Origin of the sequence: Paenibacillus sp. RC73 (assembly GCF_044908085.1) — a bacterium.
GTDB lineage: Bacteria > Bacillota > Bacilli > Paenibacillales > Paenibacillaceae > Paenibacillus > Paenibacillus terrae_A.
In genome coordinates, this window is the sequence record NZ_JBIYCV010000013.1 from 1 (window position 1) to 57,671 (window position 57,671).

Annotated in this window: 49 protein-coding genes, 19 tRNA genes, 1 rRNA gene and 3 riboswitches (1 of these 72 running past the window's edge); of the genes, 47 read left to right on the top strand and 22 right to left on the bottom strand. The window is 47.7% G+C overall.

Annotation, left to right across the window (positions count from 1 at the left end; all coding sequences use genetic code 11):
• The 20 genes from rrf to ABH897_RS23550 all read left to right on the top strand — a co-directional run.
• Window positions 1-93, top strand: a 5S ribosomal RNA gene (gene rrf, locus ABH897_RS23455); the annotation flags it as partial.
• Window positions 94-130: 37 nt separating this feature from the next.
• Window positions 131-207 (top strand) — tRNA-Ile (locus tag ABH897_RS23460).
• Window positions 208-231: 24 nt separating this feature from the next.
• Window positions 232-307, top strand: a tRNA-Ala gene (locus ABH897_RS23465).
• 4 nt (window positions 308-311) lie between these two features.
• Window positions 312-387, top strand: a tRNA-Asn gene (locus tag ABH897_RS23470).
• 210 nt (window positions 388-597) lie between these two features.
• Window positions 598-669, top strand: a tRNA-Glu gene (locus ABH897_RS23475).
• Between the two features lie 6 nt (window positions 670-675).
• Window positions 676-751: transfer RNA gene (locus ABH897_RS23480), tRNA-Val, on the top strand.
• A 31-nt stretch (window positions 752-782) separates the two neighbouring features.
• Window positions 783-856 (top strand) — tRNA-Met (locus tag ABH897_RS23485).
• 24 nt (window positions 857-880) lie between these two features.
• Window positions 881-957 (top strand) — tRNA-Asp (locus tag ABH897_RS23490).
• Window positions 958-1,038: 81 nt separating this feature from the next.
• Window positions 1,039-1,111, top strand: a tRNA-Phe gene (locus tag ABH897_RS23495).
• A gap of 25 nt (window positions 1,112-1,136) precedes the next feature.
• Window positions 1,137-1,212, top strand: a tRNA-Thr gene (locus ABH897_RS23500).
• Between the two features lie 4 nt (window positions 1,213-1,216).
• A tRNA-Tyr gene (locus tag ABH897_RS23505) sits at window positions 1,217-1,302 on the top strand.
• A 20-nt stretch (window positions 1,303-1,322) separates the two neighbouring features.
• Window positions 1,323-1,395, top strand: a tRNA-His gene (locus ABH897_RS23510).
• Between the two features lie 16 nt (window positions 1,396-1,411).
• Window positions 1,412-1,486: transfer RNA gene (locus ABH897_RS23515), tRNA-Gln, on the top strand.
• Between the two features lie 4 nt (window positions 1,487-1,490).
• Window positions 1,491-1,566: transfer RNA gene (locus tag ABH897_RS23520), tRNA-Lys, on the top strand.
• 14 nt (window positions 1,567-1,580) lie between these two features.
• Window positions 1,581-1,667: transfer RNA gene (locus ABH897_RS23525), tRNA-Leu, on the top strand.
• A gap of 6 nt (window positions 1,668-1,673) precedes the next feature.
• Window positions 1,674-1,748 (top strand) — tRNA-Gly (locus ABH897_RS23530).
• Between the two features lie 10 nt (window positions 1,749-1,758).
• Window positions 1,759-1,830, top strand: a tRNA-Cys gene (locus ABH897_RS23535).
• Between the two features lie 26 nt (window positions 1,831-1,856).
• Window positions 1,857-1,933: transfer RNA gene (locus ABH897_RS23540), tRNA-Arg, on the top strand.
• Between the two features lie 23 nt (window positions 1,934-1,956).
• Window positions 1,957-2,030 (top strand) — tRNA-Pro (locus tag ABH897_RS23545).
• Window positions 2,031-2,039: 9 nt separating this feature from the next.
• Window positions 2,040-2,110: transfer RNA gene (locus ABH897_RS23550), tRNA-Gly, on the top strand.
• Window positions 2,111-2,215: 105 nt separating this feature from the next.
• Here ABH897_RS23550 and ABH897_RS23555 read toward each other — a convergent pair.
• From ABH897_RS23555 to ABH897_RS23565, 3 genes are all read right to left on the bottom strand, one after another.
• A complete protein-coding gene (locus tag ABH897_RS23555) occupies window positions 2,216-3,319 on the bottom strand; it encodes a PAS domain-containing sensor histidine kinase (protein ID WP_404521496.1) in 1,104 nt (367 codons plus the stop codon).
• A complete protein-coding gene (locus ABH897_RS23560) occupies window positions 3,312-3,965 on the bottom strand; it encodes a response regulator (protein ID WP_014279401.1) in 654 nt (217 codons plus the stop codon). Before ABH897_RS23560 ends, ABH897_RS23555 begins: the two co-directional genes overlap by 8 nt.
• 143 nt (window positions 3,966-4,108) lie before the next feature.
• Window positions 4,109-4,558 (bottom strand): GAF domain-containing protein, encoded by a 450-nt coding sequence (locus ABH897_RS23565; protein WP_283654270.1) that lies wholly within the window; start codon window positions 4,556-4,558, stop codon window positions 4,109-4,111.
• Window positions 4,559-4,857: 299 nt separating this feature from the next.
• On the opposite strand from ABH897_RS23565, the gene ABH897_RS23570 reads away from it, so the two are divergent.
• The gene (locus tag ABH897_RS23570; protein ID WP_283654271.1) at window positions 4,858-5,598 is read left to right on the top strand and encodes a Crp/Fnr family transcriptional regulator; all 741 of its coding nucleotides are present in this window, start codon (window positions 4,858-4,860) and stop codon (window positions 5,596-5,598) included.
• Window positions 5,599-5,856: 258 nt separating this feature from the next.
• On the opposite strand, the gene ABH897_RS23575 is transcribed toward ABH897_RS23570, so the two are convergent.
• Window positions 5,857-6,018: a lysine-specific demethylase gene (locus tag ABH897_RS23575; protein ID WP_014279404.1), complete on the bottom strand. Its 162-nt coding sequence runs from the start codon at window positions 6,016-6,018 to the stop codon at window positions 5,857-5,859.
• Between the two features lie 292 nt (window positions 6,019-6,310).
• Between ABH897_RS23575 and ABH897_RS23580 the strand changes: the two genes are divergently transcribed.
• The 5 genes from ABH897_RS23580 to ABH897_RS23600 all read left to right on the top strand — a co-directional run bounded on the left by ABH897_RS23580 (window position 6,311) and on the right by ABH897_RS23600 (window position 12,472).
• Window positions 6,311-7,642: an extracellular solute-binding protein gene (locus tag ABH897_RS23580; RefSeq protein ID WP_283654272.1), complete on the top strand. Its 1,332-nt coding sequence runs from the start codon at window positions 6,311-6,313 to the stop codon at window positions 7,640-7,642.
• Between the two features lie 109 nt (window positions 7,643-7,751).
• Window positions 7,752-8,642, top strand: a complete 891-nt coding sequence (locus tag ABH897_RS23585) for a carbohydrate ABC transporter permease (RefSeq protein WP_283654273.1) — start codon at window positions 7,752-7,754, stop codon at window positions 8,640-8,642.
• A 13-nt stretch (window positions 8,643-8,655) separates the two neighbouring features.
• Window positions 8,656-9,480, top strand: coding sequence for a carbohydrate ABC transporter permease (locus tag ABH897_RS23590; RefSeq protein WP_404521500.1), 825 nt, complete (start codon window positions 8,656-8,658; stop codon window positions 9,478-9,480).
• A 30-nt stretch (window positions 9,481-9,510) separates the two neighbouring features.
• Window positions 9,511-11,307, top strand: coding sequence for a sensor histidine kinase (locus tag ABH897_RS23595; protein WP_283654275.1), 1,797 nt, complete (start codon window positions 9,511-9,513; stop codon window positions 11,305-11,307).
• Window positions 11,288-12,472: a response regulator gene (locus tag ABH897_RS23600; protein WP_283654276.1), complete on the top strand. Its 1,185-nt coding sequence runs from the start codon at window positions 11,288-11,290 to the stop codon at window positions 12,470-12,472. The genes ABH897_RS23595 and ABH897_RS23600 overlap by 20 nt, the downstream gene beginning before the upstream one ends.
• A 72-nt stretch (window positions 12,473-12,544) precedes the next feature.
• Here ABH897_RS23600 and ABH897_RS23605 read toward each other — a convergent pair whose 3' ends face one another.
• Window positions 12,545-13,450, bottom strand: a complete 906-nt coding sequence (locus ABH897_RS23605) for a LysR family transcriptional regulator (protein ID WP_404592802.1) — start codon at window positions 13,448-13,450, stop codon at window positions 12,545-12,547.
• 163 nt (window positions 13,451-13,613) lie between these two features.
• On the opposite strand from ABH897_RS23605, the gene ABH897_RS23610 reads away from it, so the two are divergent.
• From ABH897_RS23610 to ABH897_RS23635, 6 genes are all read left to right on the top strand, one after another.
• The gene (locus ABH897_RS23610; RefSeq protein WP_283654278.1) at window positions 13,614-14,204 is read left to right on the top strand and encodes a flavin prenyltransferase UbiX; all 591 of its coding nucleotides are present in this window, start codon (window positions 13,614-13,616) and stop codon (window positions 14,202-14,204) included.
• A gap of 28 nt (window positions 14,205-14,232) precedes the next feature.
• A complete protein-coding gene (locus ABH897_RS23615; protein ID WP_283654279.1) occupies window positions 14,233-15,651 on the top strand; it encodes a non-oxidative hydroxyarylic acid decarboxylases subunit C in 1,419 nt (472 codons plus the stop codon).
• A 41-nt stretch (window positions 15,652-15,692) separates the two neighbouring features.
• The gene (locus ABH897_RS23620) at window positions 15,693-15,929 is read left to right on the top strand and encodes a non-oxidative hydroxyarylic acid decarboxylases subunit D (RefSeq protein WP_283654280.1); all 237 of its coding nucleotides are present in this window, start codon (window positions 15,693-15,695) and stop codon (window positions 15,927-15,929) included.
• A gap of 59 nt (window positions 15,930-15,988) precedes the next feature.
• Window positions 15,989-16,450: a pyridoxamine 5'-phosphate oxidase family protein gene (locus ABH897_RS23625; RefSeq protein WP_283654281.1), complete on the top strand. Its 462-nt coding sequence runs from the start codon at window positions 15,989-15,991 to the stop codon at window positions 16,448-16,450.
• A gap of 165 nt (window positions 16,451-16,615) precedes the next feature.
• A complete protein-coding gene (locus tag ABH897_RS23630) occupies window positions 16,616-17,776 on the top strand; it encodes a serine hydrolase domain-containing protein (protein ID WP_283654282.1) in 1,161 nt (386 codons plus the stop codon).
• Window positions 17,777-17,948: 172 nt separating this feature from the next.
• A complete protein-coding gene (locus ABH897_RS23635; protein WP_404592803.1) occupies window positions 17,949-20,285 on the top strand; it encodes an Ig-like domain-containing protein in 2,337 nt (778 codons plus the stop codon).
• Between the two features lie 102 nt (window positions 20,286-20,387).
• On the opposite strand, the gene sdaAA is transcribed toward ABH897_RS23635, so the two are convergent.
• Together sdaAA and sdaAB are read right to left on the bottom strand one after the other, a co-directional pair.
• A complete protein-coding gene (gene sdaAA, locus ABH897_RS23640) occupies window positions 20,388-21,287 on the bottom strand; it encodes an L-serine ammonia-lyase, iron-sulfur-dependent, subunit alpha (protein WP_283654284.1) in 900 nt (299 codons plus the stop codon).
• Window positions 21,277-21,966, bottom strand: a complete 690-nt coding sequence (sdaAB, locus tag ABH897_RS23645; protein ID WP_283654285.1) for an L-serine ammonia-lyase, iron-sulfur-dependent subunit beta — start codon at window positions 21,964-21,966, stop codon at window positions 21,277-21,279. The genes sdaAA and sdaAB overlap by 11 nt, the downstream gene beginning before the upstream one ends.
• Window positions 21,967-22,175: 209 nt before the next feature.
• Window positions 22,176-22,289: riboswitch (glycine riboswitch) on the bottom strand.
• A 213-nt stretch (window positions 22,290-22,502) separates the two neighbouring features.
• On the opposite strand from sdaAB, the gene ABH897_RS23650 reads away from it, so the two are divergent.
• The 7 genes from ABH897_RS23650 (at window position 22,503) to ABH897_RS23680 (ending at window position 31,120) form a co-directional block, all read left to right on the top strand.
• Window positions 22,503-24,080, top strand: a complete 1,578-nt coding sequence (locus ABH897_RS23650; protein ID WP_283654286.1) for a DUF6359 domain-containing protein — start codon at window positions 22,503-22,505, stop codon at window positions 24,078-24,080.
• A 324-nt stretch (window positions 24,081-24,404) separates the two neighbouring features.
• Window positions 24,405-25,436 (top strand): ABC transporter ATP-binding protein, encoded by a 1,032-nt coding sequence (locus ABH897_RS23655; RefSeq protein ID WP_404521514.1) that lies wholly within the window; start codon window positions 24,405-24,407, stop codon window positions 25,434-25,436.
• Window positions 25,414-26,340 (top strand): ABC transporter ATP-binding protein, encoded by a 927-nt coding sequence (locus tag ABH897_RS23660; RefSeq protein WP_283654288.1) that lies wholly within the window; start codon window positions 25,414-25,416, stop codon window positions 26,338-26,340. Before ABH897_RS23655 ends, ABH897_RS23660 begins: the two co-directional genes overlap by 23 nt.
• A 14-nt stretch (window positions 26,341-26,354) precedes the next feature.
• Entirely contained in the window at window positions 26,355-27,323 is a 969-nt protein-coding gene (gene opp4B / locus ABH897_RS23665) for an oligopeptide ABC transporter permease (RefSeq protein ID WP_283657538.1), read from the top strand.
• A gap of 39 nt (window positions 27,324-27,362) precedes the next feature.
• Window positions 27,363-28,262, top strand: a complete 900-nt coding sequence (locus tag ABH897_RS23670) for an ABC transporter permease (RefSeq protein WP_192512264.1) — start codon at window positions 27,363-27,365, stop codon at window positions 28,260-28,262.
• Between the two features lie 42 nt (window positions 28,263-28,304).
• Complete coding sequence (gene opp4A, locus ABH897_RS23675) at window positions 28,305-30,125, top strand: oligopeptide ABC transporter substrate-binding protein (RefSeq protein WP_283654289.1); 1,821 nt, start codon at window positions 28,305-28,307, stop codon at window positions 30,123-30,125.
• 101 nt (window positions 30,126-30,226) lie between these two features.
• The gene (locus ABH897_RS23680; protein ID WP_404592818.1) at window positions 30,227-31,120 is read left to right on the top strand and encodes a LysR family transcriptional regulator; all 894 of its coding nucleotides are present in this window, start codon (window positions 30,227-30,229) and stop codon (window positions 31,118-31,120) included.
• A 21-nt stretch (window positions 31,121-31,141) separates the two neighbouring features.
• On the opposite strand, the gene ABH897_RS23685 is transcribed toward ABH897_RS23680, so the two are convergent.
• From ABH897_RS23685 to ABH897_RS23700, 4 genes are all read right to left on the bottom strand, one after another.
• Window positions 31,142-31,792, bottom strand: a complete 651-nt coding sequence (locus tag ABH897_RS23685) for an amino acid ABC transporter permease (RefSeq protein ID WP_283654290.1) — start codon at window positions 31,790-31,792, stop codon at window positions 31,142-31,144.
• Window positions 31,793-31,806: 14 nt separating this feature from the next.
• On the bottom strand, window positions 31,807-32,466 hold the full coding sequence (locus ABH897_RS23690) for an amino acid ABC transporter permease (RefSeq protein ID WP_283654291.1): 660 nt from the start codon (window positions 32,464-32,466) through the stop codon (window positions 31,807-31,809).
• A gap of 18 nt (window positions 32,467-32,484) precedes the next feature.
• Window positions 32,485-33,315, bottom strand: coding sequence for a transporter substrate-binding domain-containing protein (locus ABH897_RS23695; RefSeq protein WP_283654292.1), 831 nt, complete (start codon window positions 33,313-33,315; stop codon window positions 32,485-32,487).
• 83 nt (window positions 33,316-33,398) lie between these two features.
• On the bottom strand, window positions 33,399-34,157 hold the full coding sequence (locus ABH897_RS23700; RefSeq protein ID WP_044647746.1) for an amino acid ABC transporter ATP-binding protein: 759 nt from the start codon (window positions 34,155-34,157) through the stop codon (window positions 33,399-33,401).
• Between the two features lie 307 nt (window positions 34,158-34,464).
• Between ABH897_RS23700 and ABH897_RS23705 the strand changes: the two genes are divergently transcribed.
• Window positions 34,465-34,920 carry a cupin domain-containing protein gene (locus ABH897_RS23705; protein ID WP_283654294.1) on the top strand — a complete coding sequence of 152 codons (456 nt, stop codon included), beginning with the start codon at window positions 34,465-34,467 and terminating at the stop codon, window positions 34,918-34,920.
• 100 nt (window positions 34,921-35,020) lie between these two features.
• On the opposite strand, the gene ABH897_RS23710 is transcribed toward ABH897_RS23705, so the two are convergent.
• The 6 genes from ABH897_RS23710 to ABH897_RS23735 form a co-directional block, all read right to left on the bottom strand.
• Complete coding sequence (locus ABH897_RS23710) at window positions 35,021-35,746, bottom strand: diguanylate cyclase domain-containing protein (protein WP_404529714.1); 726 nt, start codon at window positions 35,744-35,746, stop codon at window positions 35,021-35,023.
• Window positions 35,747-35,813: 67 nt separating this feature from the next.
• The gene (locus tag ABH897_RS23715) at window positions 35,814-39,404 is read right to left on the bottom strand and encodes a collagen binding domain-containing protein (protein WP_404592804.1); all 3,591 of its coding nucleotides are present in this window, start codon (window positions 39,402-39,404) and stop codon (window positions 35,814-35,816) included.
• Window positions 39,405-39,618: 214 nt separating this feature from the next.
• Window positions 39,619-40,245, bottom strand: a complete 627-nt coding sequence (locus ABH897_RS23720) for a class D sortase (protein ID WP_404592805.1) — start codon at window positions 40,243-40,245, stop codon at window positions 39,619-39,621.
• Between the two features lie 103 nt (window positions 40,246-40,348).
• Window positions 40,349-44,011, bottom strand: a complete 3,663-nt coding sequence (locus ABH897_RS23725; RefSeq protein WP_404592806.1) for a collagen binding domain-containing protein — start codon at window positions 44,009-44,011, stop codon at window positions 40,349-40,351.
• A gap of 213 nt (window positions 44,012-44,224) precedes the next feature.
• The gene (locus tag ABH897_RS23730) at window positions 44,225-44,992 is read right to left on the bottom strand and encodes a transglutaminase family protein (protein ID WP_404529715.1); all 768 of its coding nucleotides are present in this window, start codon (window positions 44,990-44,992) and stop codon (window positions 44,225-44,227) included.
• Window positions 44,993-45,044: 52 nt separating this feature from the next.
• Window positions 45,045-45,126: riboswitch (cyclic di-GMP riboswitch) on the bottom strand.
• Window positions 45,127-45,168: 42 nt separating this feature from the next.
• A riboswitch (cyclic di-GMP riboswitch) is annotated at window positions 45,169-45,249 on the bottom strand.
• Between the two features lie 99 nt (window positions 45,250-45,348).
• A complete protein-coding gene (locus ABH897_RS23735) occupies window positions 45,349-46,236 on the bottom strand; it encodes an AraC family transcriptional regulator (RefSeq protein ID WP_283654300.1) in 888 nt (295 codons plus the stop codon).
• A gap of 722 nt (window positions 46,237-46,958) precedes the next feature.
• Between ABH897_RS23735 and ABH897_RS23740 the strand changes: the two genes are divergently transcribed.
• From ABH897_RS23740 to ABH897_RS23765, 6 genes are all read left to right on the top strand, one after another.
• Entirely contained in the window at window positions 46,959-48,215 is a 1,257-nt protein-coding gene (locus ABH897_RS23740; protein ID WP_283654301.1) for a DUF445 domain-containing protein, read from the top strand.
• Window positions 48,216-48,256: 41 nt separating this feature from the next.
• On the top strand, window positions 48,257-48,664 hold the full coding sequence (locus ABH897_RS23745; protein ID WP_283654302.1) for a TIGR02328 family protein: 408 nt from the start codon (window positions 48,257-48,259) through the stop codon (window positions 48,662-48,664).
• Window positions 48,648-49,208, top strand: a complete 561-nt coding sequence (locus ABH897_RS23750; RefSeq protein WP_404581130.1) for a hypothetical protein — start codon at window positions 48,648-48,650, stop codon at window positions 49,206-49,208. Before ABH897_RS23745 ends, ABH897_RS23750 begins: the two co-directional genes overlap by 17 nt.
• Before the next feature lie 423 nt (window positions 49,209-49,631).
• Window positions 49,632-49,880: a histidine kinase dimerization/phospho-acceptor domain-containing protein gene (locus ABH897_RS23755; RefSeq protein WP_404581131.1), complete on the top strand. Its 249-nt coding sequence runs from the start codon at window positions 49,632-49,634 to the stop codon at window positions 49,878-49,880.
• A gap of 16 nt (window positions 49,881-49,896) precedes the next feature.
• Window positions 49,897-50,430: a sensor histidine kinase gene (locus ABH897_RS23760; RefSeq protein ID WP_404581132.1), complete on the top strand. Its 534-nt coding sequence runs from the start codon at window positions 49,897-49,899 to the stop codon at window positions 50,428-50,430.
• A 32-nt stretch (window positions 50,431-50,462) separates the two neighbouring features.
• Entirely contained in the window at window positions 50,463-51,119 is a 657-nt protein-coding gene (locus tag ABH897_RS23765) for a sensor histidine kinase (protein WP_404521526.1), read from the top strand.
• Between the two features lie 107 nt (window positions 51,120-51,226).
• Here the strand turns inward: ABH897_RS23765 and ABH897_RS23770 are convergent, their stop codons facing one another.
• Together ABH897_RS23770 and ABH897_RS23775 are read right to left on the bottom strand one after the other, a co-directional pair.
• Window positions 51,227-52,375 (bottom strand): response regulator, encoded by a 1,149-nt coding sequence (locus tag ABH897_RS23770; protein ID WP_404521528.1) that lies wholly within the window; start codon window positions 52,373-52,375, stop codon window positions 51,227-51,229.
• 221 nt (window positions 52,376-52,596) lie between these two features.
• The gene (locus ABH897_RS23775) at window positions 52,597-53,271 is read right to left on the bottom strand and encodes an NAD(P)H-dependent oxidoreductase (protein ID WP_283654309.1); all 675 of its coding nucleotides are present in this window, start codon (window positions 53,269-53,271) and stop codon (window positions 52,597-52,599) included.
• Window positions 53,272-53,458: 187 nt separating this feature from the next.
• Here ABH897_RS23775 and ABH897_RS23780 point away from each other — a divergent pair, with 187 nt between their 5' ends.
• Window positions 53,459-53,842, top strand: a complete 384-nt coding sequence (locus ABH897_RS23780) for a winged helix-turn-helix transcriptional regulator (protein ID WP_283654310.1) — start codon at window positions 53,459-53,461, stop codon at window positions 53,840-53,842.
• A gap of 107 nt (window positions 53,843-53,949) precedes the next feature.
• Here the strand turns inward: ABH897_RS23780 and ABH897_RS23785 are convergent, their stop codons facing one another.
• From ABH897_RS23785 to ABH897_RS23795, 3 genes are all read right to left on the bottom strand, one after another.
• A complete protein-coding gene (locus ABH897_RS23785) occupies window positions 53,950-55,197 on the bottom strand; it encodes a stalk domain-containing protein (protein ID WP_283654311.1) in 1,248 nt (415 codons plus the stop codon).
• 372 nt (window positions 55,198-55,569) lie between these two features.
• Window positions 55,570-56,319, bottom strand: coding sequence for a YcnI family copper-binding membrane protein (locus ABH897_RS23790; protein ID WP_404521531.1), 750 nt, complete (start codon window positions 56,317-56,319; stop codon window positions 55,570-55,572).
• A 47-nt stretch (window positions 56,320-56,366) separates the two neighbouring features.
• Window positions 56,367-57,671, bottom strand: the 3' portion of a protein-coding gene (locus ABH897_RS23795; protein WP_404592819.1) for a copper resistance CopC/CopD family protein. Its footprint extends 378 nt past the window's final position; 1,305 of the gene's 1,683 nt are visible here — the last part of the coding sequence; its start codon lies beyond the right edge, outside the window; it ends in the stop codon at window positions 56,367-56,369.

Genomic DNA, 57,671 nt, shown 5'->3' on the forward strand with positions numbered 1-57,671 from the left:
CCACACGTACCCATCCCGAACACGACCGTTAAGCCCTCCAGCGCCGATGGTACTTGGACCGCAGGGTCCTGGGAGAGTAGGACGTCGCCAAGCAATGTCCCTTTAGAGGATAATGAAGACATACATATTAGGGCCTTTAGCTCAGCTGGTTAGAGCGCACCCCTGATAAGGGTGAGGTCGGTGGTTCGAGTCCACTAAGGCCCACCACTTCTTGATTAACACAAAATGACTGGGGCCATAGCTCAGCTGGGAGAGCGCCTGCCTTGCACGCAGGAGGTCAGCGGTTCGATCCCGCTTGGCTCCACCAATATTCCCTGATAGCTCAGTTGGTAGAGCACTCGACTGTTAATCGAGTTGTCACAGGTTCGAGTCCTGTTCGGGGAGCCAAATCTTGAATATTTTTCAATTTTATATATAAGGTGGCGGCGTAGCTGGTTGAGGACTACAATCCATTCCAGTTAGGTAGGGTTTAATCCATATGTTGCTTGTTAGAGAGATACCCAAGTGGATATAAGGGGTTAGACTGCGAAAGTGGTGCAAGGGTTTGAATCCCTCTCTCCGTCATAAAGTTTGAAAATTTCAAGGATTCTTTTGTAAGGCCCGTTGGTCAAGCGGTTAAGACACCTCCCTTTCACGGAGGTAACAGGGGTTCGATTCCCCTACGGGTCATAGTATGGAGGCTTAGCTCAGCTGGGAGAGCATCTGCCTTACAAGCAGAGGGTCGGGGGTTCGAACCCCTCAGCCTCCACCATTTATGTTATACAAGTATTCCCTTTTAATGTCGCGGGGTGGAGCAGTTCGGTAGCTCGTCGGGCTCATAACCCGAAGGTCACAGGTTCAAATCCTGTCCCCGCAATTGATTTTCCTTAGGATTATCTATGGAACTGTGGTGTAGAGGCCTAACATGCCTGCCTGTCACGCAGGAGATCGCGGGTTCGAATCCCGTCAGTTCCGCCATTTTATGAAATATATAACTGGCATTTTTGTGTATTCTACATATAATGTGGGTTTGTATATTACAGCTATAAAACAACATATGGCTCGGTAGCTCAGTCGGTAGAGCAGAGGACTGAAAATCCTCGTGTCGGCGGTTCGATTCCGTCCCGAGCCACCTTTCAAGTGGGAATGAGTAATGTGCCGGTGTAGCTCAACTGGTAGAGCAACTGACTTGTAATCAGTAGGTTGGGGGTTCAAGTCCTCTCGCCGGCACCATTTTGGAGGATTAGCGAAGTGGCCAAACGCATCAGACTGTAAATCTGCTCCCTTACGGGTTCGGTGGTTCGAATCCATCATCCTCCACCAGTCTTTTCATAATCATTATGGCGGTCGTGGCGAAGTGGTTAACGCACCGGACTGTGACTCCGGCATTCGTGGGTTCAAGCCCCATCGGCCGCCCTTTATTTTCATTTAATGGGGATTAGCCAAGCGGTAAGGCAACGGACTTTGACTCCGTCATGCATAGGTTCAAATCCTATATCCCCAGCCATTAAGAGCCATTAGCTCAGCTGGTAGAGCACCTGACTTTTAATCAGGGTGTCGAAGGTTCGAATCCTTCATGGCTCACCATTTTTGTTTATTTTGCGGTCGTGGCGGAATTGGCAGACGCGCACGGTTCAGGTCCGTGTGGGCTAACCCCCGTGGAGGTTCGAGTCCTCTCGACCGCACCATATTTTGCGGACGTGGCTCAGCGGTAGAGCATCGCCTTGCCAAGGCGAGGGTCGCGGGTTCGATTCCCGTCGTCCGCTCCATTATCCATTCGGCGCCATAGCCAAGTGGTAAGGCAAAGCTCTGCAAAAGCTTCACTCCCCAGTTCAAATCTGGGTGGCGCCTTTACTGCTCATTATGGATTATATTATGCGCCCTTAGCTCAGCTGGATAGAGCGTTTGACTACGAATCAAAAGGCCGGGAGTTCGAATCTCTCAGGGCGCGCCATTTTCTTAAAAAATGTATAATATCGGGATGTAGCTCAGCTTGGTAGAGCACCTGGTTTGGGACCAGGGGGTCGCATGTTCAAATCGTGTCATCCCGATACTGATTTGCGGGTGTAGTTCAATGGTAGAACTTCAGCCTTCCAAGCTGATAGCGTGGGTTCGATTCCCATCACCCGCTTTTTGCTATAGCGGATTCTTGTTGCCTCAGTGGTGACACCTTATAAATAAAGAGAGCCTGTCTGGGGACAGCGCTCTCTCTTTTTTTATTTATGCTGTTGTATCTTTACACAGGAATGGTCAGTTGGATGGAGGTCCCCTGTTCTGGTGAAGAGGTTACGCTCATCCATCCTCCTACGCCTCTGGCTCGTTCCTCCATGCTGAACAGTCCCACGCCCTCCCCTTGGGATTGCTCGGAGAATCCAATACCTTCATCCCAAATAGTCACTTGTATAGTCTCACTCTGATCCTCTACGTTGACATGTGCCTCTGCTACGTCCGCATACTTGGCTACATTCGTCAAGGCTTCCTGTACAATCCGATAAATCGCTATTTCTTTGCGGATATCAAGGCGTTTACGTAAATTACATTGAAAATGTACCTCAATTCCGTAATGAGAACAATAGTTTTCAATATAGGTTCGTATGGCCGGTACGACGCCCAAATCATCCAGAACCGACGGACGAAGTTCCCATGCCAGTCCACGGACATCCTTAATAATGTCAGTCACCTGTGAACGCAGCTTTTCCAGAGCAGGACTAGGCTGTTCAGCAAGCTGGCTATCCAGTTGAATAATCAGCGCAAACAAGCTTTGCCCAATTCCATCGTGAAGCTCTCTTGAGAAACGCTTGCGCTCTTCCTCCTGTATTTGCATCACTTGCGTCATCATCGTCTGAAGCTCAGCCTCTACTTTTTTTAGTTTGGTTACCTCATTACGGATCGCCAAATACTGATAGGGCTTACCTTCTTCGTCCATGAACGGAACGATGGTGGTATTCACCCAATAGTAGGTGTTGTCTTTGGCTCGATTACGTATCTCTCCCTGCCATACCTCGCCTGAACGAATTGTGGTCCACAGGTTTTTCATAAAGGCAGGGGTATGATAGCCCGAATTAATGAGGCGATGATCCCGACCGATCAGCTCTTCACGACTGTATTGCGAAATCTCGCAGAACTTGTCGTTGACGTACTGAATAATGCCCCGGTGATCGGTCAAAGCAACGATAGAGGACGTATCCAACGCAAATTTCAGATTGGATAGCTGGTGAAGTGAGTTACGCAGTGCATGGAGAAAAGGGGATTCGGGTATATGCGCTTCCAAATTATCCAGCAGCTTATCGGCTGACTCGCCAAAAGCATGCTGGAGCAAAGGATTAGAAGGTTCATTCATAATGCAGCAGCCCCTTTTTTAGTGCAAATTTGACCAGCTCGGGCCGTGTTTTCAGGTTAAGCTTCTCCATCAGGTTACTTTTGTGGGACTCAACAGTTTTGACGCTGATCACCAGACGCTCGGCAATTTCCTTGTTTGCATATCCCTTGGCTACCCACGAAAGGATTTCCTTTTCACGTTCAGAAAGGGACTCATACGGGCCGGCTATGCCTTCCTTTTTGATCTTATCCAGATATTCACTCATTAGCCGTTTGGTTGCATTCGGGTACAGATAGGCGCTACCTTCGGCCACAGACTGAATGGCAGCAAGTAATTCCTCGTGAGGTGCGCTTTTTAAAATATATCCGGAAGCTCCGGCCTGAATGGCCCGGAACAGATATTCTTCATCGTCATGCATCGTTAAAATAAGCACTTCCGTATCGGGCAACTGTTTTTTCAATTCAGTGGTTGCCGTAAGACCGTCTTTGCCAGGCGGCATACTAAAATCCATGAGTACAACATTGGGCTGTAACTCTATCGCCTTGCGAATCGCTTCATCCCCGTCCGCTGCATCTCCTACCACCTTAATACCGTGTTTGCCGTCCAATAGGGCCATGAGGCCGGAACGTACGACAACATGATCATCCACTACAAGTATACGAATCAATTTGTCATCCCCTCGAACGGTAGAACCGTACGTTTTGTCATCATCATAGCAAATTTAAGGGATTCCAATCAACATAAACAGTTAGATACAATTATATTTCGTAATATATATCCGTCTCATTTTCTATAAAAATGCCATTAATCTTATAGAGTAAGAGTGTGGGCACATAGCTGACCAAGCTGCTCGGCGACTTGTGTGGCCCCTGCGACGTCGGAATCGGTGAACACTCTCACATCACGATTACCGAGAAGCAATACACCGTTCGGCAGATCCCCTGTGCTGGAAAAGGGAATAGCCACAGCAGAGTGAAGCTGCTCCGCCAGCATCAGCGCACATTCCTGACGTAAACGGATGCTGCCGGAGAGCATAGCACTTACGGTCACGGTACGCCCCAGACGAACAGCCATCCCGGCAATACCATGTCCTACCTTAAAAGAAATACGCCGATAGCGTTCGCTACGGCTGCCAGAGGCATAATACCATTGCAACCTGCCGCCCGGCTTGGACATGAGCGCAAGTGCTGTGAGATCCCCATAGATACGATCTCTCAACTGATCCAGTGTTTTGCGCATTTCATCCGTTATTTCTAGCATAGAAGACACATCCTTTTCCGTAACAAAACTGTAGCTCTAACTTATTGTAGTCCCGGCAGTTACAAAAGTAAGTCAGGGAACCCCCTGATCTATAGGTGCAGGAAACACTGACTTTTGAACATGCGGGGCAAGGAGTAGGAGGAAAGCCGTTAAATTAGGCTCTGCTTGATGGCAGGAGTGATATTTATCACAGCGAATCAGGGAGTAGGAAGGTGTAAAATCAGGTGTTCTCCTGATAACAACTGATGCGTCAAAACATTATGATATAGATATCAGGTAAACACGAGGAGGACACTAACATGCAAGCCACTTGTACGGAACGGTTTGGGGATGAAGTGGAACGCACGGGAATTCAGCTTTTTTTGACTGAGGAACATTTTGGGCTGCTGAAGGATATCATGTCCTGGAAAAAGGTAAAGGCGGGTATTACGCTTTTTAGAGAGGGCGAAGAATCGGAGCAGCTATATTATATACATTCGGGCCATGTTAAGCTTCGCAAGTCGACAGAAGACGGAAAAGAATTGATTTTGACCATTCAGCATCAAGGCGACTTGATTGGGGAGTTCAGCGGGATAGATGGAGAAGAGTATAGCTGCACTGCAGAAACAGCCGATGCCTGTGAGCTGGGCGTCGTGCGTGTTCAGGACCTGGAATCGCTTCTGTCCAAAAATGGAGCGATGGGGCTTCAATTCATTCAGTGGATGGCTATGAAGCAACGGATTATGCAATCGCGGTTTCGGGATTTGCTGCTGTATGGTAAAACAGGTGCATTGGCCTCTACGCTAATCCGGGCGAGTAACACATGCGGTGTAGCAGTGAAGGATGGCATTTTACTGAATATGAAGCTGAGCCACTCCGAGCTGGGCGAAATGATTGGAGCGACGCGGGAGAGTGTGAATCGGATGCTAAGCTCGTTGAAGGAGCAGGGGACGCTTGATACGCGGGATGGCAAAATAGTCATTCATGATCTCAAGGTGCTGCGCATGATGTGCTGCTGCCCTTCATACGGCCAATGTGCGCATGAAATTTGCCGACTCTAAAAAATATGAACATAAATAAGGCGGAGTCCCTGAGGACCCGCCTTGATTTACGTTTTCTGACAACCTGCACTTATACATCAGCATTTTGCATAATTCGATTCCGAACGCTTAAAAGTACTATATATAGACGAAATAAACCATTTCGATCTTTATATTGCTGATTTGAAATCGCTCTTGGGATTTATGTAAAATGATCACATTTATAACACAAAAAAAGCTAATCAACGCCGTATAGCGGTCAATTAGCTGGGGAGACGATTATTGATCTATTTCAACCTGTTCTGTCTGGAGGACACTTAAGGCTTGAAGTTTACGTGTAATTTCCTTTTGCCACTTTATATCTCCGACTTGTACCGCAAGATTGAGAAGATCCAAATAATCATCAATATGCAGGGAGGTTCTACTAAAAGCTTCTTTCACTGCGGTCCTGCCTCCTTTGGAGTCCATGTATATTTCCCTTTTAATAATGAGAATCATTATCAAAGAATGAGCTTATTCATATTATGCCTGTGTTCGAGATAAATTGCAAGTTATGATATGAATGAATTTTGAAGCGCACGAATGAGGGCTTGAAAAAACAAACCCTTCTCCTTAAGTTCACACATTGTTCACTTCTTTTCTATAGAACATAATGAAAAAAACAAGCGGGCATTGAGTGTTCACAGACGGGAGACAATTCGCGCAATGCTTCAACAAGAGGAGGAAAAAGATAATGGGCATAACAAAAATGAAAGCGTTTGCTATTTTGATGGCGAGCGCCTTGGCATTGACGCTGACAGCTTGTAATAACGGACAGAGCGCAAGTCCGGGAAACTCGGGCAGCAAGGGTGGAGACATTGCAAGTAAAGAAGTGACGATCACCTTCCAGAACATTAATCCTGATCCTAGCACTCCTTCATACAAAATGATAAAGCAAATTGTAAGTCAATATGAGCAGAATCATCCGAATGTCAAAATTGAGCTGGATTCGCTGAATACAGATCAACAAAAGCTAAAGCTGAAAACACAGGCGGCGGCGAAGGAAGTTCCGGATATTACGATTGTAAACCCGGCCGCACAGATGAAGCCCTTCGTAGATGCCGGGCTGCTGGCTCCTCTGAACGATGTGGCGGATAAAGATGGGTTGAAAGATACATTTCAGGATGGACTGCTCAATTATTATAGTTTTGATGATAAGCTTTATGCTTTTCCCGACGGCAACAATATAGAAGTAGTGTTTTACAATAAAGAGCTGTTCACGCAGGCGGGAATTCAAAAGCTGCCGACCACCTTTGATGAGCTGATAACGGCGGTTAAGGCGCTGAAGGCAAAGGGGATTACCCCGATTGCGATTGGGGAAAAGGATTCGTGGACCGGATCACTCCTTTTCATGAATATTTTGCTGCGTACGAATGAAGGGCCGAATTTCCTCAAGGATGTGCTGGACGGCAAAAAGACGTTTAATGATCCGGCCTTTGTGGAAGCAGTGGATGCATTTCAGGAACTGGTGCAGGCAGGGGCTTTCCCGGATGGAGCTACATCCATTGACTATAATGCGGGCGGCAATATTTTTAAAACAGGAAAAGCCGCTATGTATATCATGGGCACATGGGAAACAGGGTCTATTGATGCTTCTTCGGTAGCAGGCAAAGTGGGCGCGTTCCAATTTCCTACGGTGAATGGCAAGGGAGATGTGAATGAGTATGTGATTGCGCCGGGCAGTGCGTTTGCAGTATCGGCGAACAGTGAGCATTTGCAGGAGACGAAGGATTTTCTGCACTATTTTATTACAGAGATGCCCAAGATTCAGTTTGATCTGAAAAATGCGATTGGCAGCGGCCAGAAAATGAAAGGCGATCTGAAGGAGGCGGGCTACTCCGAGCTGGCAATTAGCCTCAATGAGCTGTTCAAAAATGTGAAAGGCGGCGACCTCGCATTTGATAATACGATGAATCCAGCTATCGCGCAGGCGCATCTGAGCAGTATTCAAAACCTGTTCGTGCAAAAAGAAGACTCCGCACAAGTTGCCAAGGAGCATCAGAGCGCTTTTGAAGCGAACAAATAGTTTCAGCTTAACAGGGGAGGGGCGCATTAGTTCCTTCCCTGATTTGGGATAACCATGAGCTGCCCATTCTTAGAAGATGTTCAGAAAAAACACAAAAGGGGATTGGAGCATGAATGTACTGAAGGTGCCGGCACGCACCATTGCCGTTTTCGTGCTGCCCTGCCTGCTGCTGTACACCTGTATGGTGTTTGTTCCGATTCTGGTGTCGGTGTACTGTGGACTACTGGATTGGAACGGAATATCTGAGGCGAAGTTTGTAGGGCTGGCGAATTTCGAGCGAATATTTACAGCCGATCCGGTGTTCTGGCCGTCTGTGAAGCGGACGATGATGTTCGCTTTGTTTTCCATGCTGGAAATTCCGTTCTGTCTGCTGCTGGCTATTTTGCTTAATCGCTATGTGCGTAAGGCGAATACGCTGGTTACGATGTATTTTCTGCCAGTCATTCTGTCGGTGGTTATTATCGGGCAGCTGTGGAAGACGATCTATAATCCGGCCTCAATGGGTGGGATGCTGAACGGTATTTTGATGTCGGTCGGGCTGGAAAGCTGGACACGCTCATGGCTGACAGAACCGCAGATTGCCATGTACGCTCTCTATTTTGTGTCGTTGTGGCAGTATTTTGGCTATCATTTGCTGATTCAGTTTACCGGGGTGCAAAATATTCCGAATGAGTTGTACGAGGCAGCCAAAATGGATGGAGCTGAGGGTTTTAAAGCAGACCGGTATATTACGCTACCGCTCATTGTGCCTATTTTCAAAATATCAATTGTATTGGCCTTTATTGGTTCTCTGCAATCGTTCGATCTGATCTGGGTGATGACGGGTGGAGGGCCTGCTCATGCAACGGATACGGTGTCCACGTATATGTACAACATGTCCTTTTTGTCCATGAAATATGGATATGGGAGCGCATTGGCTTCGTTTCTCGTGATTATCTGTTTGTCATTTACAATTGTGATAAATTTTGTTTTCAAACGAATCGAAAATAAGGTAAGCTAAGGGGGATGAAGCTGTGAACACCATGAAAAAAACATGGGTCTTTTCCTTGCTGGCGGTCTTGATCGTCACGCAGCTGTACCCACTCTTCTGGCTGCTGACCTATTCGTTGAAGACGAATGAAGAGATTTTGAGCGCAAGCTTCTTTGCACTCCCTCAAGTGCCCCAGTGGCACAACTATCAGGAAGCTTATGAATCAGGGAGCTACTTGCGCTATTTGGGAAACAGTGTGCTGGTGACCGGAGTTACGATGCTATTCGTCATTTTGTTAAGCTCGATGACTGCTTATGCGATTACGCGTTTCCGCTGGCGCTTTGGGGCTGCTGTGCTGACCTTGTTTCTGATCGGAATGATGATTCCGATGCAGGCAACGTTGCTGCCGCTGATGGTGATGTTCAAAAACATCAACATTCTCAACACGTATTTCTCGCTAATTTTACCCTACATTGCTTTTCAGACACCGATTGCGGTTTTCATCCTGTCCGGCTTTATGCGGTCCATTCCCCACGAGATTGAAGAATCCGCTTACATTGATGGGGCGAGCATTTATCGTATTTTTCGCAGTGTGATCTTACCCATCTCGATTCCGCCGATGATGACGGTGTGTATTTTGACCTTTATTAATATCTGGAATGAATACATTATGGCTGCCACCTTTATCTCGTCAGAGAAGCTCAAAACACTCCCTTTCGGCGTCTATACATTCGTCAGTCAGTATTCTGTGAATTACGGCAATATTGGCGCTTTTCTGGTCATGGGGGCCTTACCGGTCATTATTATTTATTTTGTCCTGTCCGAAAAGATTACCAAGGGCATGGTAGCGGGGGCGGTTAAAGGGTAGGCGAGCGATTCGAAAGGAGCGCACGGAGGTATGATGCGCCGTTTTCAGTCTATTCACCACCGCTTGTTTATTCTATTCCTGTTGAGCATGTCCGGTATTGTGCTGGCGATCAGTTTGTTATTTTATAACCGTACTACAGTGCAGTTCCATGATAAGGTCAGTGAGCTGGCTCGTAAAAATGTTTCCCAAACGGCAGGACTGTTCGAATTACTGCTCAGCAGCTATAACAGTCTGTCCAAATCGATCAGCAACAATATGGATTTGGTTCGTCTGCTAACGACGGATACCAGTGATTTACCCGCCGTCAATTACATCAATGAACGTACAATTACCAATATTCTGGGAGCTATCTATTATTCGCGGGAGGACCTGATAGGCATTCATGTCATCACAGACACAGGCAAGGTATACAACTACGGTAATTATATGAATGTTATTGATACCGATTACGAACACACTGAATGGTATAAGGAAATTCGAAAGTCAGCGGGCAAAATCGCATGGCTGGGCGTTTATCCTCACTCTGTCATTGACCAGGTGGAAACCAGACCGGTGTTTGCGTTCGGGCGCCAGCTCTATGATCTGGATGAGCATAAGCCGATTGGTATCGTCCTGTTTGAAGCTGAACCGCGCTCGGTTCTGTCCGCCCTCCACAATTTACGGCTGGGTACCAATAGTCAGGTATATCTGGTAGGCAATGAAAATCGGATTGTGTCGGCTACTTCCTCTGAACCGCCACCGGATCTGCAAAGTCTGGAGCAGCAGGTACCTGAGGATGATGTCATTGTAAATCGGAGTAATGAGAAGGTTGTAATCGCTTCCAAGTTGCCGTTTGCCGATTGGTCGGTCATTAGTGTGACACCCAGCGGGGATTTGAACGTGGAGCTGGTGCAAAATCAAAGGTATTTGCTCATCGTGGTGCCTGTACTCATTATTTTATCCGCGCTGATTGCGTCCATCGTCTCCAGACGTATTTCGCTTCCGCTGAAGCGGGTCATTCGGGAAATGAAACGGGTAGAGACGGGGAATTTCCGCCATACGTTGGAGATTGAATCGTATGAGGAAATCAACCAATTGGCGACATCCTTCAACCATATGGTAAGACGGATTGCCGAACTGATCGAGCTGGTTCGCATATCATCGGTCAGTGAAAAAAATGCCGAGCTGCACGCGCTCCAGACGCAGGTCAATCCGCATTTTCTGTATAATACGCTGGATATGATCTATTGGATGCTGGATGAAAAGGGGCAGGACCAGCTCGGGGAAGTGGTGCTTTCCTTATCCCATATGTTCCGCTACAGCAGTCATTGGGAGGAAGGGACCGATGTCAGCCTGCGCGAAGAAGTGGAGCAGATCGGGCATTACCTCACGATTATTCAAGCACGGCTGGAAGGCAGGGTATCCGTAGACATCAGTATTGATGAGCGCTGGATGGATATCCGCTTGCCGAAAATGACCTTACAGCCGTTGATTGAAAATGCGGTCAAGCACGGACTGGAGCCTCTTCATGCAAATACAGGCGGCAAGCTGCTCGTCAGGGCAGAGGAATATGACGGTGTTTTAAGCCTGCATATTATGGATAACGGCGCAGGGATGGAGTACGAACGATGGGAGGTGGTTCAGGTTGCTTTGGCAGAACCCGGCAAGCAGACGGGCAGCGGGCAGGCGGGAGGCATCGGCCTGCAAAATCTAAATTTACGGCTACGGCACATGTTCGGAGAAGAGTACGGCCTACGGATCTCCAGCGTACCTGGGGCCGGAACGACAGCCACTGTAAGTGTGCCTCTGCCACAGAAGGAGGAGAAACATGAATATTCTGATAGCTGACGATGAAAGTATGATTCGGCAGGGGATTCGGCGCACCATTGGCCAGGCTCTGCCAGCCTGCGGCATTCATCTCGCTGCTTCCACCGAGGAAGCAGCAGGCATTCTGGCGGAGCATCCCGTGGATATTGTATTGACCGATATCCTGATGCCCGGTATGGATGGTCTGGAATTCATGCGCATTTCCAAGCGAAAGCATCCTCATCTGCAGTGGGTTGTTATTTCGGCCCATTCCGACTTCCAATATGCACAAAGAGCAGTAAAGCTGGGTGCCAAAGACTACCTGTTAAAGCCGATCGGCAAAAAAAAGCTGCTGGAATGCATTGAAATGCTGGCAGCCGAAGCACTTGTCGCTTCACAGCAGGCGAACGAGGGCAAGCTTCTCAAGTCCAATATGGTCTATTTGCGTGAAGCTGTTTTTCAACGCTATGCACTCGGACTGGATACTGGGAAGCTCGATATACAGCCGTTTGTGGAAAACTATCCGGAGTTTCATCTCTTCATGGTTCGTATGGAACCTGATCACAAGCAGACACACCTGGAGCATTTTATGATTGAAAATGTACTATCCGAGCTGGTTGAGGCAGGCGGCAGTGGCTTTGTCGTCAGTCTCGACCGCCATAGCCTGCTGGGTATTGCACGGCTGCGGGATGAGGCAGAGGCGGCACGGCTGGAAACGTTGCTCGAATCCCACTTGAAGCGTTATGTGAAGGTACCGTTACAAATTACGCGTTCGGGGGTTCACCACAATTTTGCGTCCATTCCCGAAGAAGTGGCACGGCTAAGACGAACGCCCGAGGAGATTGCAGCGGCGGCGGTGGACGCCGGAGAATGTTTGCGAAAAGGCATGCATACGGTGGATGTGGCGTTGCAATATATTCGGACACATTTTACAGAGGAATTGTCGCTGGAGAAGGTGGCTTCGGTCGTCTTTTTGAATCCGGTGTATTTCAGCCAGTTGTTCAAGCAAAAAACCGGACAAGGCTACAAGGATTACGTTATTTGCTTGCGGATGGAGGAAGCGAAGCGGCTGCTCGGTGATCCTCATCTTCGGCTGGCTGATATTTCCGAGCGGATTGGCTATCAGGACATGCGGCATTTTACACAGGTGTTCCGGCGCAAATGTGGAATGACTCCGACCGAGTATCGGCATCAGGGAGTCAAATAAGGCGGTATCAACGAAGGAATGATGGAAGTTCCTCCAGCATAAGGCTGTTTCATGAGTAGAGCTGTAGAGCATCTACTCGGGAGCAGTCTTTTTCGTGTCTCCAGCCTGTAGCTGTTCAACCAATTTGCGAGCTGCATTGGATAAATAACGATCCTTGCGCCATACGACGGCAGGCCGTGTGAAGGGGAACGGCTCTTTAATGGAGAGTGTGCGAAATCTGTCCCCGTATTCTTGTCCCAAGCGAGTGTCTGGAATGATGGTAATCCCCATGCCTGTGGATACGAGCGCGAGAATGGTCGATATTTCAGGACAGTCCAGTACGACGCGCGGAATAAGATGGTGTTCCTGAAATTTGCGGATGACGGTTTCGTATAGCCCGTGTCCTTCTGTTCGGCGTGCCAACAAAAGGTCATAGCTGGCTGCTTCCTGTAACGTCATTTGTCTACTCGGATGACGATCTGCCCATTCACACGGAAGTACCGCAACAAAAGAGACGCCCTCCAGTTCAATCGTATGGTACGAGTTGTCGTCTACCGGAAGCAGCAGCAGAGCCAGATCGACTTTATTTTGATGCAGCAGTTCCTCCAGATGATGTGTGTCTCCGTGTCCTATTTTAACGTATACCTCTGGATATTCCTGGTGAAAGCGGCTGAGTTGTTCGGTAATCAGAGACATACAGACCGATGAAGTGCCTATGGACAGGGTGCCGGTTACGTTGCTTTCGAACTCTCCAATTTCTCTACAGGTATCCTCCATTTCAGCCAATAATCGCTTGGCGCGGGTGTATAGTGCGTATCCGGCCTCGGTGACCTCCCACTTCTTTCCTTCACGGTAAATCAGCTTTACGCCAAGCTCATCCTCCATATTTTTTAGCTGTTGGCTCAGTGGTGGCTGGGCCATGTTAAGCATTCGGGCGGCCTTCGTGATTTGTCCTTCCTCCACGATGACGCAAAAGTAATGCAGCTGCTTCATATCCATTAGGGGATTCCACCTCATTTCTGAACAACCACTTCGATTTGAATACTTTTAAAGTATGCATTACATATATTATATATATTTTTCGTGTGCAAGGAACAGGCGTATAATTTTTGACAGTGATGCATTGGTGAACATAAAACGATGGGGTGGAAGGAGGGAACATATGAAAAAAATCATTGTAGGAATATCGGGAGCGACAGGGTCTATCTTCGGTATCCGTATATTGCAGCAATTACGGGAGGCCGGAGCCCAGAGCCATCTGGTGCTATCCCCGTGGGCTATTGCGAACATTCCCTATGAGACAGGCTATACGGTGAAGGAAGTGGAGGCCATGGCGGATGCAGTTTATTCGTATAAGGATCAGGCTGCGCGTATTTCCAGCGGCTCCTTCCGGGTAGACGGCATGATCGTCGCTCCTTGCAGCATGAAGACGCTCGCCTCCATTCGTATCGGTATGGCGGACAACCTGCTCACCCGATCGGCGGATGTGATGCTGAAGGAGCGAAAGAAGCTGCTGCTCATGACCAGGGAAACACCATTAAGCAGTATTCATCTGGAAAATATGCTGGAGCTGTCACGCATGGGCGTGATGATCCTGCCGCCGATGCCTGCTTTTTATAATCATCCTGCAAGTATTGAGGAATTGGTGGATCATATTGTTTTTCGCGTATTGGACCAGTTTGGTATCGTCACAACCGCAGCCAAACGCTGGGATGGAATGAAGCAGACTGACTCCAGACTGCACCAGAATTGAGAAATCGGAAGACGAAGGAGAATGAAAGATGGCTTATAAAGACTTTCGCGATTTTCTGCATACCTTGGAAAAGGAGGGGCAACTGCTCACGATCAGCGATGAGGTAAAGCCGGAGCCAGACCTCGCAGCAGCTAACAGAGCGTTAAACAATTTAGGTGATAAGACGCCTGCTCTCTTTTTCAACAATATCTATGGATATAATGCTGCTCGTATTGCAATGAATGTGATGGGCTCCTGGCCCAATCATGCCCTCATGATGGGAATGCCCAAAAATACACCGCTCAAGGAGCAGTTTTTTGAGTTTGCCAGACGCTATGAACAATTTCCAATGCCCGTGAAGCGGGAAGAAACCGCTCCTTTTCATGAAGTGGAGATTACAGAGGATATTAATTTGTTTGATATTTTGCCATTGTTTCGTTTGAACCAGGGAGACGGAGGGTTTTATCTGGATAAAGCGATTTTGGTGTCACGTGATCTGGATGACCCCGACACCTATGGCAAGCAAAATGTAGGCTTGTACCGGATGCAGGTGAAAGGCAAAAACCGTTTGGGTATCCAGCCTGTACCGCAGCATGATATTGCAATCCATATTCGTCAGGCAGAGGAGCGCGGCGAAAATCTGAAGGTAGCTATTGCCCTCGGATGTGAGCCTGTGATTACCACAGCTGCTTCTACGCCGCTGCTGTACGATCAATCGGAATATGAGATGGCGGGCGCCATTCAGGGTGAGCCTTACCGTGTGGTCAAAGCGAAGGATGCGGATCTCGATCTGCCTTGGGGAGCTGAGGTTATTCTGGAAGGTGAAGTGTTGGCGGGTGAACGTGAGTATGAAGGTCCATTCGGTGAATTTACAGGTCACTATTCCGGCGGCCGCGCGATGCCAGTCATTCAGATTAATCGTGTATATCACCGTAAGCAGCCTATATTTGAGCATTTGTACATCGGGATGCCTTGGACGGAAACGGATTATATGATCGGTGTGAATACAAGTGTACCGTTGTTTCAACAGCTCAAGGATGCATTTCCTAATGAAATCATAGCCGTTAATGCCATGTATACGCATGGGCTGGTCGCTATTATTTCCACGAAAACCCGTTATGGCGGCTTTGCGAAGGCTGTGGGGATGCGTGCGCTAACGACTCCGCATGGATTGGGGTATTGCAAGCTGGTGATTGTGGTGGATGAGGATGTCGATCCGTTCAATCTGCCGCAGGTCATGTGGGCGTTATCCACCAAGCTGCATCCGAAGCATGATGCTGTCATTGTGCCGGGCTTGTCTATTTTACCTCTTGACCCCGGCTCTGATCCGGCAGGTATGACGCACAAAATGATATTGGATGCGACGACACCCATAGCACCGGATATTAGAGGCCATTATTCCCAGCCGCTCGATTCCCCGCTTGGTGTAGCAGAATGGGAGAAAAAGTTGAGTCACATGCTTCGTTAAATATGTTTGAAAATAAAGAAAGATTAAAGGAGTGCTGACAGATGCATATTTGTCCCCGTTGTGAATCTAATCGTTCGGAGGTCGTTACCCGTTCGCCAGTTAAAGGCGCCTGGGAGGTCTTGCTGTGTCCTGTATGCATGTTCACATGGCGCACCTCGGAACCAGATAGCATTACTGATCCGGCAAAGTATAAATCGGCGTTCAAGGTGAACCCCCAAGATATTCCGAATGCTACCCATGTCCCTCCTATTCCAGAGCGGGTACAGCGTCGTTCGTAACCAGATGTAAATTGTGGTACTTTGAAGATATAGGCCAAATGTAAAGGGGAGTATACTTCATGCAGACACCAAGGATCGGCAAGGAGCTGTTCACGCTGTTGGACGGCAAGGCATTGGAGAACAAGCAGCATGAAGCGATGATGCTGCTGACGGTCACTGAGGATCAGTGGCCGCATATTGCAATGATTAGCGTAGGCGAGGTTGTAGCGCTGGATGAGGGAAATCTGCGTCTGGCACTATGGCCGGGCACGACTACGACGGGCAACATGATTCGTACCGGGAAGGCGACACTCGCGGTGTTCATCGGCGGGAAGGCGCATTATGTCCGATTGTCGCTGGAGCATTTGCCGATGTTGCCCGGAGCCAAGCATGTACGCGAACGGTTTGCGGCACAGGTATTCGCAGCCCGAGAAGATTCGGCCCAATATGCGGATATTGTGACAGGTGTTACGGTCCGACTCAAGGAGCCGGAAGCAGTGTTAAATCGCTGGAAAAAAACAGTGGCAGAACTGTTAATGTAAAGCCATTTGGTTATGAAAATAATCTTTGTAATTACTAATTTTACCGTTAAAATAAATGCGAGGGGATAAGCGCTTACAAGAAATTCAGGTTGGGCTTGTTGTTACAGGAAATTAGAGCACGAGGGAAAGCTTGTTTCTTTTGAAAGCAAAACAGGAGGAATGAATATGTCTCGTTTTGAAAAGGTAGATCAGTTATTACAACAATTCATAGCGAATGGGCCAGCAGGTTGTGGTTGTGCCATTGCGCAAAATGGCCAAGTGTTGTATGAAGGGTATCACGGATATGCTGATCTGGAAGCTCGAAAACCAATCACTGAAGATACCGTGTATCGCTTGTTTTCCATGACAAAGGTTATTGTATGTGCGGCTGCACTTATGCTGTATGAACGCGGACAATTTTTGTTGAATGAGCCTTTGTATGAATATTTACCCGAATATCGTAATTCGTATGTATTCAAAACCGCTCCTAACGGACATACCTATATGGATAAAGCGGAGACTCCCATTTTAATTAAGCATATATTCAATATGAGTGCGGGTCTTCCTTACGCTTCCGAGTATTCAGATACAGGAAAAGCTATGCAAAAGGTCATTACAGCGTTAAAGGACAAGCAGGGGAAATATGATCTGCGCGCAGAGATTAAAGCGCTTTCTGAAGTTCCGCTTGCCTTTGAACCGGGAACACGATGGTTATACGGATATGGACATGATCTTGTTGCAGGTCTTATTGAAGTCATTTCAGGAAAATTATTAGGACAATTCCTAAAGGATGAAATTTTTGATCCGCTTGGAATGAAGAATACAGGTTACCGTTATCGTGGAGATATTGAATCGCGTATGGCCTCTTTTTATCAACGGACAGACACCGGAGAGCTTGAAAAAATTGAGGGTTTCTTGGATGAGCATCATCAGCCGGACGCTGTATATGAAAGTGGAGGGGCAGGTTTATATTCGACAGTTAAAGAGTACCTCACATTTTCACAAATGCTGTCGAATGGCGGTACGATAGACGGTGTGAGGCTTTTAGGGAGAAAAACAATTGATTTAATGCGCACCAATCATCTGAGTACAGCCCAATTATCCGATTTTACGAATTCATATCATACAGGTTATGGTTACGGATTGGGCGTGCGCACGTTAATTGATAAAGCGGCTGGACATGCAAACAGCTCTATTGGAGAATTTGGCTGGTCGGGAGCAGCAGGTACTTGGGTTTCTATAGATCCAAGCGAGCAGTTCTCGGTCGTTTATATGCATCAGCTGGCCCCAAATATGGAAGAATACCACCATTTGAGGCTTCGTGCAGCAGCTTACAGCTGTTTGTAAAAGTGAGGTTATATGTAACGGCTTAATCTTTGTCAGTACCGATTCTAGTTAATAAGGACCAAATTTTCTTTAAAGCCTAAACTATTCTTTTCCACATGTCGACATAAAACGTAGGTATAAGGATTTTGCGAAATCCTTAATTTTAAGTTTCGAAATGGGAGGGAATTAGATTTTGAAGAATAGATGGTCCGGTTTCTTGGCGTTGGTCATCCTGATCTCAAGTTTTACATCATACGCAGGGTTTGCATCCGCAGCTGATCCGGTGCTTTCCAAGATTGTCCTTTCCTCTAACGAGGTGACTGTGCAGCAGGGAGATACGGCTGCGTTGACGGCTACGGCTATTTACGCCGATGGGACGACTTCAAATGTAACTGTAAGCACGGATTGGAAAAGTGATAATACTGCTATTGCTACGGTATATAACGGTACAGTTTCTGGTAAGGGCGAAGGGGATGCGACTGTGGTTGCAACCTATAAGGATAAGATACAATCGGTTCAGGTACATGTAACGAAAAAGGTTAAGGCGCTCACATCCAGTGTACAAAGCTTGAGCTTGCGTTCAAGCGGCACAGGACAGATCAATCTGACAGCGACTTACAGTGATAACACGACAGCTCAGGTATCGGGTGATGCTACCTGGACCTCGGATAACCAGAAGGTAGCAACCGTAGTTAACGGATTGGTTACCGCTCAGGGAGCAGGTACAGCCAACATTAAGGCCGTATACGGTCAACAAACCGTAACGATTGCTGTGCAGGTAGAACAGGTTAAACGTTTGGATGTCAGTCCATCTGAGGTTTCCCTTTTGCTGAAGGATACCGAGAAGGTCAAATTGACAGCGACCTTCCCGGATGGAACCGTGCAGGATGTTACTGAGTCCGCCGAGTGGAGCTCCAGCAATGCAGCCGTGGCGGATGTACTGAAAGGCACGATTACGGGCTACAGCGCAGGTAAAGCGACGATTACCGGTAAATACGGTACGATGTCTGCTACCATTTCGGTGGATGTCGATCAAACGAATAAGCTGAAAGCCAGCGAATCCAATATTTTTCTCCGTTTGGATGAATCCAAAAAAGTACAGGTTTCTGCGGTGTACCCGGATGGAACGGTAACGGACGTCACGGATAAAGCTACATGGTCCACAAGCGATGAAAAAATTGCGACGGTGACCAAAGGAACGATTATGGCGATTGGAGCGGGTTCGGCTACGGTGACCGCGAAGTATGGCGATAAGACGGTTTCGATTAAGGCAGACGTGGAAACGTCCAGATATCTGGATTTGAGCGAGGACAAGTTGAGCCTGAATGCCAAGGAATCCAAGAAGCTCAAGCTAACCGCGACGTACGTAACAGGTACGGAAGAAGATATCACGGATAAGGCAGAATGGAAATCCAGCAATGAAGATATTGCTTTTGTCAGCAAGGGTGAAGTGACGGGCTATAAAACAGGTGAGGCAACGATCACTGCTTCTTATGGCGGCAAAACAGTCACAGCGACGGTATCTGTGAATGTGCCTGGTGACCTGTCCCTGTCCTCCAAAACAGCAACGATTGATATTGATGAGGATTATGTTGCTACTCTGACCGCTACGTATGCGGATGGTCGTAAGGAAGATGTGACACAGGATGCAGAATGGACTTCAAGCGCGGAAGATGTTGCTTCGGTGTCCAAAGGAACAATTACGGGTAAAGCAGCGGGTAAGGCGGCTGTTACCGCCACTTATAATGGCAAAAAGCTGACCATTAATGTACAAGTCGGTCTCGTAGACCGTTTGGAAACAGACACACGCGTGATTGCGCTTGGTGCCCAGGAAACGAAGCAGTTGAAAGTAACAGGCATCAAGAGCAGCGGTACAAAAACAGATGTAACCAAGGATGCCACCTGGACTACCAGCAATGTGAAAGTGGTCGAGGTTAGCGAGGGCTTGATCAAAGCGAATGGCAGTGGTAAGGCTACTGTTACAGCTTCTTATGGCAAGCAAAGCATTACATTTACAGTAGAAGTGGATGTAGCGCAACAGATTGAGGCGGATGCTATCGCGTTATCGCTTAAATCAGGAGATCAAAAAACCATCGCAATTGTGGTCAAATCCAGTGATGGCAAAGAAAAGGACGTTACGGCCCAAGCCGAATGGAAAACGTTAAATTATAAGGTAGCTACAGTCAAAAAGGGCCAGGTTACCGCGGTAGGCTACGGTAAAACCAATATTCAAGCGAAGTTTGGCGGGAAATATATCACCGTACCTGTGGATGTCGATACGCTTAAATATTTGCAAACCGACGAAGTCTCGCTGAATTTGAAAGCAGGACAGGTAGCTAAGGTTACGGCTACAGCTACGTATAAGGATGAGTCGGAGAAGGATGTATCCAAGCCGGCAGTCTGGTCCTCGTCCCGAATTATTGTTGCCACGGTCAAAGACGGCAGCATTAAGGCACAGGGTAAAGGTAAAGCTGTGATTACCGTGAAATATGCAGGGAAAACGACGAAGGTACAGGTGAACGTACAGTAAAAAAAAGAGCAAGCATACGTCTAAGGACGACATGCTTGCTCTTTTTTTATAAGGCGACTGTTCTCTCCCCATGTGTTATTTGGGGTGGCAGTCGCCTGAAAGCTACGACTTATCCTTCTTGGCTGGTATGTTGCGCGTAAGCGACTCCGTCAGACGCTTGCCGGTCGGCGTTTGGGCCAGGCCGCCCTTGGCTGTCTCGCGGTGCTTGGACGGCATCGCGCTGCCGACTTCTAGCATCACGTCGATGACTTCGTCAGACGGGATGGCGCTGCGCACACCCGCCAGAGCCATATCCGCGGCGGCAAGCGCGGTCACGGCTCCCAGCCCGTTGCGCACGATGCACGGAATCTCCACGAGTCCGGCGACGGGGTCGCAAATCAGGCCGAGCGTGTTCTTGAGCGCGAGGCCCACTGCATGGATGGCCTGCTCTGGCGTACCGCCGCGCAGCTCGACCATGGCCCCTGCGGCCATCCCGATGGCTGAGCCAATCTCGGCCTGACAGCCTCCCTCCGCACCGGAGATGAAGGAATTGTTGGCGATGACGTAGCCAATCGCTCCAGCGGCGAACAGTCCGCGCACCATATGCTCGTCATCCCAGCCGAACCGCTCCTGCGCGCTGATGAACACACCGGGGATGACCCCGCATGAGCCTGCGGTGGGTGTGGCGACAATGCGACCCATGGACGCATTGACCTCTGACACGGAAAGGGCGTACGCCATGGCGAGTGCCGAGGCATCGCCGGAGCAGGTTTCCCCTGCACGCAAATATTCCGCCAGGCGTTTGCCGTCGCCGCCTGTCAATCCGCTGCGGGATACAGTGTCCTGTGTTTGTCCGCGATGAACGGCCTCCTTCATGACTTCATAATAATCAGCCATTTGGCGGAAGATTTCTTCCTCCGGTGTGTTCGTCTCTTGTACCTGTTCCTTGATCATCAGGCGACCAATCGTAGTGGATTCCTCGGCGCACAAGGCACCTAATTCATGCAGATGGCTAAACCGCATCGGATTCAGCTCCTTTTTTCAAGTTAATCATTTTGATTCCATACATATGAGGCAAAGCCCGCAGCTCGGCAATTAATTCAGCCGGAGCGGGGCTATCGGTTTCAATAGCAGTGAGCGCTTCGCCATCCCGGCCTTTGCGATCCACGTGCATATAGGCAATGTTAATGTCAGCCGCGCCCAGCGCTGAAGTCACCGCGCCCAATGTTCCGGGCTTATCCGAGTGAAGAAGCACCAGCGTAGGCAACTCTCCGGTTAGATTGACCCGGAATTCGTTGAGCTGTTGAACATGAATGTTTCCACCGCCGATGGAGGAGCCTAGCAGCGTGCGCTGATCTTCACCCTTCCATAGCTCGAAGCGGACCGTGTTCGGATGAGGGGCGGGCAGTCCGCTGACAGCGAACTCTACTTCCATCCCGGCCTGCTCTGCACATTGCTCAGCATCCGGAATCCGGTAGTCGTCTGTATCGTAATTCAGCAGTCCGGCAATGAGTGCCAGGTCTGTGCCGTGTCCCTTGTACGTATCGGCAAATGAGCCGTACAGCGTCATGCGGGCACGGTCAGGTTGCACACCGAGCCAGTGCCTGGCAACACGTGCGAGCCGCACCGCGCCAGCGGTATGTGAGCTGGAGGGTCCGGTCATAGCCGGACCGATAATGGAAAATACATCTTTGAAACGCATGGTGTGGCCCCCTGTATGTTTGAATATCATAGTATATGGTGCTGCCGCGCCTTTGCGCGGGTGTGACGGTTTCTAATGCTGACGCAGCATGTAAGCACAAAAAAGGACAGGATAAGGAAATTTCCCTTATCTCTGTCCTCGTTACCTGAGAGTTTCGTGCGGTGTATACCGCCTTACCCCTTGGGTGGCTTGCGCTCTCTCCAGAGTTGCGTCAGATGACGATACATGGACCTGAGAGATTATCCGCCAGCCGGGTGCTGACGTCTTGCTCCTTCGGTGCTGCCGGGATGTGATTCCCGGACAGGCTCTCCCGTCATCTTCATTCGCGTATACCGTTCAACAATTCCTCCTAAGCGTAATGTATGCCATGCCCGGTGTCAATCACAGGTTGGTATTTTACAGAATCAGGAATCTTCTCAATAAAAAAGATTAAATTTTACATAATTATGGATGAAATCAGGAAGGAATTAGAAGGTTGATAGCTAATCTGATAGAGGACAAGCTAATTTATGGAATAATGGGAGGGACATTTACGTATGGTAAAAGGTTTTCGGTTCACAGGTTCACGCTTGAAAGGAATGCTGCATCTGGCGGCAATCGTATCACTGCTGGTAGGACTCTTCGTTCCATTCGGCCAGGTCAAGGCAGAGGGCGCGTTGACGGTAGCGGAAGCGCTTCAGCGTCAAAGCAGCGGAGGTACGGTGACGGTAGAAGGCTACGTCGTCGGACATGCCACTGGATCGAAAACGGCTAATTTCTCTGCCCCATTTGCAAATGATTTTAACGTACTGATTGCGGATCAGGCGAGTGAACGCAATACATCTAATCTGTTAAATGTGCAACTGACATCCGCGTATAGAGGACCATTCGGGCTGTCAGGCCATCCTGAGCTGATCGGCAGCAAAATTCGCGTGACGGGTGCGCTGGGTGCCTATAACAATTTTGGTGGAGTGAAAAGCCCAAGCGCTCTGGAACTGGTAAGCGGAAGCGAGCCTGGGAACCCTGGCGAACCTGATCCTGGTACTACATTGCCGGATGGAAAAGGCAAAAAAGTGCTGTTCGATAATACGCACGCACAGACAGCCGGAGCGGCGGATTGGGTTATAGATGGAGCCTTTTCCGATTTTGCCAGCGGACTGCGTAATGCTGGTTTTACCGTGGACCCGTTGAACCGTTCCATTCCTTTTACCTATGGCGAGCAGGCTATAACGTACGACAAGCTGCGCCCATATGATGTGTTCATCATTGGTGAAGCCAATGTTGCCTTTAAGGCATCCGAGCAAGCTGCTCTGGTTCAATATGTGAAGAATGGAGGCAGTATTTTCTTCATTTCTGACCACTATAACGCAGACCGGAACAAAAACCGTTGGGATTCCTCCGAGGTTATGAACGGCTACCGCCGTGGAGCCTATTCCAATCCGGCCAAAGGGATGACTACAGAAGAAGCTGCATCACCAGCTATGCAGGGACTAACCAGTTCCGACTGGCTGGCAACGAACTTTGGCGTTCGTTTTCGCTACAATGCACTCGGTGACGTAAATGCCACGGATATCGTAGCGGCAGATCAATCCTTCGGCATTACGAAGGGTGTACGTTCGATTGCCATGCATGCTGGTTCTACATTGGCGATTATGGATCCGACCAAGGCTAAAGGAATCGCTTATATTCCTACAGGCACGAAAAAATGGGGCAATGCCGTGGACCAGGGTGTCTATAACGGCGGGGGCCGTGCTGAAGGGCCTTATGCTGCTGTAGCCAAGGTAGGTCAGGGCAAGGCAGCATTTATCGGTGATTCTTCGCCAGTTGAGGATGCCACGCCGAAATATGTACGTGAGGAAAACGGACAGTCGAAGAAGACGTACGATGGTTTCAAGGAAGTCGACGATTCCACCTTCCTGGTACAAACCGTCCAATGGCTTGCATGGAAGCAGGACTATACGAAGCTGTCCGATGTGGCGGGTCTGACGCTGGACCAGCCAACACAGCTGCTGCCGTTCGAGGAGCCTGCGGCTTCTACAGAACCGCAGCCTGAGCCTTGGGCTGCTCCGGCAGCGGGCTACAAATGGTACGATCCAAGAACGTTCAAGTCCGGCTCCTATGGAGCGGCTTCGTAACCAGCGAAGAGAGTACAATTTGAGCTGGACCAGCCAGTCGCTTGATCCCTTTAAGGGCGTCAGGCGGCTTTTTTTGCGCTGAAAATTAACCTGTGGTTGGTTATTTCATTACATTTTGTGCCAGAAAGGTCGCGCTGCTGCTGAATCATTGGTTTTTTAAATGATCATGATAGTCTAATCTTAATTGATATATCCATATACTGGTGATAGGATGAATTCAAATTATTCCGACTAAATCGGTATGTAATGTTGATGAGAGGTTTAACATCAAGCGTGGCGTGCATAAGCAGGACAAGGCCATGGAGAACGGAGGAAGCACACACATTGAGTATCGAGCCGGTGTTGGAGATCAAAGGGTTAACGGTATCTTTTCGCATTAAGGATCAATATTACCCCGCAGTTGACCATCTGGATCTGACGGTCAATCCCAATGAAGTGCTGGCTGTGGTCGGAGAGTCCGGCTGCGGCAAAAGCGCGCTGGCGCTTTCGATAGCACAACTGCACGATCTGGAGCGTACCCGCGTGGAGGGACAGATTCTTTTTAAAGGCACGGATCTGAATCGTCTCTCCACAGGGCAAATGAACAAAATCCGCGGAGCAGGCATCGGCATGATTTTTCAGGACCCGCTGACAGCACTGAATCCGCTAATGAGCATTGGTAAGCAAATTGAGGAAAACCTCGATTATCATACGACCCTCTCTACGAAGCAGAAAAAGGTGCGTGTGCTGGAATTACTGGAGAGTGTGGATATTCCGAATCCCGTACGTGTATACGACCAGTATCCGCATGAGCTGTCAGGGGGGATGCGGCAGCGTGTGATGATCGCCATTGCCATCGCTTGTCGTCCTGCCCTCATTATTGCAGACGAGCCGACTACAGCGCTCGATGTAACCATTCAATCTCAAATTCTCGACTTGCTCAAGCAGCTTCAACAGGAGACTGGAAGCGGCATTATCCTGATTACGCACGATCTTGGCGTTGTGGCAGAGGTGGCGGACCGCGTGGTGGTCATGTATGCCGGAGAAATCGTGGAAAGCGCCAATGTTTTTGAATTGTTCCGACAGCCCCAGCATCCGTATACGCGCTCTTTGCTCGCATCCATGCCGGGATCACATACCAAGGGAGAACCGTTGCACGTCATCGGAGGAATCGTCCCTTCCTTGCAGGATATTCCCCGCAATAGCTGCCGCTTTGCTCCACGTATCCCCTGGATTCAGCATGAAACGCATGAGGATCATCCCCATTTAAGTGAGATTTCTCCCGGGCATTGGGTCCGCTGTACATGTTATCAGCATTTTCATTTTGAAGACGAGGCAAAGGGGGAAGCTGCTCATGGCACTGCTGGAGCTAAATGATCTGAGAGTCCATTATCCGGTGCGCGGTGGTTTCTTCCAGCGTGTGGTCGATCAGGTAAAAGCAGTGGATGGTGTGTCCATCAGCATTGAGGCGGGTCAGTCGTACGGGCTGGTTGGAGAATCCGGCTGCGGAAAAACGACTACAGGAAGGACGATCATCGGTCTAAATAAGCTGACGAGCGGGCAAGTTCTTTTTAACGGAGATGACCTAACGGCCTTAAGCCGTAACAACCTCCATCCGCTGCGGAGAGACATTCAGATGATCTTTCAGGACCCGTATTCCTCGCTCAATCCGCGTAAGCGTGTGCTGGATGTCATCGCCGAGCCGTTGCGGAATTTCGAAAAGCTGAGTAGTGAGGAGGAACGCCGAAAAGTTCAGACGCTGCTGGAAAAGGTCGGCTTGAACGCCGATGCGGCCTACAAATATCCGCATGAATTTTCCGGGGGACAGCGACAGCGGATCGGCATTGCACGTGCGCTCACGTTGAATCCAAAGCTGATCATTGCTGATGAGCCGGTATCAGCGCTGGATGTGTCCGTTCAGGCACAGGTGCTTAATTTTATGAAGGATGTGCAGCGGGAATTTAATTTGACGTATTTATTCATCAGCCACGACCTCGGTATTATCCGCCATATGTGCGACCAAATCGGGATTATGTACCAGGGGCGTCTGGTGGAACAGGGAAGCGAACAGGATATTTATGAGCATCCGCAGCATTTGTATACCCAGCGTCTTATTGCAACCATTCCGAATATAGATCCTGCCAAGCGGCTGGACAATGCTCAAAAAAGGCGAACGCTGTTGTCCTCCTACAAAACAGAGCTGCCCAAACATCTGGATGAGAACGGCAAGCCGTTTGCGCTAAAAGCGGTAAGCCCGTCCCATCAAGTCGCTTTACCATAAAGGGGGGACAAAATATGTGGAAATTTATACTGCGTCGGCTGCTGATCATGATCCCTCAGCTGTTTGCTTTGAGCATACTTATCTTTTTTCTGGCGAAGGCCATGCCGGGGGATGCCCTGACAGGACTCATAACCTCGACACCCAATTTGAATCCGGCGGCGCTGGAGGAGCAACGGCAAAAATTAGGGCTGAATGATCCGGTGTGGGTACAATATGGCAACTGGCTTGCCCGATTGGCTTATGGGGATTTGGGAAAATCATATGTACATAAAATCGGCGTCACCGATCTGATCGGTAGCCGTCTGGGGAACACGTTCTTTTTGGGCGTAGTGATCCTGATTTTGACGTATCTGATCGCGATTCCACTCGGTGTACTTAGTGGTCGTTATCAGCATAGTCCGCTGGACAAAACCGTGGTGGGTTATACCTATCTCAGCTTTGCGACCCCCTTATTTATACTCGCGTTGCTGCTACTGTACGTGTTCGGCTTCAGGCTTGGCTGGTTTCCGACCAGCGGCAGTGTGGATGTGGGCGTGGAGCCGGGAACCTCGGCATATTACATCAACAAGGCTTACCATCTTATATTGCCAGCGGTTACAGGAGCATTGCTTAGTACGACAGCCACGATTCAGTATTTGCGCAATGAGGTCATCGACACACGGTTAAAGGATTTTGTAAAAACAGCGCGTTCCAAAGGGGTACCTGAGGGGAAAATCTATTCCCGTCATATTTTCAAAAATTCGCTGCTACCGATTGCTGCCTTTTTGGGCTATGACCTGACGGGAGTGATTGCGGGCAACATTTTCCTTGAATCCATCTTTGGGTATCCGGGGCTGGGTCAGCTATTTCTCCAGTCCATCACCCAACGCGATTTTTCAGTCGTGACAGCGCTGGTGATGATTTCCGGCTTTCTGGCATTGTTGGGAACCCTTTTGTCTGATGTCATCCTGAGCAAGGTCGATCCTCGCATTCGGATCGAATAACGAACAACTTCAGAGGAAGGGGAGGGATGTAAGGTGTCCATACAGGTAGAGGAGGTTTTCACGCCAGAGATTATTCGTAAATCACCATCCAGCTGGTCTGTACTGCGCCGCGAGCTGGTGCGTGACAAAACGGCGCTGGTATCCATCGCGTTTGTGGTTTTGTTTTTGATCTTTATTTATTCATCCGTTCTGTTTGTGAATCAGGATGTAGTTACGACGGTGGATTTGGGCGCGATCCGTGAGGCTCCAAGCTCGGCGCATTGGCTGGGCACGGACCGGGCGGGCAGAGATATTTTCGGTCAGCTGGTCATTGGGGCACGCAATTCCTTCACGATTGGCTTCACGATTACGCTATTATCCGCTGCCATCGGCTTGACGCTGGGACTGCTGGCGGGTTTTTATGGCGGCTTGGTTGATAACATTATCATGCGGATCATTGATTTTATCCTGGTGCTTCCGTTTTTGATGCTGGTGATCGTATTCGTCAGTATTGTCCCCAAGAGCGGCATAGGATCTTTTATTTTCATCATGACCGCTTTTTTGTGGATTGGAAAAGCACGTCTGATTCGAGCCAAGGTACTGTCGGAGCGGGAGCTGGACTATGTGCAGGCCTCCAAAACGCTCGGCACACCCAATTGGAAAATTATCTGGTTTGGCGTACTGCCCAATCTCAGCTCGGTCGTGATCGTCAATCTGACGCTCAGCCTCGCGGGAAATATCGGGATTGAAACTGGACTTTCCTATCTCGGCTTTGGGTTGCCAGAATCCACGCCAAGCTTGGGTACGCTGGTGAGCTACGCCAATGACCCGGATGTATTACAGAATAGCTGGTGGATGTGGTTGCCTGCATCTTTACTTATTTTGGTGCTAATGCTGGCGATCAACTTTATCGGCCAGGCGCTCAAACGCGCCACGGATGCCAGACAACGATTGGGTTAATCGAAGTTCCATAATAAGGACAATGACAAGGAGGGGCTTACAATGGTTAAACGCTGGAAAAAAGGAATTCTGCCTGTTCTATCTGCAATTTTGGTGCTTTCTCTGGCCGCATGCAGCGGCGCGCCTTCCGCTTCAAATGGAGGAAAATCGTCTGATGGTACAGGCGGCTCAGGATCAGACAGCAAGCAGGTGAATGCGACAGCGCTGGCGAAGGCGGTCAAGAATGATAAGGCACCGATTAAGGGCGGTGTCATCAATTATGCACTTGTGTCCGATACCCCTTTTGAAGGAATTTTGAACCCTGTATTTTATGATGGAAACCCGGATTTTGAAGTCTTCCAATTTTTCTACCCTTCTATGTTTTCGATTGATTCCAATCTGAATATTGACGATAAAGGAGCGGCGACGATTTCCTTTTCCGCAGACAATAAGGCGGTGACTGTCAAAATTGATCCCAAGCTGAACTGGACAGATGGTAATCCCGTAACGGCGGAGGACTATGCCTTTTCCTATGAAGTCATCGGTCACAAGGACTACGAGGGTCCGCGTTACGATAGCTTTATGACGAATATTGTGGGTATGGAGGAATATCACGCGGGCAAGGCCAAAACGATTTCCGGCATCAAGGTGTTGAATGAGAAAGAGGTTACCATTCAGTTCAAGGAGCCTAATCCATCGGTGAAATCGGGACTCTGGTCTACGCCACTGGAGAAAAAGGTGTTTCAGAACATTCCCGTGAAGGATATGGCTGGATCTGATCCTGTCCGTAAAAATCCGATTGGCTATGGGCCGTTCAAAATTAAATCTATGGTCACAGGTGAATCTGTGGAATTTGTCAAAAACAAGGATTATTTTCACGGTGAGCCCAAGCTGGATGGCCTTCATTTGAAGGTTGTGAACCCGAATGTCATTACAGAAGCGCTGAAAAGCGGAGAAATTGACTGGGCCAGCTATCCAACCACCCGTTACGATGAAGCCAGCAATCCGAAAAATGTACAGTTTCTCGGTCAGGAGGAATTGTCTTATAGCTATGTAGGCTTTAAACTGGGCAAATTCGATCAGGCCAAGAGTCTAAATATTATGGACCCGAACGCCAAGCTGGCGAACAAGTCATTGCGTCAGGCGCTCGGCTATGCGCTGAATAATGAGCAGGTCGGCAAGCAGCTCTATCACGGGCTTCGGGTTCCGGCAACGTCCCTGATTCCGCCTGCCTTTAAGGGATATCATGACACGAACGCGAAGGGCATCACATATGACCCGGACAAAGCGAAAAAGCTGCTGGACGAGGCAGGATATGTGGATACCAATGGAGATGGCTACCGTGAGGACCCTAAGGGTAAGGAGCTGGTGCTCCATTATGCAGCGATGAGCGGGGATGCGACAGCCGAATCACTGGCGAAGTTCTATTTGCAAAACTGGAAGGATGTCGGGCTTCATGTGGAGCTGGTGGACGGTCGTCTACTGGAGTTCAATTCTTTCTATGATCGTGTGCAAAAGGATGATCCCGGCATCGATATTTTTGGCGGCGCATGGGGAACAGGTTCAGATGTAGATCCTGGTGGGCTGTATGGACGGGGAGCCAGCTTTAACTATTCGCGCTTTACGAGTGAAGAAAATGATAAGCTGTTGAAGGAAGGCGTGTCGGTCAAAGCCTTTGACGACAACTATCGTAAAGATATATATAATCAGTGGCAGGCGTATATGAGTGAGGAAGCTCCAATCGTACCGACGTTATTCCGCTATTCGCTGGAGGCTCTGAATAACCGGGTAGCCAATTACGACATTACCCGTGGCAAGGAGTATGGTGCAGACACGTTTGCCAATATTACGTTGACGGCGGAAAAAGCAGAAGTAGCACAATAATCTAAAAAGAAGCGCGAACCGGAGTGATCCGATCTCGTGCTTCTTTTAGCCTTTTAATGTAACCATCTGCGGAATTTCGAAGGGAGAGAAATAAGACGGAAATACGCCAGCTTCAATACTTCATAGCCGTATGTGAGGAACTGCATTTTACGAAAGCTTCTGAAAAGATCGGAATCTCCCAGCCTACGCTCAGTTTGCAAATTAAGGCGTTGGAGGAAGAACTGGGGATGACCCTCTTTAATCGTGCAGGCAAAAAGATCAAAATGACAGAGGCTGGAAAACTGTTGCTACAGCACAGCGCTCATGCGCTCAAGGATCTACAGCAGGCGAAAGCTTCCATTGAGGAGCTTCGCACCGAGCAACGGGGAAGCTTACGGATCGGTATCGCGTTGCCGGAGCTGGAGGAACCATTGCAAGAGATGTTTATGGATTTTCATCGTTTGTTTCCTAAAATCAGTCTGCACATCCACCCATCCTTTGAATTGCTGGAGCAGGTGCTGGATAACCGGATGGACCTTGGCATTACGCTGCACTCAGGTATGGATGAAAGGCTCGTCCAGCTACCGCTTCGGACGGAGAGCTACTGTCTTATTGTCCCGGCAGGACATGCGTTTGCCAACCGTTCTTCGATTGCACTGGACGAATTGAGGCACATGCCTTGGGCTATGCAGCCAGGGGATCATCCGGGTAGAAGGCACATTGAAAAATGCTTCTGTGATCGAGGGTATCCCTTTACCACTGCGATGGAGACCCATTCCATTCCTGCGATCCTGCGCTGGGTACAGGAGGGACTCGCAGTGACTATCCAGACCAAATCCCTCGCAACATCCCTGGACCGTTCATCCCTTTGTGCAGTACCTATTTCACGGGGAGTACCCGAGGTTCGGCTGGAGCTGATTCATCGGTCAGACCGTTACAAGGGAGAAGTAATCAAGAGGCTGATTGAAAAAATACATGCTGTGCTGACAGAACGTTCAGGCTGGCGGCAGCCCTGATCAAGCTATGTGTAATGAATGCTAATGAGTACGCACCTCCAGCCTGCGTGCAAGCAGCGACATGCTGTAATTGACAGCGAAGTACAGGAAAGCGGCGAACAGCAGAGCAGGAATGACGAAGGACTGATTTTGACCGCCGACAATCTGAATGTTATGTGTCAGCTCCGGCAGACTGATAATGACCGCGAGAGAAGTATCCTTGAGCAGGGAAATGAACTGGCTGACGATGGGCGGCACCATACGGCGGAGCGCTTGCGGCAAAATGATATGCCATAACGTTCTGGAATAGCTCAGCCCGGAGGACCGTGCGGCTTCAATCTGTCCTTTATGAACGGAGTTCAAACCGCTACGGACAATCTCGGCGATCATGGCACCCTCGAAGATCGACAGGCCCGTAATGGCTGCCCATTTAAGTGAAATGGAAAGACCAATGGACGGTAAGACCATACCGATGAAGAAGATAATGAGCAATAACGGAAGATTGCGAATCAGATCGATTAAAAAGGCCGCTACTTGTGAAATGACAGGTAAGCGCGTATAGCGCAGGATACCGAACACGATACCGAGCACGAAGCTGAACATGATGGAATAAACGGAGACCTCCAGCGTCAGCAGGAAGCCCTCCAGTATAAAACGCACATTAGGCCATGCAAACATACCACTGAAATCCATACGGGCTTCCCTCCTTAGGATGTTTTGGACAGGCGACGCTCCATATACAGGACAAGAAAGCTAAGTGGAACCGTCAAGGTAAGGTATAGCAACGCTGTGATGGCATAGACGGTGATGGGCATAAAGGTATCCGAGTTAATCAGATCCGAATAATACATCAGGTCCAGTCCGGCTACTATAGCTAATACGGAAGAGTTTTTGACCAGATTGATGAACTGGTTGCCAATCGCAGGCAGTACAATTTTAATCGCTTGTGGCAAAATAATACTGATCATCGTCTGGTTGTAGCTCAGCCCGGAGGAGCGTGCGGCTTCGAATTGCCCCTTCGGTACGGACTGGATACCGGCACGTATCGCTTCTGCAATAAAGGAGGCTGTGTACACAGTCAAGCCAAGCGTTCCAGACACAAACCCGTCCAAGGGAACGCCCAAAGTGGGAAGTCCCAGATAAAAGAACAATACAACGATCAGTAACGGGATATTACGAATGACCTCTACATAGACAGTCCCAATCCAGTTAAGCCATTTAAAGGGCGCAATTCGGAGGATAGCGATGATCGCGCCCAGAATAAAGCTTCCGATCAAGGCAATGACACTGGCTTGAACGGTATGAAGCAAGCCTTCTATGAAGCGGTCGCTATGGTCGAAAAGTACGTTGATATCAAAAGTAAGCATCTGCGGATGACACCCCCATTATTCGGGTTTAACCCCAAGCCATTGCTCGTGGAGCTTATCGTATTCACCGTTGCTTTTCAGTTCCTTGAGCGTATCGTTAATGGCTTGCAGCAATTCCGTTTGTCCCTTCTTCACCGCAATGCCGTAAGGTTCCTCAGTGAAGTTCCCGCCTACAAGAGTGTAATTCGGGTCTTGTTGTTGCATGCCGAGCAGAATAGAGTTATCGGTGGTCAACGCCTGCCCTTGACCTGCCTTGAGTGCGTTGAATGCATCCTGGTAGTTTTCGAACTCCAGTATAGTCGCTTTGGGTGCTTTTTCGCGTATATTTTTGGCGGAGGTGGAGCCTTTAACTGCGAGTACCTTGGTAGCCGGGGTCAGGGACTCCAGACCGGTAATCGGGCTTCCTTTTTTCACGAGCAGGGATTGCCCGGCGTTAAAGTAGACATCGCTGAAATCAACCTGCTTTTTACGTTCGTCCGAAATGGTCATGGTTGCGATAATGGCGTCGATGTCCCCGTTTTGCAGCAAGGTGATTCGTGTTTTGGATGTGACTTCCTTCAATTCAAGCTTGGTTTCGTCTCCAAAAATATGTTTGGCTACCGCCTTGGCAATGTCGATATCAAAGCCTTCTACTTCCCCGCTAGCCGGGTCTTTCAGACCGAACAGCTTGGTGTCGTATTTCACCCCAACAACCAGCTTGCCACGTTGCTTGATGGCTTCCAGCCCGTTGGCTGCCGCCGCCTCATTCCCCGACGTTGCCGTTCCTTGCTTGCCTCCACAGCCAGCCAAAACGAGTAGACAGGACAGCGTAAGCAGCATAAGGGCACTCCATGAATATCTTTTTCTCATTTGAACAATCCCCTTTCGATTTACATTCTGAATTTACACTCCAGAGGAGTTTGCAAAAATCCTGACTCCATTTAAAGGTCTGCTTAATGATGAATCAGACGGCTCAGGAACAGGCGTGCCCGCTCTTCACCCGGATTCTGAAAAAACTCGGCAGGCTGACTGTCTTCTAAAATCTGTCCTTTGTCCATGAAAATGACGCGATCCGCTACTTCACGGGCAAAGCCCATTTCATGAGTCACAATGACCATAGTGATGCCCTGATGGGCGAGCGAACGCATAACATCCAGTACCTCCCCAATGGTTTCGGGATCAAGAGCGGAGGTAGGCTCGTCAAACAGCATGATCTTTGGATTCATCGCGAGGCCACGGGCGATAGCAACCCGTTGCTGCTGTCCCCCGGACAATTGGGCGGGGTAGCTCTGTGCTTTTTCCTCGATTCCAACACGCTTCAAATAGGTGATGGCTGTTTGGGTAGCCTCTTTCTTTGAGATGCCCAGCACCTTCATGGGTGCGAGTACAATGTTCTCGATTACCTTTTTATGGGGATACAAATTGAAATGCTGGAATACCATACCGATATTGCGCCGGAAGGCGTTAATATCAATCTTTTTGTCATGTACAGGTATTTCGTTGACGATCAGTTCCCCGTCCGATATGGTTTCCAAACGGTTGATGCAGCGTAGCAGGGTGCTTTTACCCGAGCCAGAGGGTCCGATGATCACGACGACCTCGCCCTCCTTAATCTGAAGATTGATGTCTTTAAGTACATGGAAGTGACCAAAATGCTTGTTGACGTTGCGAAACTGGATCAGAAGGCTCACCCCTTTCAGGCTTGGATACATAGCTTGGTAGATTGGCTGGCATGATCAAGCTCTATCAAAATTTCAAAATTTTCTCTCATGATACTATAAGCTTACAATAAAAAACAAGATTTTATGTCATAAAACTTCACGTAAAATATATTTTTATGTAATTATTCATGAGTGAACCGGTATTTTCACATGTAAACGAGCATGAATGCATAAATTAATGTTATTTTATTTGACATAAAATAATCTCCTTCGACATTCCAAGGGAGAAACGTGACAAAAGCAACGCTATGTTTTACAGTAGGGGAGAAGGAATTTAGGGTAAAGGAAGGTTAGTACAATGACGAAAGCTATTTCACCGCTGGTAACCGCATTGGGCATGGAGCCCCATCCGGAAGGCGGCTGGTACAAAGAAATGTGGAAGTCCCATTTTCAAATTCCGAAGCCTGTACTGCCGGATGTGTATTCCGGTCCGCGCTTTGCAGCTTCATCGACGTATTTTTTGCTGCATCCGGGCGAGTTCTCCGAGTGGCATGTCGTGCATTCGGATGAGCTGTGGCTGTATCATAGCGGAAGCCCTGTGGAGTTGAAATTGGGTGGAAGCGGAGAACAACCTGGTGAAGAAACGGTGATTATTGTCGGTGCCGATGTGGAGGCAGGACAGCATCCACAAGCGCTGGTGCCGGGCACAGTATGGCAAACGGCGCGTCCGCTTGGGGATGAGCCTGTGCTGGTAACCTGTGTCGTTGCTCCGGGATTCCACTTTGACGATTTCAAGCTGATTGCAAAGGTGTAAAACTGAATAAGGAAGTTTTTATTGGCGGGTGTGTTCCTTAAATCAACAGGAATGACCCGCCTGATTTATATTCTCAGCCGGGTTTGGATAGTTTCCTGGCTTATAGAGGTGCAGGTTGTTTTTTGACATGGACATTATGGCGCTTTCGAATGTCTTTTGCGAGGTTTTTGATCCGTGTAGTGTTGTATGAGCTGCTCTGTTTCCGGCTAATCTTGGAATACACGGCATAACGATTTCTTCCCATTCGTTTGGCATGGTACATGGCGATATCCGCCTCTTTGAGCAATGTCTGCAGATTGTCCTTCTGGGATGGATTCAAGCTAATACCAATACTTCCTGTGACAGATAGTCTGTGTCCATGAATGCTGTAGGCGCTGCTGATTTTTCTTAGGAGGAGTTGCGCCAAAATTTTTACCTGGTCGGAATCAAAATTTTTTATAATGAGTAAAAATTCATCCCCTCCAATTCGAAAAGCCTTTTGGTTCGCATTCATGACTTGTAGCAGATGAAGGCTAACTTCATGTAACAACATATCGCCAACCTTGTGTCCATAAGCATCATTAATGGCTTTGAAGCCGTCCAGGTCAATGTATAAAATAGCAGTGCTTTCTTTGCCTTTATGTTGCTGCCAAAAGTGGTTGAGCGCATTCCGATTGAACAAACCTGTTACAGGGTCTTGGTAAGCAAGTTTCCTTAGCATAGTTCTTTCCACAAATACAGACCTTAAAAAAATCCCAAGGCATGTCCATACGATCAGGTTTAAGATCAATAAACATAAGAGCATGTAGGAGTTTTGAGCTAAATTCAAGTTCATGTCACCACTCATATCATTGATAGTTGTTCCCCTTCCTCGTTTTGTGTAAGCCGAGAAAGGGGATTGTTTGATTATTTTATTATTTAATTCTTTTATTTTTATGCATCCGTCTGTATTTCAAATAGGCACCCAGAAGAATGAAAGACATTCCGCTCAAATAGAAGGGAGCAGGACTGTTTTCTCCTGTCTGCGGTAATTTATTTACCTGCGGAGTACGACCTGGATCACTTGGGTCCTCGGGGTCCTCAACAGGGAACTTGATGCCTCCTTTGGGTATGGGTTCATCTTCAATCTCTACAGGTGGAGACGATTTCTGAGGAGGATCAATTTCTGGCGATTCCGGCAGCGCATCGGGTTCTGCAGGAGGCTGCACAATCTCTGGAACACCCAATGGCACATCTTCATCTTTAACGATCTGTGGCTCATTGGTTACTGGCTTAACGGGTACATTCGGCGTTTCTGTGGGTTCAGGATCTTTATCGTGCTTTTTACCTGAACCCGGATTCGTAGGCGTTCCTGGATTCGTAGGCGTTTCCGGATCAGTAGGTTTACCCGGATCGACAGGGGTCTCTTTTTCATTAGTTACCACAATCTGCTTAATACCTGAGCTTTCTTTAACCGTGGCGTCTATTTTGACCGCTGTCTTCGAGGCTGTTATTTTATAGCCTGCTGGAGCCGCAAGTTCCTCCAGAATATATTCATCATACAGCAATGAATTGAACAAAATTTTCCCGTCTGCATTGGTAGTTTGAATGAGCGGGGCTCTTTTTTGGTTCTTATCATAGAGTGCAAAGCGTGCTCCAGGCAACACCTTGTCAGGATGATCCTGGTCAACCTTGGTCACTTCCAGGCTTCCTGTTATGCCTCCCCCTGAACCTGAACCGGAGGATGTCCGCACGATGATTTCTTTACTGGTTTCTCTCAGCTCCGTAGTTAAGCGGTCGCCTTCAAAATAGACGTTGTTACTCACTTTCGCTTTATCATCCGCTTGAATAAAAGATTGATATTCCAAAATATAGCCGGATGAAATGGCCTGTGTGAAGCCAAGCTCAAAGGATTGCTGACCTTGATCGTTTGTCGTAATTTTCAGCTTATAATCCTGATCTTTGACTAATTCAGTGTCTTTGGCAGCTTCTCCGTTGGCTGATACTTTGGTGGAATACAAATGAAAGGAATCTTCAATCAGGATTTGATTGCTGCTGGGTGTATCCACGATTTTGGCGTTGGAGACATAAGATTGCCCTTCATTGATCCGGATCTGCCAGTCAATCTTATTACCATTCTGGCTACCGGCTTTTGTAACGTATTCTCCCCCATGAGGCACAGTTACTTTGGCTGCCCACTCAGAGATCATGTTTTTTCCATCCATCAGCAGAGCCTTATTGTTGATTTCTTTATCAATAAGCTCTCCCTCTAATGTGGTCTGGAAAGTGATCCAGTAGGGAGTGTTGATCTGTTCATTAAAACGGATACGCAGCTCATTGCCGTTATCAGCGGTGGGAAGAACAAGGGTGTATTGGTCTGCCGACAGTTCAGCTCCCTTTTCCACACCATTCCACCATCCAAGCAGTGTCATGTCATACACTTTGGCAGAGCCGGGAACCAGCTTCTGACCTTGCTGTAGCGTATCCTTTATTTCAGCCTGATTCAGGGTTTTACGGTTATAGTTCGTCAAGATGTCCCATGTGATGTGCTTGGAGGTAGCGTTATAGCTTCCTTGCTTGGCACCGTTCTGCTGTGTCAGATTGTCAGGCCATAGCCGGGCTTCGGCTTCAGCAGAGTAGGGCGTTCCATTTTGCACCCATGAGATGGAAGCTTTATTCCAGAACTCCGGCTTGCTCGTATCCTTTTTCCATTCATTGTTAAATGTTGTTGAATAGCTGATGGTATACGCGTCCTGGATCGTTTTATGGAAACGTATCGTGAATCCTTGCTTATAGTCTTGCGATAAAGGAATCAGTTCATAATCTGCTGGTGATGTTAGCGTTGATTTTCCGTCCGCGCTTTGGATCTTTAATGTATCTGGTAAGAGAGCCAGACCGCCATTCGGAAACGTATCGTTGATCACAACCTGATTCATCGTGTATTTATCCGTATTGATGGCAATAACCCAGGGAATCGTTTTTGTGTTGTAGTTCGGTTCCTTGAAGCCTTTGACAATGACCCCGCTTTTTAGCTCAGTGGTGGTATCTTTGGTTACTCCATCAGACGTTACGGTATTCGTTATCCGTTCATTTTTAAGTACACGATCTACCGCCTTGGTTTGATAACGGATCGTGTATGCTTCCTCCACATCGGAGTTGAAGCGTAAATCGAAGCCGTTGGCCGTTTCATTGCTAACCAGTGAGACGGTATATTCGGAGGAAGAAAGTTCCTCAGAAGTAGCTCCTTTGTACACTTTAAGTGAACCGGCCACGAGCTGCTGGCTTTTGTTGAAACGGTCAGCTAACACAGCTTTCCCGGCGGGAATTTTCTTTTCGCCAAAATTATACTTGATCGCCCAGGATACCGTTTGAGTAACCGGGTCGTATTGCTCCATTTTTTTGGACAAAAATTCGCCGCGTTGAACGGTTACTGTAGCTGTTGCAGAAGCGTCTTTCGTATTGCTGCCTGAAAAAGTGGCTGTGTTGGAAAAACGGGATTCTTCGCTGGTGATGTTAGTGGAGTATTGGATTCGGTATGCGCTGCGGATGTTTTCATCTTTAAAACGGATGATGAAGCCGGTACCAGCCGAATCGGCTTCCAGCGTATACTTATCCTTATCCACCGGATCACGCAGCAAGGTTGAACCATCCACGTTGATTTGTAAATGGTATAACCGGATAGAATCCCTCACCAGCTCCAATCCTTGGGGAGTCGGGTCGGTGACTACAGCATGTTGAACCGTATCCAATTGTTTATTTACGTCAATCGTCCAATCAATCTGATGGGTTCCATTGGCTTTCCCTTGCTTATCCAGGGAAGAGCCTGCCGCAGGCTTGATATTTACGACTGCTGTTTGTACGCCACCCTTGATCGGGATGGCGATAATGACCTCTGTACTGCCTTTTTCTATTTGCTTGCTGAACTCGGTCTTAACCTCCAGTTTTCCGCTGACATTGGAATGGCTCTCCACGTAATCGTTAAAAGTCATGACCACTTTGCCTTGGCGGTCTACCGTGAAATGGCCAACATTTCCATCTGTCGTAACCAAAGGAGAGGAGATATCTGTGTAGATTTCAAATTGCTCGGGCAATTGAAAAGTAAAAGTGTCTCCGGCTTTGTACGTATTGTTGGGAAGCTCCCAGTCATAAATGAGATGGACTGCATCGTCAATGTCCAAGCGGCTATCGGGATTGTATACCGCATCAATCACTTGACCAGTCGCATCGGTCAGGGTAAGTTTCGTTAAAATACTTGCTTGAGCAGCTTCTTCAGAATTCGTGGTGGCCGCTGCCTGAACAACAGGAGCTGGTAGGGAAGGAGGCTTCTGCTGTTCTGGTTCTATGACTGGTTCTGTTTCGGGTACTACGATATCATATACATCATTTGTAACGGTTTGCCCTGCCTCGGTTCCGGCAATCTCCGGCTGATCCGGGGCAGGGATTTGAGCATAAGCTTGGGTGATACCAAAAAAGCTTTGTAAAATGAGTAATAATGCAATAATCATTACATTCCATTTTTTTCTCATACTCTATTTAAGTCTCCTTTCTAAAGATTACTGTATAAAGATTACTGTATATTGTATTCATGTCCGGGCGTTTATAGCATCCCTCCTTCTTTCCCGGAAGTAATATATTCAACGGACTAAGAGTCTGTCCAATGAAATAGAGATACCCCCTACGCTGCAAATTAAGTAAATCTGAGTAGCAAAGGGTGTTCGGATATGGCGAACAGATCCAGCTTTAGGTGCTTTGTCGGGCCTGAACAATGAGGCGATGTGTCGGATTTACAAGAGGGTCACATGTAATTAATGTGAGCAGCTTTTGATTTTCAAAGCTTTTCAGAACGGAGACGTCTGTAGGAGCGACAATCGAAATTTTATAGACTGTATAACTATATTGTTCACCCTTGGTATTAATCATGATTTTATCTCCAATCTTTACCTCGTTCAGCCGATTAAATAAACGTCCTGCTGTACGCGCACGGTGGGCTGCTATGGCGGCGTTTCCTGTCTGACCCAGAGCTGCCGTTTCCGACATATGTACAGATGCGTGCTTCATATTATCCCGAGTTGCACCCTCCAGCACAGGAAGCTTCAAATCAATGCGATTAATGCTAATGGTGGCAATGGGGAGTTGCTTAGGATCTGTTTCATTTGCAGGTACCGAAGGACCTCGTGTGGTTTCGATGCCCGTGTTTTCTGTAAGCTTGCTGGACAAGCGCTTATAGCCGTCGATAATGCTAGGGTTCAATACCTCTGCTTCTTTCAAAAGCTCGCTCTGCTTCCGATCTTCGTTCCATTCATTGGCTTTAGGAAACAAAATAATGAGTAATCCCAAGGCGATAAACAAGTATGATAGCTTACGCAATCTAAAAACCTCCCTAACATATGTAAGGTGTATCGCGTACTGATTTTAAAAATCCCCCCTTTCTCATTTAGTGTAGTCTGAGAAAGGGAGGGTATGATTATTTTTATTTTTTGCCCATCCGTCTATATTTCAGATACGCGCCACAAATGATCATAGCTAGACCTGTTAAATAGAAGGGAGCAGGGCTGTTTTCTCCTGTTTGTGGCAATTTATTTGCCATTGGTGAAACATTCGGATCTTCCGGTACATCAGCAGGAACTTTGATTCCACCGCGAGGCAGAGAGTCGTCATCACTTTCCACGGGGGGATTAGGTTCCTTATTAGGTTTAATGATTGGTAATTTCGGTTTTGCTTTCGGTGCAGGTGTAGATTCAGGCACAATACCACCCGTTGGCAGGCCCCCATCATCATCCGTCTGTTTTTTGTCAGGTGTAGATTCAGGCACGATGCTATCTAATACCGGGCTCTCACCATCCACAGTCTGTTCTTTATTGTCCACTAAAGGAACGGATATAGACGGCGTAGTTGTTGTTTCAGGCTCCTTGTCGCGTTTTTTGCCTGATCCTGAGCCGGTAGACGTACCTGGATTAGTAGGCGTACCAGGCGTACCCGGGCTGGTAGGTGTACCAGGCGTACCTGGATTGGTAGGTGTACCAGGTGTACCCGGATTGGTAGGTGTACCTGGATCTGTGTTGTTTTCTTTTTGGTTGGTTACCACAACCTTCTTTATGCCCGCGCTTTGTTTGATCGTATCGTCTATTTTGATTTCAAGCTTACTATCCATTATTTTATAGCCTTGGGGAGCTACAAGCTCTTCCAAGATGTAATCATCATGGAGCAATGCAGAAAACACAATTTTCCCTTCCGCATTGGTAGTTTGAATGATTGGGGCTCTTTTCTCCGCTTTATCATAGAGCGCGAATTTTGCTCCGGGCAGTACCTTATCAGGCTCATCTTGATCAACCTTTGTAATTTCGAGGCTTTCTTTAATACCGCTGCCTGAACTGGAGCCGGAAGAAGTCCGCACAATAATTTCTTGATTCGTCTCCTTCTGTTCTGTCGTTAAGCGATCCCCTTCAAAGGTTACTTTGTTGCTCACCTTTTCTTTGTCAGCTGCATCAATGAACGCTTGATATTCCAGGATAAAGGCGGAGGAGATCTCCTTCGTGAAAGCAAGCTCAAAAGTTTCCTGACCTTGAGCATCTGGCTTGAAAATGAGCTTGTAATCACGATCCCTGGTTAGTTCTGTACTCTTGGTAACCTTCCCGTTTTCAGACACCACAGTTGAATACAGATGAAAGGAATTCTCGATCAGAATCTGATTGCTGCTGGGATGATCCACAATTTTGGCATTTGTTACTTGAGACTGTCCTTCGTTTATACGGATTTGCCAGTTAATTTTATTCCCGTTCTGGCTGCCGCTTTTAGAAACATATTCTCCACCGTGAGGTAAGGTTACTTGGGCTGACCATTCTGAGATTATATTTTCTCCATCCAGAAAAAGGGCCTTATTGCGGATTTCTTTTTCAATAAGTTCTCCTTCCAGCGTGGTTTGGAACGTAATCCAATATGGGGTTTGAATCTGATTTTTAAATTGGATACGCAACGTGTTGCCATTTTGTTCGGATGGAAGAATAAGTGTGTACTGGTCTGCTGGTAATTCGGAGCCCTTTTCCACGCCGTTCCTCGATCCATTCAGTGTCATGTCGTACACTTTAACGGAGTTTGGCAGTAGCTTCTGACCTTGCAGCAATGGATCTTTTATTTCCGGTTGTTTCAGGGTCTTACGGTTATAGTTGGCCTTAATGTCCCATGTGATGTGCTTGGAGCTGGCATTGTAGCTTCCTTGCTTGGCTCCATTTTGTTGTGTCATGATATCCGGAAAGAGCCGCGCGTCTGCTTCTGCAGATTTTGAATCTCCGTCCTGCTGCCATTCAATGACGGATTTATTCCAGAACTCTGGCTTCGTCGTATCTTTCTTCCAGTCATTATTGAATGTGGTTGAATATTTGATCGTATAAGTATCTTGAATTGGTGCATGGAAAATGATATTAAACCCTTGTTTATAATCCTGTGATAACGGAATAAGCTCATAATCTGCAGGGGCTTGAAGTTCCGTTTTTCCGTCAGCGGATTGGATTTTCAAAGTGTTCGGCAACAAGGCCAGGCCATCGTTGGGAAATACATCCTTGATGACGATATCGTTCATAGTATATTGATCTTCATTGATGGTAATAACCCAAGGTATGAATTTTGCGTTGTAGTTTGGCTCCTTGGATTCTTTAATAATAATTCCACTTTTAAGTTGTGCGGTGGCATCCTTAGAGACTCCACCTGAAGTCACACGGTTCGTTACCTTATCATCTTGATATACACGTTCTTTGGCTTTCGTTTGATAACGAATGGTATAGGCAGTATCCACATCGGAGTTGAATTGGAGATCAAAGCCGTTGCTGTCCAAATCATTCGTAACCGGGGAGACGGTATATTCTGAGGATGGAAGCACCTCTTGAGTGTCGTCTTTGTATATTTCAAGTGAATCGGGAAGCCATACCTGACTGTTGTTGAACCGATCACTTAACAAGGCTTTGTCGGCAGGTATTTTCTTTTCGCTGAAGTTGTACTTGATCACCCAAGATACCGTTTGTGTAACAGGGTCGTAACTTTCCACCTTCTTGGACAAAAATTCTCCGCGATCAACCTGCACGGTAGCGGTAGCAGAGACACCATTCATAGAGTCTCCCGAAAAAGTAGCTGTGTTGGAGAAACGGGTTTCGTCACTTGTAATATCTGTGGAATACTGAATCTGATAGGCTTGGCTAATGCTCTCGTCTTTAAAACGAATAACAAAGCCCGTACCGGCTTGATCTGGTTCGAGCGTATACTTGTCCCCACTGATTGGGTCCTTAACTACCGTCGAGCCGTCAATATTGACTTGCAGATTATACAGTTGGAAGGAGTCTCGCAACAGCTCCAGCCCTTGAGGAGTCGGGTCTGTTACGATCGCATTCTTTACGGTGTCCAATTGTGTATTCACATTAATGGTCCAGTCAATCTTGTTTTTGCCGTTAGCTTTTCCTTGTTTACTTATTGGGGGACCGGACACGGGTTTGATGTTGACGATGGATGTTTGAACCCCGATCTTAATTGGAGTCGCAATAATGACTTCTGTGCTGCCTTTTGCAACTTCCTTACTGAACTCGGTTTTTACTTGCAGTTTTCCGCTTACGTTGGAATGATTCTCTACGTAATCGTTAAAGGTCATAATGACTTTCCCTTGGCGATCTACCGTAAAAGTACCAACCTCTCCATCTGTTGAAATCAACGGAGACGAGATATCTGTGTAAATTTCAAATTGTTCCGGTAAGTTAAAGGTGAAGGTATCGCCTTCTTTATACTGATTGTCCGGAATCTCCCATTCATAGCTCAGCTGGACTGCTGCGCCAATGTCCACACGTACGCCAGGATTATCCACAGCATCAATGATACGGCCGGTTTCATCCGTCAAGATCAGCTTGGTTAAAATATTGTCTGCTTGAACTGAGCTGGCTGCTGCCTGAATCATGGGAGCTATGCTGGGAGGTGCCTCTAATGGTTCAGGGTTCGGAATACCGTATACATCTTCCATAACTGTATTCGCAGTATCGCTTACAGCGCTTTCTGGTACAGCCGCGGTCGAAGTGTCTGCGTAAGCCAGCGCTGCACTAAAAAAGCTTTGGAAAATAAGCAATAGCACAATGATCGTTACATTTATTTTTGTTCTCATACTCTTAAGTAAGTCTCCTATTCATCATAATATTATGGAAAGTACCCGGGCGGATTTGGTTCCCCCCTCTTTCTTGTCCCGGAAATAGTATATTCAACATCTTAGTTTTTAAATGACTGACTAGATATACAATACCTTCCTTATCTCAACAATTTCTCAACAAGAATAGAAAAAAGCCCTGATCGCAGTGATCAGGGCTTTCTACAAAAAAAATTAATATTGTTTTGTTTTTGTATATTTGGAGGGTTCTTTGGCCATTGCAAACTTCTGTTTTCCGCTTTTTAGAGCGGCATCTACTGTAGTGTCAATGATAACCCATTGATTGTTGATATTGACTTCATTCCAGGCGTGGTAAGTTTTCACATAGGAGGATTCACCCATAACCAGCTTCGTTGGAACATCCACACTTCGAAGCATGGCGGCGAACAGTGAAGCGTATCCATAGCAAATGTCTTTTTGCGAAACTATTGTACGATCAATTTGTGGAAGGTAGTCTGTTGATAGGTTGAAAGGCTGGTTGGAATCGTATTTAATATGACTAATGACATACTCGTAAATACGTTTCACCTTTTCATCATCTGTCGTTGCACCCTTGGTTAATTCCTTGGCTTTCCGAATCGCCTGATTCGTATCGCTCCAGTCAATATTTTGAATAGAATTGAGGTATATGGTTTTACTGTCATTCAAATTTAACTGGACCGTTTCTTCACCTATCACTTTATACTGATTGCCAGTTAGCTGTTCCAATAAACGAATGTTATAATTGCCATTGCCCATTTGAAGAGCGAATGCTTCCTCAGATTTGCTCGAATTCAGATAATAAGAGTATTTCTCCGCATCCTTGGTAATTACGATCTTGGTTTTGACATTGGACTTGACAGGATAACGTATACTAACAATACCGTGGTTTACGTTGTTTTGATTCAGCCATGCCTGACTTTCGGCAGCAAACGCTGTCGTATGTAGGGGGATGGATAACAAAAAAACTAAAATTATTAAAAAAAATGACATTTTCCTCATAGAAAAACTTCCTTTCGGCGGCCAGGCTACCATCTTAAAAAGAAGGCCCTATAGCTTTGCGTCCCTGCCTTTCGACAGGTTTGCTATTATCGTATAAAGTTTTTCAGGAAAAAAAGACACGACAAAAAGCCTCTCCAACCGGTAGCTGGCTGCCATCTTAAAAAGAAGGCCCTGTAGCTTTGCGTCCCTGCCTTTCGACAGGTTTGCCATTTATCCTGAACAGTCTATATCTATCATTCTATCAGTTGGGCTTCTGATTAGGCAAGCACAATCTTAGATTTTCTCTGTTTTTCGACAAAGTCATCTGATAGATGAGTTTATAGTTTGGTTCGATTCCCCCATTTTTTGCGGAAGGAATGTGGGGTTTCTCCGACATGTTCCTTGAACAGGTTGATAAAATGGCTGGTGTTGGGAATACCTACAAACCGTGCGATATCCACAATGGATTCGTCACTGGTTTTAAGCCAGCCTTGAGCCGCTGTGATGCGGACATTAATGAGATAATCGATAGGAGAAAATCCGATCTGTTTCTTGAAGTTTTTAGCGAGATTGAATTTGTTTAACTCAAACATGTCTGCCAGCGAATCCAGCGTAATTCGTTCACTGTAGGATCGATCCAAATATTGCTGAACCTTGCGTATCTCGGTGATCGTATCCTGGTTTACATACGGATGATCATAGGGGTGCTGCAAAATATACGTCAGCAACTCACCAATGAGTCTGGATGTAAGCAGCTCAGCAGAAAGAGTTCTGTCAGATTGTACGCATAACAGGGAATGCAGCTTGTCCAATATGGTGCATGGATCGTTGAGTGATATTACAGGCTTGTTGTGCTTGGCAAATTGTTCGTAGAAATTGTCGATCAGATTGCCGTACACATTTACACTGATAAACTCCCATGCTTCATGACCAGCGGTGCTGTACTGTACGAATTCCTCACAATTAACGAAAAACATATCATGAGGCTTCAATATGTATTTTTTCTCCCGGTACAGTAATTCCCCTTGTCCTGATAACGTAAAAACGAGCAGAAACGAGGTGAGTTCCTTCCGTTCCATGGCATAAACAGATGTTTTTTTGAAATAGCCTATTTCCTGTATATAAAAAAGGGATCGCTTGGCAAAAGCGGAGGGAGTACATGCAATGACGACTGGATCGCTGCTCCAAGGGGTCCCGTTTCCGTTGTTTTTTTGGTCTGTTGTCATGTCCAATTCCTTTACAAAAGAGCAAATTTATCAAGCTAATCACTGTTTGTTTAACAAATAAAATGGTGGTTTACACATGATTTCCTATTAATACGATTTATTTTATCACATCACATAAATGCATGTAGCGAATAATATTTTGAATTATTTTCCATTCGAATTCAGGTGTACTAATATGGTGAAAACAGCCTCGTTTCCTCCATATTTTTAACTCATTCATCCATATGAAAAAGTTAAATCATGTTGAAAAAATTCGGAGATGCCATGGGTTCAATTCAATTCTGGAATAAAATCCAGGACAGGATGCTAAAGGTATTCTATGCCCATTCCACCTTCCAACGCACATATCCTTTCGTTTTGAAAAAAATGGGTCTTTGTTCTATCGAAATAGTTCATTAGGCTTATCGTGAAGAAAATTAGATTGGGTCCAATGTTGTGATTTTGTTCACAAATATGTAGGTGCACGAGGGAGATATATGAACTCTTTTTATGCTGATTAGTGTACTGTAAATATATGCAAATCATATGATAAATAACAGCATAAAAGTACAAAATTACACAAAGAGTGTATTCACTTATTTGCGTGATTTTCTGCTCCGGTGTGTTCTAATATAATAGGAAATAGAGTGCCGTTAGCTTTGGAATTCATACAGGCAATGATATGATGGGTAATACAGATATAGGGCTTCACTTACTCGACAGTCAGTTTGGAGGATTATAGGATGGGAAAACCAAAAAATACGAAAACAGCAGCGGCTTGGTCGCTCGTTATTCTGGGAGCGGGCTTTGCAGCTATGTTGCCTTTTCAGCAATATGGCTGGGCTCGGTTGTTAGCAGGTGCTTTCGAGGCAGGACTTGTCGGAGGACTGGCAGACTGGTTCGCCGTCACCGCATTGTTCCGTCACCCGCTGGGCATTCCGATTCCACACACGGCGCTTCTTCCCAAGAATAGGGACAAGCTAACGAGTACCTTGGTGAGTACGGTGGAAAATAACTTGCTTAACAAAGACAGTATCGCATCTAAAATTGCCGATATCCGGCTGGCCGATTTGATGCTGGATGGTGTGGAAAAGGGCTTGCGCACGCCGGAAGCGGCCGCATCCATAGATGTTCTCGCCAAACGACTGGTCCGGTCGCTTCCGCTTGCGGAGCTGGCCCCGGTAATTGCGGCCGAGATCAAGCGGCAGGTGACAGACTTCGACGCTGGACCGCTGCTGGAGGCGTTTGCCCGTCAAACCAGTGAGAAGGGCTATGACCGCCGCGCGCTGGATTACTCGCTGGAGCAGGCTGAATCCTGGCTTTTGAAGCCGGAAACGGGCTACACGCTGGGTACCTTGGGAATGCAGGCTATTAGCGGTTTGCAAGTGAGCGGGCTGATGCAATTCGCCCTGAATGCGTTCCTTGGCTATCTGAACGAAGAGCGCATGGGTGAAATGATTCGCCATTTCCTGCTGGATCAGGTTGCGGAGCTGCAAAGGGAAGAACATCCACGCCGTCAGGCCGTGCTGGATGGTCTGAAAACACAGTTGACCCGTCTGGCGACGAAAGATACGGTTCAGGAAGGATTGAACAGCTGGAAAAACAACCTCGTGGGTACCTGGGAAGGCGATGCGTCGGTGCTTCATAAGATGGAAGAGCTGCGCGTACGTTTATTGGGCTATATGGAAGATAGCAGCTATGTGCCGACCTATATTTTGCCGCTACTGGATCGGATGCTGGCTGATTTGAGAGGGAATACCGAGCTGCTGGACAAGATCAATTCTAGAATTGTGGCAGGCATTACCGGGCTGGTGGAAGCCAACCACAGTCGGATTGGTAATCTGGTACGCGAAAATGTAGATAAAATGGATAACGATTCCCTGATTGCTCTGATGGAGGACAAGCTGGGGCAGGACTTGCAGTGGATACGTATTAACGGCGCGGTTACGGGCTTCCTGATCGGTATTGTCCTGACAGGTGCCCGTATGCTGATCGGTTGATTCATTAGAGAAGAAAATGCTACAGATAAGGTTGTGGAAGCATGAGACTTTGGCACGAAGAGTTGATCGACAAGCTGCCGCGGCCGCAACTGCTGGGGCAACACCGCGAGTGCTGTGCACTGCGTGGGAACGGGTGGGAAAAGCGACATGCTACGGTTAATTATGTGTTCGACTATCACCCGATGCTGCTCGTCCGCTACCATAAGCTCATCATGGACGAAATGAAAAGTCGCGGTTACAACGTTGATCCGCTATGGGAGCAGCCGTTGTATCGCGGCAAGCAGTGCGAACCGTGGGCGACAGGGCTTGGCGAGGAACTGGAAGCTGTCGGCGCGTATGCGGAGCATGACGATGCTTATATGCAGGAATGCCTGGATAATCTGGCCTCCAAGGGTATTCTGATCGTGGAGCACGGTACAGGAAATTTAAGAAATGGATCGAATGTATAAAAACATGATGACTAAACGAAAAATATTCCTGATTACGTTGTTATTTGTGCTTGTGATCACTGGTTTCCGTATGCTGTGGTTTCATTATTATCAAGGACAGGAGTATCCTGAGGCCAAAAAAGGAGTATTGGACTTGCGGGGCTGGGATTTGCAGGGCCGTGAGACTATTCCGTTAAAGGGAGAATGGGGATTTTATGCAGGAAATCTATCAAAACCGGATCTTTTAAAATCCTTACCAGCGAAGGAGCAGCAGTGGATTCGTGTTCCAGGAAAATGGAATGCTGATTTGCATTCACCTGATTCTACTGCATATGGCTTCGGGAGCTATCGTCTGTTAATCCTGGTTGATCCCCAAAAAGCACCACTGTACGGGCTTCGAATTCCGTCGATTTACACCGCATCCAACCTGTTTGTAAACGGGCGGTTAATAAATAGCGAGGGCCAGGTGGCTGATCATCCTGAACAGCATACAGGAAGTTTCTCTCCGTATTCTGCTGCTCCATGGAATGTATGCGGGTGCCATCTTTTTTATGGCGTCTCGTAAAAAGCTGCTATTCTATTTTTTATTTTTCAGGTATCGTGGTGTGTACCGTTTTAACCATCATGATGAACGATGACAAGCTGTTACTGAGCGTGTTTCGCTTTCACTTAAAATACATTTGCTTTCCTATATGGGCAGCCATATATGCATACTCAGGGTTGTGCAGTTACTATTGGGCAGGTCCAGAATTGTTCAGACTGTTTTCGTGGGACAGTGTCTTTTTGCCATCCTGATTTTATTTATACCTTCACAGGAAATCCGTTCTTATCTAATGTTGATAATGGTGTTTCAGGGAAGTACGTTTGGTGTCATCATTCCCTTGTTTGCCTTTCTTAAGATATTCAGAGGTCAAAAAGACGCCATATTTCTATTGCTAGCTACCATAAGCGCCGGGTCCAGCATATTGTGGGGCGTTTTCAAAATGATATGGTGGAATTATCTTCCATACTACCCTTGGGATGTCGTGCTGTCCTTCCTGGGCTTCGCCTCATACTGGTTCAACACTTCTTCCAAACGAACACCGAACTGAGAAGTTTGTCGGACAGATTGCAGCGAGCTGATCAGGTTAAGAATGATTTTCTGGCGAATACCTCACATGAATTGCGAAATCCTCTGCACGGAATGATCAATATAGCGCAGTCTGTGCTGGATAAATCAGACCCATACCCTGGATGAACGGAACAGGAGCAACATGCAGCTGCTCATCACCGTGGGTCGGCGGATGTCTCTGCTGCTTAATGATTTGCTTGACGTAACGCGCCTGCGAGAACGGGATATTCGCCTGGAAAAACGAAGTTTGAAGCCCCAAGGGGTAGCTTCCGGTGTACTGGACATGCTCCGGTTCATGACAGATGGTAAATCGTTGGAAATGGTTATCTCGATTCCAGATCATTTCCCCAATGTGCTGGCGGATGAGAATCGGCTGGTGCAAATCTTCTTCAACCTTCTCCATAATGCGGTCAAGTATACGAATGCAGGAATGATCTCGATTCAAGCAGATATTCGGGACGGGATGGCCCATATCCACGTTCGGGACACGGGAGTTGGCATGGATGAGGAGACGCAGCAGAGAATATTCCAGCCCTATGAACAGGGAACGACACACTTGACGGTGATTGGAGACGGGCTGGGACTGGGGCTAAGCATCAGCAAGCAGCTCATTGAGCTGCACGGGGGAACCTTGAGGGTTCACTCTTCCTCTGGATCATTCCCCTGTAGTCGGTGAGATACCGGGGGATGAGGGGGCTTATATGGAGTATGCAGCGAGCGCAAGTGAAGAGATCCGCAAGTGAACGACTTCGTATGGAGGCCGCATGGCTACAGGCACAAATCAGGCCGCACTTTTTGTTTAATACCTTGAATACGATCGTTTCGTTGAGTGAGACGGATGGAGCAAGAATGATCGTTCTGATCGAGGAATTTGGAAAATACCTAAGAGGGAGCTTCAATTCCCGAAACCTGGATCGTGTCGTTTCACTGGAATATGAGCTGGCACTCCTTCGATCCTATCTGTATATCGAGAAGGAGCGCTTTGGAAACCGATTGAATATCGTCTGGGAAGTGGATGAAGAGTTGAGCCTGCATCTCCCGCCCCTTTCGATCCAGCCACTTGCGGAAAATGCCGTTAGACACGGCATTCTGAAGCGTATCCGTGGAGGGACATTGCGTATTCGTATCACGGATCATGCGAAGGGTACAGAAATAGCAATCTCAGATGATGGAGTGGGCATGGATCAGGAGAAGCTGGACAATATACTGACCTATCAGAATAAAGAAGAAGGAGGAGTCGGTTTGCTAAATACAGATCGGCGCCTAAAGCAAATGTACGGTGACGGACTGCATATCAGCAGCCATCCCGATCAAGGAACAACCGTCAGCTTTCATATTCCCCGCGAGAAGAAAAAAGAAGACTGACGGCTTTTGTCAAGTACGGATATCATGCAGGATCGGCTGGAAAAAGCACGCTTCTGCATGATATCCGTATCATATATAGGTTGCAGCTTGTTAGTTGACGCACGCAACTAGACATGCGCCATTTTCCATCGATTATACCAATCGGTGATCTGTTCATTTGGCTTCACATGTAGTTCTTCCCATAGAACGGATAATAATAAATCATACCACTGGCTAACCAAGGTATCCTTTTTCATATCCGCATATATTTTCATCAAACCCCAATACGCATCCTCTGCTTGAGGGTGTCGGTTACAGATATCCTCATAAAGAGAGATAGCCTTGTCAGGCTGAGCGTTTTTGTTATACCATTCTCCCATTTTTAATGAGGTGGCTATCCACATTTTTTGAAGTCTTTGACGTTCGCTTTCAGCCCACCAATAATCGTATTCTTGTAAATAATCGCCTCTGTATAGCTTCATTATTTTGGTATAGTCATCAATCGTTTCCTGGCTAATCGGCGGAGCAGACGTCAGGCTGTCCTCCCATTCCTCTTTATCCAGTAGTATGTTTGTCGTATTCAGAATATATCCGCCGCTGGTATTATCAATTTTTAAATAGTCCTTATATGGGCCCATAGCTTTTCTGAGGTAATAAGCAGCAGTATATAAAAGAGAGTAAGCCTTCTCCTCATCATGCTCCGACCAGAGCAATTCAATCAGTGCTGATTTTCGAACCAACTGGTCATGGTGCAGAAGCAGGTATAGAAACAACTCCTGTGATTTTTTTGTTCGCCACTGTATAGCCGTTAACTGCTGATCTGTTAATTCAACCGCGACTTCCCTGAAGACTTGTAACCGGAGAGGAGGACCAATGGAAGGCTGGAGCGCAGGGTGACCATCACGTTCCAGAATACGGTTTAGGGTCTTAATGAGGCGATCTGTGGTGACTGGTTTGATCAAATAATCCAGTGCATTAATTTCGAAGGCCTGAATGGCATATTCATTGTAGGCCGTTACGAATACAATATGGAGACGAGGTTTTTCAACCTGAATTTGCTTTGCTAGCTCAATGCCGTTCATTTCAGGCAGGCTTACATCGAGAAAAGCTACATCTATATTTTCGAGAAGAATTTGCTCTTTTGCTGCCAGTGGATTCATAAATGAACCTACTATATGTATGTTTTCAATTTTACTAAATAGACGCTTCATATAATCTAAAGCCAGCTCTTCATCATCTAGAAGAATAATTCTTGTGAATTTATCTGATCTCCCCACAAATAGTCTACTCCTTTTTAATCGGATACATACCATTATATATGATAACTTAGCTCCAGATATAAACAAAGTATCGAAATAGAAAAAATTTTAACGAATCATTATGATCACATGAAACAGGCGGGCTGTGGCATATTCATGATTAAGATGAAATGCCGCAAGCCCGCCTGTTTGTTATTTTGTTATGTTCCAGTGTCATTGTCTAATAGGGGGATAATTAGTTACAGAATCCAGCGTGTGATCTGTTCCAGCGGCAGTCTGGATTTTTCCCGCTTGGGTTCAAGGGCCCGATAACCAAAGGCAGCGATGACCGAAATATCCAGCAGTCCGTTCTCCAACAGTCCTTCTTCCTCCAAAATGGCATGCACCTGATCGTAGTTAAATCCCTCAATCGGGCAGGAATCAATGCCGATCTGAGCCGCCGCCGTCATCATATTGCCCAAGGCGATATAGGTTTGCTTGGAAGCCCAGTCGAATAACGTACGTTCGTTTTCCAGCAGGCGTTGATTTTCACCCTGAAAGATTTTATATCGGCCCGGCAGTGAGGCAAAGTCTTCCTCGGACATCCCTTTAATCTCTTTATACATGTACTCCACATACGGGGAATCATAACGAACATCCTTGCGTGCCAAAATCAGGACAACATGGCTGGCAGCAGGGATCTGTTTTTGGCCCCCGCTTGAAACCGCAGCCAGCTTTTCTCTCAATGCCTGATTTTGTACGACCACAAATCGCCACGGCTCAAAACCGACAGAGCTTGGGGAAAGTCGTCCGGTTTCGAGAATAAATTGAAAATCTTCCTCCGGTATGATGCGATCAGGATCGAATTCCTTGGTGGCATGTCTGAACAGAAAGGCATCCAGAATCTCCTGTTTTTTAGCTGATGTATTGGACATGAAGTGTACTCCTTCCGTTTTGGGTTAAGTTGGTGCTCCATTTATTTTCTGCTACTATAATGAGAGCTGATATCGAATGTATAGTCATCATATAAAAAGTTTTTCGCAGGAACAAGTACGCACATATTTGTTCCTTGTCATAAGTCTGAGATTTCGGGTCTACAATCGGTAGAAAGAAGGGGAAACCATGACGCAAGAGATGGAAAATACAGTCAGCGTGAACTTTGGATGTCCGGTAGCGAAAACGGTAGGGGTTATAGGCGGAAAATGGAAGGGAGTCATTTTATATCATTTGACCACGGGACCGCGCCGGTATAACGAAATTCGACGGACCTTGCCCAATATTACGCAGCGTATGCTGACCTTGCAACTGCGTGAGCTAGAACGTGACGGTATCGTACACCGTGAAATCTATAACGAGAATCCGCCGCGTGTGGAATACTCGCTTACTCCGTTGGGGGATACGTTGAGGCCGTTGCTGGATTTTATGAGAGAATGGGGTATCTTCTATGGGCAACAGACCTGCGAGCCTGTGGCGGCAAATTCCAAGTGTGGGGAGCCTTCTTGTTGAAGTGAAAAATGAGGAAAGCCCGTTGATGATCTCATGAGCTTCGCATGGAAGATGCATGAAATTCATTAGCGGGCGGAATAAGAGCGAGACGTTATTGTGAGGTTTACTTATTTGAACTCGATAGATTCGTTCATCTTCGTCCAGGCGGTTTCTCCGATGATGCCCAGCCGCCAGATGGCGATGCCTTTCAGGTCATAGCGTTTGGCCAAACCGATCTTGGCGTTGATGGTGCTGTCTTTTTCGCTACCCATAGAGATCCCCAAAATCAGCTTGTCCCGCAAAGTTTCCTTCAAAGCCAGTCGAATGGCTTCGTCCACTTTATCGAGTGGCTCAGGCGTTGCCTTTTGTCCGTAATCATAGGCCATAATGATCAAATCGTCCGCCAGATTACCCAGTGTCTTGTAGTCGTAACCTGAGTAAGAGCTGTTCAGCGGGTGCAGGACGACAGTGAGCTTGAGTCCGGCCTGATGCGCTTTGGCGGACAGCTTTTGGATGAAGGCGTTGTAGTCTGAACGCGCCTTGGCTTTATCTCCGCTCCAGCCCAGCCCCTCGAGATCCAGCGTGATGCCCTTGAATTGCTTGTCAGTGGCGGTGCTAACGATTTGGGAAATAGTTTGCTCCTGAAGCTGTGCATTTTCCAAAACTTTGGTCAGCTCGTGATTGCCGTCTCCAGAATAGACCATCAGGTAAGGGGAAGTCCCCTGACTGTCTGCCTCCTGTACAATGGACTCTGGTGTCACGGTGTCGGCTGCTTGAGGCCATTTGTATTCCTTGCCGCTGGTCGTAAATTGTCCGTTCGCATCAATTCGGCTCCAGCCGAAGGCTACCGCGTTAAAATCCGGTATTTTGGATTTTTGGTCGAAGGAAGATAGCGCATAAAATCCCACTGTATACATAGGCTCACGCGGCGATGTAATGGATACAGTCCGCGTTCCCTGATTCCAGTTGACTGTGGCTCCAAACTGCTGCCCGAAGAAGCCTAACGGAATCATTGTGCTGCCACGCACGGTTTGGGGTGCGGCTGTTAGTAGCACCGTTTGCCCGTCGACTGTCGCATTGCGGCTGCTCATTTTCAGCACCACCTGCTTGGTTGCAGAGCCTTGTGATTTTGTAGCGGTAATGCTTTGGCTGGCTTGATCCCATTTCACCGTAATGCCAAGAGCCTCAGAAATAGCACGAAAAGGGACCATGGTCGTGCCGTTCATCATTGCGGGCTGTACGGGGAACGGTAACGGATATCCGTCCAGCACAATGCTGACCTGCCCCGCTTCTGCCTGTGCAGACGGGCTATAGATGCCTGCGGCGGCGCTCAGAAAGATGGCGCTGGATAACAGAGCCTTATTTACGATTTTCATCCTATACTCTCCTATGCATCATAGATTACAAAGCTATCATGTTAGAATCGTGAGGTTTCTACCATTTTACCAAAAAAAACGATAGATAGGTGAATGTTAAGTTCGTACATACAGTTTCGAATTCTATGCAAAATACAAAAAAGTCGATTACTTAGGAGTAATCGACTTTGAATTAAAAATCTTTGATGAGGAAGATGAAAAATAAAAAAAAATCTAGGGACGATGCTTAATTGCTGCATAAATATTGCAAGCTTAATAAGGAATAGAACAAAAGCAGGTACCCTTAATACAGGTGCCTGCTTTTTATTTTTTACCACTCATATAATTCATACATTCATATAACTAACTTCTATATATATTCGTAATTAAAAATTACCTGCGGCGCTTGAGCGCAATACCGACGGCTGCTGCACCAAGCACGACTGCAATGACCGACAGAACGAGTGCTGTCGTTTGTACGGCAGAGCTGGCAGGGGCAGCAGCGGCAGGTGCGGCTTCGGTAGCATTGTTCGAAGCGGGTGCCGGGCTGCTGCTATCCTTAGCCGTGTCTGTGCTTGCATGGCCTGCGGCTGCACCAGCCGAATCATGCCCATGATCTGCGGAAGGTGCCGAAGCTTCGGAGGTGGCATCTGCCGTGATTTTTGTAATGGAATGCGGATTGTTGCTTCCTTCATCGCCTGTCCATTCCACGATACTTCCGTCACTGTAATATTGGAAAGCGTTCCATGCGGCTTCAGTATTCCGGTCTGCATTTTGTGCTACGAAGCTGAAACGCATGTATTGACCCGCTTGAATGCCATCTTCGTCGGTCGTCCAGGTAACGGTGGTTACTTTGCCGGAGCTGTCTTTCTCGGTTGCTACCTTCCAGTCTGGTACAGGCTCGTACTGTTTGAAAACGACCTCTTTCGGGATTTTTAAAGCCACTTTGGTTGTTGGAATGTTTTTCTCTACAGGTACTTTCAACGTGTACGTCTCCCAAGCGTTAGGCTGTGAAACGGAAGGCTTGACCGTCACGTGGGCACTGGCCATACCCGCAAAAAGTAAAGCACCTGCTGCAATCAGACCCATGGAGGTCGCAAGCCTGGAAAATCTCGATTTTACCATTTGAATCCTTGTATTCATATAAAAAGCTCCTTTAGTTTGAAAGATTTGTAATTACGTGTCCTAGGTTATTTTACTGGGCTGACATGCAGAGTAAATTCGGCGTCAACTGCATCCAATGATGCGGTCAGAGCATGTACCTGTACAGCCCATGTTCCTTCAGCGGTCAGCAGCTCTTGAGTAAGGAATGGCTGCTGCTGCCGCGCAGGGAGAACAAATTCCTGTCGGGATTTGTCAGGGGCGTCCGGAACGAGTGTCAGTGTGACCTGCTGGATTCCCTGTACGGTGGCTCCTTTGGCATCCCGCACGGTTACCTTAAATTCATTGCTGCCCACGATATTCGGGCTAACCGCCAGCGTGACGTTATATTTGCCAGCGGTGCGAGTTTCCTCAAACGGTACCGCAGGTGCCTGACCAGGCGAAAGGTGGGTGAGCACCGCCGCCAACAGTAGCACGAGCAGGCCGATGGACAGCTCGATGCGCAAGCCCCCGGCGGCACGCTTGGCTGCCGCCGCTTGCCGTGCGCTGCGAAATTGGCTGGCCGCGAAGGCCAGCATGACCAGCAGCAGCGCTGTTTTTCCAAGCAGAACGAGTCCGTAGGACGTGTTCAGCAGCAGGGATGGAGCCGGGACGTACAGCACGGCTCCATAAATGCCGGTGGCGAGCAGCGCCGCCACCGTGGCAATGCCCCAGCCGGCAAAGCGGCGCAAGGCCGCTTGCCGCAAAGCTGTCCGCTCGGACACGGGCAGTTCTGGAACGGCAGCAGGCAGGCACAACGCCATGACGGCAAGTGAGCCGATCCAGAAGGCTGCCGCGGCCAGATGGACGAAGTCCGCTGCGATGGCTGGAGCCGGATGGGTAGCCGCCGCCGGATGGCCTATAAAGGCCTTGGACAGCATGAGGCCTAGCGTCAGGACGACGGAGCCGTAGCCCCAGAGACGGCGCTGGCGGTTAGAAATGCTGTGATCCAGCGCGTAAATCAGCGCTACGCTCAGTACCAGTACGAGAATCATCTGGATAAACCAGATTTGTCCCGCCCCCGTGAACTGGAGGGCTTCTCCAAGAATCGGGAACGAAAAGCCCTGCCCGATAGAAACCCCGGCATCCCAGGATGCCTGAAGCGGCAGACTGATCAGGATGGCGACAGACGTGATGCCGTAGCCGCTCCATAGCAGTGCGGACCAGTGTGGTAACGTGATGCCTGTCTGTTGATCATGTTTCTGCCGCTCACTTGTGTCCTTGCTTTGATCCGTTTCTGGCAGGATGAGCAGCCGAAAACAGAGCGCTCCCAAAAGCAACGACAATCCTATATACAGCAACCAGCGGGTAGCAATTAGGTCAAGCCGCGATGCTCCCGAGCCTTCGGACGTGGC

Excerpts from the sequence above, each read along its gene's own strand:
- ABH897_RS23595 (WP_283654275.1), top strand. The coding sequence starts at position 9,511 with ATGATGCGCCGTTTTCAGTCTATTCACCACCGCTTGTTTATTCTATTC.
- ABH897_RS23755 (WP_404581131.1), top strand. The coding sequence starts at position 49,632 with ATGGTGGAATTATCTTCCATACTACCCTTGGGATGTCGTGCTGTCCTT.
- ABH897_RS23790 (WP_404521531.1), bottom strand. The coding sequence starts at position 56,319 with ATGAATACAAGGATTCAAATGGTAAAATCGAGATTTTCCAGGCTTGCG.
- ABH897_RS23650 (WP_283654286.1), top strand. The coding sequence starts at position 22,503 with ATGGTAAAAGGTTTTCGGTTCACAGGTTCACGCTTGAAAGGAATGCTG.
- ABH897_RS23570 (WP_283654271.1), top strand. The coding sequence starts at position 4,858 with ATGCAAGCCACTTGTACGGAACGGTTTGGGGATGAAGTGGAACGCACG.
- ABH897_RS23660 (WP_283654288.1), top strand. The coding sequence starts at position 25,414 with ATGGCACTGCTGGAGCTAAATGATCTGAGAGTCCATTATCCGGTGCGC.
- ABH897_RS23700 (WP_044647746.1), bottom strand. The coding sequence starts at position 34,157 with ATGTATCCAAGCCTGAAAGGGGTGAGCCTTCTGATCCAGTTTCGCAAC.
- ABH897_RS23585 (WP_283654273.1), top strand. The coding sequence starts at position 7,752 with ATGAATGTACTGAAGGTGCCGGCACGCACCATTGCCGTTTTCGTGCTG.
- ABH897_RS23780 (WP_283654310.1), top strand. The coding sequence starts at position 53,459 with ATGACGCAAGAGATGGAAAATACAGTCAGCGTGAACTTTGGATGTCCG.
- ABH897_RS23630 (WP_283654282.1), top strand. The coding sequence starts at position 16,616 with ATGTCTCGTTTTGAAAAGGTAGATCAGTTATTACAACAATTCATAGCG.
- ABH897_RS23620 (WP_283654280.1), top strand. The coding sequence starts at position 15,693 with ATGCATATTTGTCCCCGTTGTGAATCTAATCGTTCGGAGGTCGTTACC.
- ABH897_RS23615 (WP_283654279.1), top strand. The coding sequence starts at position 14,233 with ATGGCTTATAAAGACTTTCGCGATTTTCTGCATACCTTGGAAAAGGAG.
- ABH897_RS23555 (WP_404521496.1), bottom strand. The coding sequence starts at position 3,319 with ATGAATGAACCTTCTAATCCTTTGCTCCAGCATGCTTTTGGCGAGTCA.
- ABH897_RS23705 (WP_283654294.1), top strand. The coding sequence starts at position 34,465 with ATGACGAAAGCTATTTCACCGCTGGTAACCGCATTGGGCATGGAGCCC.
- ABH897_RS23760 (WP_404581132.1), top strand. The coding sequence starts at position 49,897 with ATGCAGCTGCTCATCACCGTGGGTCGGCGGATGTCTCTGCTGCTTAAT.
- opp4B (WP_283657538.1), top strand. The coding sequence starts at position 26,355 with ATGTGGAAATTTATACTGCGTCGGCTGCTGATCATGATCCCTCAGCTG.
- ABH897_RS23600 (WP_283654276.1), top strand. The coding sequence starts at position 11,288 with ATGAATATTCTGATAGCTGACGATGAAAGTATGATTCGGCAGGGGATT.
- ABH897_RS23710 (WP_404529714.1), bottom strand. The coding sequence starts at position 35,746 with ATGAGTGGTGACATGAACTTGAATTTAGCTCAAAACTCCTACATGCTC.
- sdaAB (WP_283654285.1), bottom strand. The coding sequence starts at position 21,966 with ATGCGTTTCAAAGATGTATTTTCCATTATCGGTCCGGCTATGACCGGA.
- ABH897_RS23715 (WP_404592804.1), bottom strand. The coding sequence starts at position 39,404 with ATGAGAAAAAAATGGAATGTAATGATTATTGCATTATTACTCATTTTA.
- ABH897_RS23785 (WP_283654311.1), bottom strand. The coding sequence starts at position 55,197 with ATGAAAATCGTAAATAAGGCTCTGTTATCCAGCGCCATCTTTCTGAGC.
- ABH897_RS23740 (WP_283654301.1), top strand. The coding sequence starts at position 46,959 with ATGGGAAAACCAAAAAATACGAAAACAGCAGCGGCTTGGTCGCTCGTT.
- ABH897_RS23775 (WP_283654309.1), bottom strand. The coding sequence starts at position 53,271 with ATGTCCAATACATCAGCTAAAAAACAGGAGATTCTGGATGCCTTTCTG.
- ABH897_RS23765 (WP_404521526.1), top strand. The coding sequence starts at position 50,463 with ATGCAGCGAGCGCAAGTGAAGAGATCCGCAAGTGAACGACTTCGTATG.
- ABH897_RS23750 (WP_404581130.1), top strand. The coding sequence starts at position 48,648 with ATGGATCGAATGTATAAAAACATGATGACTAAACGAAAAATATTCCTG.
- ABH897_RS23695 (WP_283654292.1), bottom strand. The coding sequence starts at position 33,315 with ATGAGAAAAAGATATTCATGGAGTGCCCTTATGCTGCTTACGCTGTCC.
- ABH897_RS23735 (WP_283654300.1), bottom strand. The coding sequence starts at position 46,236 with ATGACAACAGACCAAAAAAACAACGGAAACGGGACCCCTTGGAGCAGC.
- ABH897_RS23565 (WP_283654270.1), bottom strand. The coding sequence starts at position 4,558 with ATGCTAGAAATAACGGATGAAATGCGCAAAACACTGGATCAGTTGAGA.
- ABH897_RS23725 (WP_404592806.1), bottom strand. The coding sequence starts at position 44,011 with ATGAGAACAAAAATAAATGTAACGATCATTGTGCTATTGCTTATTTTC.
- ABH897_RS23580 (WP_283654272.1), top strand. The coding sequence starts at position 6,311 with ATGGGCATAACAAAAATGAAAGCGTTTGCTATTTTGATGGCGAGCGCC.
- ABH897_RS23685 (WP_283654290.1), bottom strand. The coding sequence starts at position 31,792 with ATGGATTTCAGTGGTATGTTTGCATGGCCTAATGTGCGTTTTATACTG.
- ABH897_RS23605 (WP_404592802.1), bottom strand. The coding sequence starts at position 13,450 with ATGGATATGAAGCAGCTGCATTACTTTTGCGTCATCGTGGAGGAAGGA.
- sdaAA (WP_283654284.1), bottom strand. The coding sequence starts at position 21,287 with ATGCGGTTTAGCCATCTGCATGAATTAGGTGCCTTGTGCGCCGAGGAA.
- ABH897_RS23690 (WP_283654291.1), bottom strand. The coding sequence starts at position 32,466 with ATGCTTACTTTTGATATCAACGTACTTTTCGACCATAGCGACCGCTTC.
- ABH897_RS23610 (WP_283654278.1), top strand. The coding sequence starts at position 13,614 with ATGAAAAAAATCATTGTAGGAATATCGGGAGCGACAGGGTCTATCTTC.
- ABH897_RS23625 (WP_283654281.1), top strand. The coding sequence starts at position 15,989 with ATGCAGACACCAAGGATCGGCAAGGAGCTGTTCACGCTGTTGGACGGC.
- ABH897_RS23745 (WP_283654302.1), top strand. The coding sequence starts at position 48,257 with ATGAGACTTTGGCACGAAGAGTTGATCGACAAGCTGCCGCGGCCGCAA.
- opp4A (WP_283654289.1), top strand. The coding sequence starts at position 28,305 with ATGGTTAAACGCTGGAAAAAAGGAATTCTGCCTGTTCTATCTGCAATT.